53 protein-coding genes (1 of these 53 only partly in view) are annotated in these 56,844 nt (G+C 69.8%); 21 read left to right on the forward strand and 32 right to left on the reverse strand.

Features of this window, described 5'->3' with window-relative positions; genetic code table 11:
* From N800_RS09400 to N800_RS09415, 4 genes are all read right to left on the reverse strand, one after another.
* Positions 1–2,436: ankyrin repeat domain-containing protein (locus tag N800_RS09400; protein WP_052108129.1), on the reverse strand; the 2,436-nt coding region annotated here is incomplete at its 3' end.
* Complete coding sequence (locus N800_RS09405) at positions 2,429–2,701, reverse strand: YcgL domain-containing protein (RefSeq protein ID WP_036137522.1); 273 nt, start codon at positions 2,699–2,701, stop codon at positions 2,429–2,431. The genes N800_RS09400 and N800_RS09405, both read right to left, overlap by 8 nt.
* A gap of 112 nt (positions 2,702–2,813) precedes the next feature.
* Positions 2,814–3,821 carry a cytochrome d ubiquinol oxidase subunit II gene (cydB, locus tag N800_RS09410; protein ID WP_036137525.1) on the reverse strand — a complete coding sequence of 336 codons (1,008 nt, stop codon included), beginning with the start codon at positions 3,819–3,821 and terminating at the stop codon, positions 2,814–2,816.
* A gap of 46 nt (positions 3,822–3,867) precedes the next feature.
* Positions 3,868–5,301 carry a cytochrome ubiquinol oxidase subunit I gene (locus N800_RS09415; protein ID WP_232227588.1) on the reverse strand — a complete coding sequence of 478 codons (1,434 nt, stop codon included), beginning with the start codon at positions 5,299–5,301 and terminating at the stop codon, positions 3,868–3,870.
* 227 nt (positions 5,302–5,528) lie between these two features.
* On the opposite strand from N800_RS09415, the gene N800_RS09420 reads away from it, so the two are divergent.
* Together N800_RS09420 and hemF are read left to right on the forward strand one after the other, a co-directional pair.
* Complete coding sequence (locus N800_RS09420) at positions 5,529–7,904, forward strand: S9 family peptidase (RefSeq protein WP_036137531.1); 2,376 nt, start codon at positions 5,529–5,531, stop codon at positions 7,902–7,904.
* A gap of 371 nt (positions 7,905–8,275) precedes the next feature.
* Complete coding sequence (gene hemF, locus N800_RS09425; RefSeq protein WP_036137533.1) at positions 8,276–9,220, forward strand: oxygen-dependent coproporphyrinogen oxidase; 945 nt, start codon at positions 8,276–8,278, stop codon at positions 9,218–9,220.
* Between the two features lie 46 nt (positions 9,221–9,266).
* On the opposite strand, the gene N800_RS09430 is transcribed toward hemF, so the two are convergent.
* Together N800_RS09430 and polA are read right to left on the reverse strand one after the other, a co-directional pair.
* Positions 9,267–9,740: a DUF421 domain-containing protein gene (locus N800_RS09430; RefSeq protein WP_036137536.1), complete on the reverse strand. Its 474-nt coding sequence runs from the start codon at positions 9,738–9,740 to the stop codon at positions 9,267–9,269.
* A gap of 484 nt (positions 9,741–10,224) precedes the next feature.
* Entirely contained in the window at positions 10,225–13,011 is a 2,787-nt protein-coding gene (polA, locus tag N800_RS09435; RefSeq protein ID WP_036137540.1) for a DNA polymerase I, read from the reverse strand.
* Positions 13,012–13,290: 279 nt separating this feature from the next.
* Between polA and N800_RS09440 the strand changes: the two genes are divergently transcribed.
* Entirely contained in the window at positions 13,291–13,590 is a 300-nt protein-coding gene (locus N800_RS09440; protein WP_036137543.1) for a DUF2782 domain-containing protein, read from the forward strand.
* Position 13,591: 1 nt separating this feature from the next.
* On the opposite strand, the gene N800_RS09445 is transcribed toward N800_RS09440, so the two are convergent.
* From N800_RS09445 to N800_RS09540, 20 genes are all read right to left on the reverse strand, one after another.
* Entirely contained in the window at positions 13,592–14,029 is a 438-nt protein-coding gene (locus N800_RS09445) for a hypothetical protein (protein WP_036137546.1), read from the reverse strand.
* Positions 14,030–14,060: 31 nt separating this feature from the next.
* The gene (locus N800_RS09450) at positions 14,061–15,302 is read right to left on the reverse strand and encodes a beta-ketoacyl-ACP synthase (RefSeq protein WP_036137548.1); all 1,242 of its coding nucleotides are present in this window, start codon (positions 15,300–15,302) and stop codon (positions 14,061–14,063) included.
* Complete coding sequence (gene fabG / locus N800_RS09455; RefSeq protein WP_198032515.1) at positions 15,299–16,027, reverse strand: 3-oxoacyl-ACP reductase FabG; 729 nt, start codon at positions 16,025–16,027, stop codon at positions 15,299–15,301. The genes N800_RS09450 and fabG overlap by 4 nt, the downstream gene beginning before the upstream one ends.
* 20 nt (positions 16,028–16,047) lie before the next feature.
* Positions 16,048–17,721 (reverse strand): beta-ketoacyl-ACP synthase, encoded by a 1,674-nt coding sequence (locus N800_RS09460; protein WP_084087441.1) that lies wholly within the window; start codon positions 17,719–17,721, stop codon positions 16,048–16,050.
* Positions 17,718–18,263 (reverse strand): DUF3261 domain-containing protein, encoded by a 546-nt coding sequence (locus tag N800_RS09465; RefSeq protein WP_036137554.1) that lies wholly within the window; start codon positions 18,261–18,263, stop codon positions 17,718–17,720. Before N800_RS09465 ends, N800_RS09460 begins: the two co-directional genes overlap by 4 nt.
* Complete coding sequence (locus N800_RS09470; protein WP_036137556.1) at positions 18,251–19,489, reverse strand: NAD(P)/FAD-dependent oxidoreductase; 1,239 nt, start codon at positions 19,487–19,489, stop codon at positions 18,251–18,253. Before N800_RS09470 ends, N800_RS09465 begins: the two co-directional genes overlap by 13 nt.
* A 65-nt stretch (positions 19,490–19,554) precedes the next feature.
* Positions 19,555–21,891, reverse strand: coding sequence for an MMPL family transporter (locus N800_RS09475; RefSeq protein ID WP_232227585.1), 2,337 nt, complete (start codon positions 21,889–21,891; stop codon positions 19,555–19,557).
* Entirely contained in the window at positions 21,884–22,696 is an 813-nt protein-coding gene (locus tag N800_RS09480; RefSeq protein WP_084087443.1) for an outer membrane lipoprotein carrier protein LolA, read from the reverse strand. Before N800_RS09480 ends, N800_RS09475 begins: the two co-directional genes overlap by 8 nt.
* Complete coding sequence (locus tag N800_RS09485; RefSeq protein WP_052108130.1) at positions 22,693–23,151, reverse strand: acyl-CoA thioesterase; 459 nt, start codon at positions 23,149–23,151, stop codon at positions 22,693–22,695. Before N800_RS09485 ends, N800_RS09480 begins: the two co-directional genes overlap by 4 nt.
* A complete protein-coding gene (locus N800_RS09490; protein WP_036137562.1) occupies positions 23,141–24,694 on the reverse strand; it encodes an HAL/PAL/TAL family ammonia-lyase in 1,554 nt (517 codons plus the stop codon). The genes N800_RS09485 and N800_RS09490 overlap by 11 nt, the downstream gene beginning before the upstream one ends.
* Positions 24,675–25,625 (reverse strand): lysophospholipid acyltransferase family protein, encoded by a 951-nt coding sequence (locus N800_RS09495; RefSeq protein WP_036137565.1) that lies wholly within the window; start codon positions 25,623–25,625, stop codon positions 24,675–24,677. Before N800_RS09495 ends, N800_RS09490 begins: the two co-directional genes overlap by 20 nt.
* Positions 25,622–26,356, reverse strand: a complete 735-nt coding sequence (locus N800_RS09500) for a glycosyltransferase family 2 protein (RefSeq protein WP_425476505.1) — start codon at positions 26,354–26,356, stop codon at positions 25,622–25,624. The genes N800_RS09495 and N800_RS09500 overlap by 4 nt, the downstream gene beginning before the upstream one ends.
* A gap of 74 nt (positions 26,357–26,430) precedes the next feature.
* A complete protein-coding gene (locus N800_RS09505) occupies positions 26,431–28,128 on the reverse strand; it encodes an ApeI family dehydratase (RefSeq protein WP_036137568.1) in 1,698 nt (565 codons plus the stop codon).
* Complete coding sequence (locus N800_RS09510) at positions 28,121–28,669, reverse strand: COG4648 family protein (protein WP_036137571.1); 549 nt, start codon at positions 28,667–28,669, stop codon at positions 28,121–28,123. Before N800_RS09510 ends, N800_RS09505 begins: the two co-directional genes overlap by 8 nt.
* A gap of 23 nt (positions 28,670–28,692) precedes the next feature.
* Entirely contained in the window at positions 28,693–28,944 is a 252-nt protein-coding gene (locus tag N800_RS09515; RefSeq protein ID WP_036137574.1) for an acyl carrier protein, read from the reverse strand.
* A gap of 19 nt (positions 28,945–28,963) precedes the next feature.
* Positions 28,964–29,221, reverse strand: a complete 258-nt coding sequence (locus N800_RS09520; protein ID WP_036137577.1) for a phosphopantetheine-binding protein — start codon at positions 29,219–29,221, stop codon at positions 28,964–28,966.
* Positions 29,208–30,014 carry a lysophospholipid acyltransferase family protein gene (locus tag N800_RS09525; protein WP_052108131.1) on the reverse strand — a complete coding sequence of 269 codons (807 nt, stop codon included), beginning with the start codon at positions 30,012–30,014 and terminating at the stop codon, positions 29,208–29,210. The genes N800_RS09520 and N800_RS09525 overlap by 14 nt, the downstream gene beginning before the upstream one ends.
* Positions 30,007–30,849, reverse strand: coding sequence for a beta-ketoacyl synthase chain length factor (locus N800_RS09530; protein WP_036137581.1), 843 nt, complete (start codon positions 30,847–30,849; stop codon positions 30,007–30,009). The genes N800_RS09525 and N800_RS09530 overlap by 8 nt, the downstream gene beginning before the upstream one ends.
* Positions 30,850–30,940: 91 nt before the next feature.
* Positions 30,941–33,145 carry a DNA helicase II gene (gene uvrD, locus N800_RS09535; RefSeq protein WP_036137584.1) on the reverse strand — a complete coding sequence of 735 codons (2,205 nt, stop codon included), beginning with the start codon at positions 33,143–33,145 and terminating at the stop codon, positions 30,941–30,943.
* A gap of 105 nt (positions 33,146–33,250) precedes the next feature.
* A complete protein-coding gene (locus N800_RS09540; RefSeq protein WP_036137587.1) occupies positions 33,251–33,847 on the reverse strand; it encodes a TIGR00645 family protein in 597 nt (198 codons plus the stop codon).
* Positions 33,848–33,980: 133 nt separating this feature from the next.
* Between N800_RS09540 and N800_RS09545 the strand changes: the two genes are divergently transcribed.
* The 4 genes from N800_RS09545 (at position 33,981) to N800_RS09560 (ending at position 40,041) form a co-directional block, all read left to right on the forward strand.
* On the forward strand, positions 33,981–34,670 hold the full coding sequence (locus tag N800_RS09545; protein WP_036137589.1) for a glutathione binding-like protein: 690 nt from the start codon (positions 33,981–33,983) through the stop codon (positions 34,668–34,670).
* 48 nt (positions 34,671–34,718) lie between these two features.
* Positions 34,719–36,950 (forward strand): S9 family peptidase, encoded by a 2,232-nt coding sequence (locus N800_RS09550; RefSeq protein ID WP_036137697.1) that lies wholly within the window; start codon positions 34,719–34,721, stop codon positions 36,948–36,950.
* A gap of 188 nt (positions 36,951–37,138) precedes the next feature.
* Positions 37,139–38,962 (forward strand): DUF885 domain-containing protein, encoded by a 1,824-nt coding sequence (locus N800_RS09555; protein WP_036137591.1) that lies wholly within the window; start codon positions 37,139–37,141, stop codon positions 38,960–38,962.
* 269 nt (positions 38,963–39,231) lie between these two features.
* The gene (locus N800_RS09560; protein ID WP_036137594.1) at positions 39,232–40,041 is read left to right on the forward strand and encodes a glycosyltransferase family 2 protein; all 810 of its coding nucleotides are present in this window, start codon (positions 39,232–39,234) and stop codon (positions 40,039–40,041) included.
* An 87-nt stretch (positions 40,042–40,128) separates the two neighbouring features.
* Here N800_RS09560 and N800_RS09565 read toward each other — a convergent pair whose 3' ends face one another.
* Positions 40,129–40,548: a hypothetical protein gene (locus N800_RS09565; protein ID WP_052108132.1), complete on the reverse strand. Its 420-nt coding sequence runs from the start codon at positions 40,546–40,548 to the stop codon at positions 40,129–40,131.
* Between the two features lie 152 nt (positions 40,549–40,700).
* On the opposite strand from N800_RS09565, the gene N800_RS09570 reads away from it, so the two are divergent.
* The gene (locus N800_RS09570) at positions 40,701–41,750 is read left to right on the forward strand and encodes a chorismate transformation FkbO/Hyg5 family protein (RefSeq protein WP_232227586.1); all 1,050 of its coding nucleotides are present in this window, start codon (positions 40,701–40,703) and stop codon (positions 41,748–41,750) included.
* Between the two features lie 125 nt (positions 41,751–41,875).
* Positions 41,876–42,124 carry a hypothetical protein gene (locus N800_RS09575; RefSeq protein WP_036137597.1) on the forward strand — a complete coding sequence of 83 codons (249 nt, stop codon included), beginning with the start codon at positions 41,876–41,878 and terminating at the stop codon, positions 42,122–42,124.
* Between the two features lie 109 nt (positions 42,125–42,233).
* On the opposite strand, the gene N800_RS09580 is transcribed toward N800_RS09575, so the two are convergent.
* Positions 42,234–42,560 carry a high-potential iron-sulfur protein gene (locus tag N800_RS09580; protein ID WP_036137600.1) on the reverse strand — a complete coding sequence of 109 codons (327 nt, stop codon included), beginning with the start codon at positions 42,558–42,560 and terminating at the stop codon, positions 42,234–42,236.
* Positions 42,561–42,752: 192 nt separating this feature from the next.
* On the opposite strand from N800_RS09580, the gene hemB reads away from it, so the two are divergent.
* Positions 42,753–43,745 (forward strand): porphobilinogen synthase, encoded by a 993-nt coding sequence (gene hemB, locus N800_RS09585; protein ID WP_036137602.1) that lies wholly within the window; start codon positions 42,753–42,755, stop codon positions 43,743–43,745.
* Positions 43,746–43,863: 118 nt separating this feature from the next.
* Here the strand turns inward: hemB and N800_RS09590 are convergent, their stop codons facing one another.
* Positions 43,864–44,760: a TolB family protein gene (locus N800_RS09590; RefSeq protein WP_036137605.1), complete on the reverse strand. Its 897-nt coding sequence runs from the start codon at positions 44,758–44,760 to the stop codon at positions 43,864–43,866.
* A 47-nt stretch (positions 44,761–44,807) separates the two neighbouring features.
* Between N800_RS09590 and aroE the strand changes: the two genes are divergently transcribed.
* Both aroE and N800_RS09600 read left to right on the forward strand, forming a co-directional pair.
* Positions 44,808–45,668 (forward strand): shikimate dehydrogenase, encoded by an 861-nt coding sequence (gene aroE, locus N800_RS09595; protein WP_036137607.1) that lies wholly within the window; start codon positions 44,808–44,810, stop codon positions 45,666–45,668.
* Between the two features lie 11 nt (positions 45,669–45,679).
* The gene (locus tag N800_RS09600; protein ID WP_084087447.1) at positions 45,680–45,934 is read left to right on the forward strand and encodes a YkgJ family cysteine cluster protein; all 255 of its coding nucleotides are present in this window, start codon (positions 45,680–45,682) and stop codon (positions 45,932–45,934) included.
* Between the two features lie 31 nt (positions 45,935–45,965).
* Here N800_RS09600 and N800_RS09605 read toward each other — a convergent pair whose 3' ends face one another.
* Positions 45,966–46,526 (reverse strand): gamma carbonic anhydrase family protein, encoded by a 561-nt coding sequence (locus tag N800_RS09605; RefSeq protein WP_036137613.1) that lies wholly within the window; start codon positions 46,524–46,526, stop codon positions 45,966–45,968.
* A 181-nt stretch (positions 46,527–46,707) separates the two neighbouring features.
* Here N800_RS09605 and N800_RS09610 point away from each other — a divergent pair, with 181 nt between their 5' ends.
* On the forward strand, positions 46,708–48,201 hold the full coding sequence (locus N800_RS09610) for a coniferyl aldehyde dehydrogenase (protein ID WP_269635143.1): 1,494 nt from the start codon (positions 46,708–46,710) through the stop codon (positions 48,199–48,201).
* Positions 48,202–48,270: 69 nt separating this feature from the next.
* Here N800_RS09610 and ltaE read toward each other — a convergent pair whose 3' ends face one another.
* The gene (ltaE, locus tag N800_RS09615) at positions 48,271–49,287 is read right to left on the reverse strand and encodes a low-specificity L-threonine aldolase (protein WP_036137705.1); all 1,017 of its coding nucleotides are present in this window, start codon (positions 49,285–49,287) and stop codon (positions 48,271–48,273) included.
* A gap of 74 nt (positions 49,288–49,361) precedes the next feature.
* Here ltaE and xth point away from each other — a divergent pair, with 74 nt between their 5' ends.
* Positions 49,362–50,132 (forward strand): exodeoxyribonuclease III, encoded by a 771-nt coding sequence (xth, locus tag N800_RS09620; RefSeq protein WP_036137619.1) that lies wholly within the window; start codon positions 49,362–49,364, stop codon positions 50,130–50,132.
* 57 nt (positions 50,133–50,189) lie between these two features.
* Here xth and N800_RS09625 read toward each other — a convergent pair whose 3' ends face one another.
* On the reverse strand, positions 50,190–50,462 hold the full coding sequence (locus N800_RS09625) for a GlsB/YeaQ/YmgE family stress response membrane protein (RefSeq protein WP_036137622.1): 273 nt from the start codon (positions 50,460–50,462) through the stop codon (positions 50,190–50,192).
* Positions 50,463–50,680: 218 nt separating this feature from the next.
* On the opposite strand from N800_RS09625, the gene N800_RS09630 reads away from it, so the two are divergent.
* The 7 genes from N800_RS09630 to N800_RS09660 all read left to right on the forward strand — a co-directional run.
* Positions 50,681–51,277 carry a 4'-phosphopantetheinyl transferase family protein gene (locus tag N800_RS09630; protein ID WP_084087456.1) on the forward strand — a complete coding sequence of 199 codons (597 nt, stop codon included), beginning with the start codon at positions 50,681–50,683 and terminating at the stop codon, positions 51,275–51,277.
* Positions 51,278–51,365: 88 nt separating this feature from the next.
* A complete protein-coding gene (gene rsmG / locus N800_RS09635) occupies positions 51,366–52,028 on the forward strand; it encodes a 16S rRNA (guanine(527)-N(7))-methyltransferase RsmG (RefSeq protein WP_036137624.1) in 663 nt (220 codons plus the stop codon).
* A 177-nt stretch (positions 52,029–52,205) separates the two neighbouring features.
* Positions 52,206–53,021 (forward strand): ParA family protein, encoded by an 816-nt coding sequence (locus N800_RS09640; RefSeq protein ID WP_036137626.1) that lies wholly within the window; start codon positions 52,206–52,208, stop codon positions 53,019–53,021.
* Positions 53,018–53,953, forward strand: a complete 936-nt coding sequence (locus tag N800_RS09645; protein WP_036137630.1) for a ParB/RepB/Spo0J family partition protein — start codon at positions 53,018–53,020, stop codon at positions 53,951–53,953. The genes N800_RS09640 and N800_RS09645 overlap by 4 nt, the downstream gene beginning before the upstream one ends.
* A gap of 166 nt (positions 53,954–54,119) precedes the next feature.
* Complete coding sequence (locus N800_RS09650) at positions 54,120–54,860, forward strand: glycosyltransferase family 2 protein (RefSeq protein ID WP_036137633.1); 741 nt, start codon at positions 54,120–54,122, stop codon at positions 54,858–54,860.
* 2 nt (positions 54,861–54,862) lie between these two features.
* Positions 54,863–55,219 carry a lipid-A-disaccharide synthase N-terminal domain-containing protein gene (locus tag N800_RS09655; RefSeq protein WP_036137636.1) on the forward strand — a complete coding sequence of 119 codons (357 nt, stop codon included), beginning with the start codon at positions 54,863–54,865 and terminating at the stop codon, positions 55,217–55,219.
* A 197-nt stretch (positions 55,220–55,416) separates the two neighbouring features.
* Positions 55,417–56,844, forward strand: the 5' portion of a protein-coding gene (locus N800_RS09660; protein ID WP_036137639.1) for a DUF885 domain-containing protein. Its footprint extends 372 nt past the window's final position; only the first 1,428 of its 1,800 coding nucleotides appear in the window; its start codon is at positions 55,417–55,419; its stop codon lies beyond the right edge, outside the window.

The raw sequence follows: 56,844 nt of genomic DNA on the forward strand, positions 1-56,844 counted from the left end.
CAGCGCGCGGTGCGGCAGCGGCCAGCCGCGCCAGTCCAGCCAATCGGCGATGTCGCGACGGCCCGAGGCCAGCGCGACGCCGAGCGGGGTCTGGCCGTCGGCCGCGAGCAGGTCGGGCGAAGCGCCGTGGGCGACCAGGGTCTTGACCATCGCTTCGCGACCGAGCGCGGCGGCCAGGTGCAGGGCACTCATGCCGTGACTGTCGCGCGTATCGAGGTCCACGCCGATCGCCAGCAGGCGCGCCAGCAGGCGCGTCCAGCCCAAGCGCACGGCCAGCGCGATCGGCGGGTCGCCTGCGGGCGTGGGACCGAACGGGTCGGCGCCGCGTTCGAGCAGGTCGAGGGCCTGCTGCTCCAGCGTACGGCCGGCCTGGTCTTCGGCGGCGCAGGCGGCGATGAAGCGTGCCAAGCCGCCGCGGCCGGCCGGCGAGACCGCGCGTTCCAGCAGCGCGCGCACCGCAGGCAGCGCCGAGGGACCCTGGGCCAGACGCGCCAGCAACGGGGTATCGCCCTGTGCGTCGCGCACCTCCGCCACGGCGCCCTGATCGAGAAGCCAGGTGACGCGGTGCGGCTGCCGTGCCTCGTCGTCGTGCAGCATGGCGCCCAGCTCGGTCGGCGAGAGCAGGTGCGCCAGCGGGGCCATCGCATCGTCGCGGCCGTCATGCATGGCTTCGCGCAACAGGGCGGCCGGGGCGCGGTCGGGCAGCGGCGCGTCGGCGTCGCTCTCGCGCACGCTGGCGGGCAACGGGTAGTCAGGGTCCAGTTCGGCGACGAGGGCCCAGCGGCCGGCCTCGGCGGCGCGGTCGACCGGCCGCTTGCCATCCTGGTCGGGGCGCAGCGGATCCAGGCCAAGCTCGACCATCCGGCGCACCATCGCAGCGGAGGCCTGCTCCGCCACCACCGCCAGCGCCAGCGCATTCCGCCCCTGGTCGTCGACGGCATCGAGCAAGGTCTGCCCGCGCGAGAAATCGTGTTCCAGCAAGCGCTCGAGCACGGCCCCATGGCCACCGCGCGCGCCCTCGAGCAGCGCGGTACGGCCCTGCTCGTCGGCATGGCTCAGGTCGGCCCCGGCCGCAAGCAGGGCCGCGACCACGTCCGCGTTGCCGGCATGGGCGGCCTCGAGCAGCGCGGTGCGGCCGTGCGCGCCGCGGGCATCCACCTTGGCCCGCTGCTTGAGCAGGAGCAGCACGCCTGCGGGGTCGTCGTCGTCGGTGGACGCGGCCGCCAGCAGTGCCGGCTGCCCGCCCGCGGGTTCGGCCTTGGCGCCCCGCTCCATCAGGAAGCGCGCCAACCGCCAGTTGCCAGCAGTGCAGGCCACGCCCAGTGGCGAGAAGCCTTCGTGGTTGAGGGCATCGATCTCGGCCGCGGCATCCAGCAGCAGCGCAGCCACACCCGGGTCGGAGCTGCGTGCGGCGTGGTGCAGCGGGGTGTTGCCGTCGAAGTCGGTGGCGCGCGGGTCGGCGCCGTTGGCCAGCAGGGTCATCACCGCGTCAGGGCGCCCATGCCAGCTGTCGCGGCAGGCAGCGAGCAGCGGGGTGATGCCGGCTGCGGCGGAATTGAGGTCAACGCCATGGCCGATCAGCGCGCGCAGCAGGCGCAGGTCGGGCAGCACCGCGGCCAGCACCGCCAAGCTGCGACGGTCGCGGTCCTCCGCCGGAGGCGGCGCGTGCGGGTCGGCGCCCGCAGTGAGTAGTTCGAGCGCACGCTCGGCCCGGCCGGTGCGCGCGGCGGTGTAAAGCGCCGGTTCCAGCGGGCCGTCAACCGGGATGGGCGGCTCGGCGGGCGCATCCGCATCGAATGCACTGCCCGAAGCTTCGTCGAGCAACATCAGTTCGTCGGCCGGCTCCTGGCGTTGCAGCAGGTAGTGCAGCACCGGCGAAGCCAACGCCAACAGCACGGCTACGCGCCAACGCGCCCCGTCGCCGACCAGGCCCGGCCAGGCCAGCACGATCACCAGCCCGGCGATGGTCGCCACGGCCACCGCGACCACCAGCCCGCGCCACGCGCCGGGCTCCAGCTCGGCCAGCCGTTGCCAGTGCCAACGCAGGTCGCCGCCGTCGCGTTCCATCGCATGCCACAGGGGCCAGAACCGCCACAACCCGAGCAAGGCCAGGCCAGCCACCCCGCTGAGCACCAGCGCCGAGGTCAACGAACCGCTGTCCATCAGCGCGCGCAGTGGCCAAGCCACCAGCAGCGCGATCGCGGCGATGCCCACGGCCCACAGCGCCAGCAGCGCCAGGGCGTCGCGGCGCCAGGCCGATGCCGTGGTCAGTTCATCGCGCCGGCGCCACGCTGACACGGCAATGGCAAAGGTGGGCTGCGCCAGTACTCCGGCCACTGCCGCCAGCGGCCCGGCAAACACGGTCAATGCGGACAGCCCCAGCCCTGCAAGCAGCAGCGTCGTCGGCGAAAGCAGTATCCGCCGCAGGTCAGCCATCGGTGCCCCAGTCTTCGGTCATCGGGTCCTGCGCCTGTGACGGCGGGAACTGCAGGTGGAAGCCGCGGGCGGCGAGGTTCTCGCGCACCGTAGCGGCATCCTCGCGCGCCAGTTTGCGCTCGGCGGTCAACACCACTTCCAGCACGAACTGCAGCGTGCCGAGCTGGGTGCGCAGCGGTTCGGGTAGACGCGTGAAGTCATCGCGCACGGCGAGGTAGATATAGGTGTCGGCCTTTCTCAGGCTCTTGTACACGTAAGCTTGCATGCGGGGAGGCCAGCGGGGGCTGGCCGCAGGTTCCGGAACGGGGCGCAGGTCACAGCATACCCGCCTGCCGCGCGGGCGCGAACCTTGGCCTGCACGCCCGTGCGCGGGAGGTTCAGTGATAGCCGGCGTCGGCCGCGACCTTGCCGCGGAACACCCGGTACGACCAGGCGGTGTAGCCGAGGATCGCCGGCAGCAGCACCACCAGCCCCACCAGCACGAAGCCCTGCGACGAAGGCGGCGATGCGGCCTGCCACAACGTCAATCCGGGCGGCACGATGTACGGCCACATGCCCAGCACCAGGCCGGCGAAGCCGAGCACGAAGAAGCACAGGGTCAGCACGAACGGCGCGGCGTCGCGCCCCTCCCGCATCGCGGCACGCCACAGCGCCAGCGCGTTGGCCAGCACCAGCAGCGGCACCGGCGATAGCCACCAGAAGTTGCCCCCCTCGAACCAGCGCGCCATCAACCGCGAGTCCAGGAACGGCAGCCACGCGCTGACCAGGCCCATGAATACCACCACGACCAGCACCAGTGGCCTGGTCATCGTCCGCGCGATGGCCTGCAGCCGTCCTTCGGTCTTCAACACCAGCCAGGTGCTGCCCAGCAGCGCATAGCCGAACACCACGGCCGCGCCGGTGAGCATCGAGAACGGGCTGAACCAGTCGAATGCGCCGCCGACGTACTTGCCCTCCTGCAGCGGCATCCCCTCCACCAGCGCGCCGAGGATCACCCCTTGGGCGAAGGCCGCCAGCAGCGAGCCCAGCGAGAACGCCACGCCCCAGGCGGCCTTGGCCCGTTGCGCACGGAAGCGGAACTCGAAGGCCACGCCGCGGAACACCAGCGCGATCAGCATCAGCAGCACCGGCAGGTACAGCGCCGACAGCACCACGGCGTAGGCCTTGGGGAAGGCAGCGAGCAGGCCGGCGCCGCCCAGCACCAGCCACGTTTCGTTGCCGTCCCAGATCGGGGCGGCAGTGTTCATCATGTGGTCGAGCTGGTGCTCGTCCTCGGCAAACGGAGCGAGGATGCCCAGGCCGAGGACGAAGCCGTCCAGCAGCACGTACATCAGCACGCCGAAGCCGATCACGCCGTACCACACCACCGGCAGCCAGGCGTCCATCAGACCGCCTCCTCGTTGCCGAGCACCTGCGGGCCGCCGCGCGCGATCATGACCGCACCCCTGGCGAGGCGATGTCGGTGTCGTCCATCAGCGACAGCGGGCGCGCGGGCGTCTTCTCGCCCGCTTCGGTATCCGGCGCCGGTTCGTGCGGTTGTGGCCCCTTGCGCACCAGCTTGACCAGGTACCAGAGCCCCGCGCCGAACACGACCAGATACACCACCGCGAACACCAGCAGCGAGAACAGCACGCTGCGCCCGTCGACGGCGCTGACCGCATCGGCGGTACGCAACAGTCCGTAGACCACGTACGGCTGGCGGCCAATCTCGACCACGTACCAACCCGCGACGAGCGCGACGAAGCCGGAGAACGTCATCCAGCGCCAGCCGCGGATCAATCCCTGGCCCAGCGCGCTGCCGGCATCGAACAGGCGACCGCGCCACCACGCGAGCGCCGAACCCAGCGCCAGCAGCAGCATCGCCACGCCCAACCCGACCATCACCCGGAAGCCGAAGAACACCGGGGCCACGGGCGGCCGCTCGCTGGGCGGCACCGCCTTCAATGGCTGGATCTCGCCGTCGAGCGAGTGGGTCAGGATCAGGCTGCCCAGGCGTGGAATGGCGATCTCGTAGTCGTTGCGCTCGGCATCTGCATTGGGCACCGCAAACAGCACCAGCGGCACGCCCTCGCCCGGCGCGCCTGCCTCCCAGTGCGCTTCCATCGCGGCCAGCTTGGTCGGCTGGTGTTCCCCCACGTTGAGGCCATGCAGGTCGCCGACCAGCACCTGCAACGGCACCGTGATCGCGGCGAAGGCGACGGCCAGCTTGAGCATGCGCATGCCCGCCTCGCGATGCACACCGCGGCGCAGGTAGCCGGCGCTGACCCCACCGATGACGAAACAGGTGGTGATGAACGCGGCCAGCACCATGTGCGACAGCCGGTACGGGAACGACGGATTGAAGATGATCGCCCACCAGCTGGCTGGCTCGAACACGCCATCGGCGGTCAGCGTGTAGCCCGCCGGCGTCTGCATCCAGCTGTTGGCGGCAATGATCCAGAACGTGGAGATCAGCGTCCCCAGCGCCACCATGCAGGTGGCGAGGAAATGCAGCCGCTCCGGCACGCGCTTCCAGCCAAACAGCATCACGCCGAGGAAGGTCGCCTCAAGGAAGAACGCGGTCAGCACCTCGTAGCTGAGCAGCGGCCCGAGGATGTTGCCGGCCTTCTCGCTCAGCACCGACCAGTTGGTGCCGAACTGGAAGCTCATGACGATGCCGCTGACCACGCCCATGCCAAACGACACGGCGAAGATCTTCAGCCAGAAGAAGTAGAGGTCCCGCCACAGGCCGTCGCGGGTACGCAGCCAGCGCCACTCGAGGAATGCCAGCCAACTCGCCAAGCCGATGGTGAAGGCCGGGAACAGGATGTGGCAGGTGATGACGAATCCGAACTGGATGCGGGACAGCAACAGCGGATCAAGCAGTGCCACGGACGACTCCATGTGGGTCGGTCCGCGCATGGTAGACCCGTGGCCCCGGGTGGGGGTGCGACCGTTTGTCGCAGGGGCGCGCGCGGGATGCTCGGGGCCCGCCCTGCGCCGCCGCAGGGGACTTTGCGTCATCGGCCTGGGTGCGCCGGGGGTGACCGATGGCCCATCCGCCTCCCCGCCACGCTGTTAACCTTCCGTGAAATCTCCCGGGAACCCTGCCCATGCGTTGCCTGCTGTCCCTTGCCGCCCTCGCCTTCGTTGCCCCTGCGCTGGCGCAGGCACCCGCCGCGCCCACCCCGATCACGCTCGAGCAGGCGATGGCCGACCCGGACTGGATCGGCCCGGCGGTGGAGCAGGCGTGGTGGTCCTGGGATGGCCAGCGGGCGCAGTACACGCTCAAGCGCGCCGGCGGCAGCATCCGCGACACCTGGCAGGTGCCCGTCGCAGGCGGCGCCGGTGCGCGTGTGGACGGCGCGGCCCGCGCCGACCTGGATGGTGCGCAGCGCGCCTACAACCACGACCGCACGCGCATGGCCTTCGTCCGCAACGGCGACATCTTCGTGCGCGACCTGCGCAGCGGCGCATTGACCCAGGTGACGCGCAGCGCCGAGTCCGAATCACGGCCGCAGTGGAACACGCAGGGCGGGCTGGTGTTCCGCGCCGGCAACCAGTGGTCGGCATGGACCGCCGGCAGCGGCGTGCGCCAGGCCACCGACGTGCGCGCCGAGAAGGACCCCAACGCCGCACCGCCCGCCGACGACCTGCGCGAGCGCCAGCTGGCGATGAGCCGGACGCTGCGCGAATTGCGCGAGCGCCGGGACGCCGCGCGCCAACAGGACGAGGCCTGGCGCAACGCTGACCCGACCCGGGCACCGGCGACGGTGTTCCTCGGCGACAAGCTCGAGATCAACGACAGCGCGCTGTCGCCCGATGGCCGCTGGTTGCTGGTCGTCACCCAGGGCAAGAACGGCGAGGCCGGCCAGGCCGGCAAGATGCCCAAGTACGTGACGGAATCGGGCTACGAGGAGTTCGAGGAAGTACGCACGCGCGTGGGCCGCAACGCACCGCTGCCACACAGGCTGTGGCTGGTCGACCTGGTCAACGCCAAGGCCAGCGAATTGAAGTTCGATGGCCTGCCCGGCATCGGCCAGGACCCGCTGGCGGCGATGCGCAAGGCGGCCAAGCAGGAGCCGCTGAAGGGCGACCGTCCGGTGCGCATCGAGACCGACGGCGACGGCAGCGGCCCGGCCATCCACTGGAGCGACGACGGCCGCAACGTGGCGGTGCTGGTGCGCGCGGTGGACAACAAGGACCGCTGGATCGCCAGCGTCGACCTGGCCGGCACCAAGCTGGTCACGCGCCACCGCCTGACCGACGCGGCGTGGATCAACTGGGGCTTCAACGACTTCGGCTGGACCGCGGACGGCGCCCTGTGGTTCCTGTCCGAGCAGAGCGGTTACTCGCACCTGTACCTGAGCGAGGGCACCGGCAAGCCGCGCGCACTGACCTCGGGCCGGTGGGAAGTGTCGATGCCCCAGGTCTCGGGCGATGGCCGCGGCTTCTTCTTCCTGTGCAACCGCGCGTGGCCGGGCGACTACGAGGTGTGCGCAGTGGACCGCAACGGCGGCGGCGTACGCGAGGTGACCGCGCTGGACGGCGTGGAGGATTTCAGCCTGTCGCCGAATGGGCGCCAGCTGCTGGTGCGCCATTCCGACAGCTACCTGCCTGCGCAGTTGGCGGTGGTCGACGCCAATGGCGGCGAGGCGCGCACGCTGACCGATACGCGCACCGACGCGTTCAAGGCGCGCACGTGGATCGAGCCCGAGTACGTGCAGGTGCCCAGCAGGCACGGTGCGGGCACGGTGTGGGGCAAGTTCTACGGCCCCAGGACCTACGAGCCGGGCCGCAAGTACCCGATCGTGATGTTCGTGCACGGCGCCGGCTACCTGCAGAACGTGCACGACCGCTACCCGGCGTACTTCCGCGAGCAGATGTTCCACAACCTGCTGGTGCAGCGGGGCTACGTCGTGCTCGACCTGGACTACCGCGCCAGCGAGGGCTACGGCCGCGATTGGCGCACGGGCATCTACCGCAACATGGGCCATCCGGAACTGGAGGATTACCTGGACGGCCTGGAGTGGCTGGCGGCCAACAAGCAGGGCGACCGCGACCGTGCCGGCATCTACGGCGGCAGCTACGGCGGCTTCATGACCTTCATGGCGCTGTTCCGCTCGCCGGGCACGTTCAAGGCCGGCGCCGCATTGCGTCCCGTGACCGACTGGTCGCAGTACAACCACGAGTACACCAGCAACATCCTCAACACGCCGGTGCTGGACCCGGAGGCGTACAAGGTGTCGTCGCCGATCGAGTATGCGGCCGGCCTGCAGGACCACCTGCTGATCGCACACGGCATGATCGACGACAACGTGTTCTACAAGGACTCGGTGATGCTGGCGCAGAAGCTGATCGAGCTGCGCAAGGACAAGTGGGAGCTGGCGTCGTACCCGCTGGAGCGGCACGGGTTCGTGCATTCGGATTCGTGGTATGACGAGTATCGGCGGATCTACGAGTTGTTCGAGCGCACGCTCAAGGACTGAGCGTCTGCTGTAGCGCCCGATGGTTTGTGGGACGGAGGCGGTGCAAGGGCCATGTTGCTCCGGCGCTCCGTCCGCGCATCCTGCGCGGAGTCGCGCCGCGGGCCATCCATGGCCCGCTTCTACGCAACATGACCCCTGCACCACCTCCTGATGCCCGGCAGTTGGCGTTCTACTGCACTTCTTGAAAGAAGTAGAGACGCCAAGGGTCCGAGGGTGGCCGAGTGCGCGAGGGGTGCGGAGAGCAGGCCATGGATGGCCTGCGGCGGCGACTCGGCACAGGATGTGCCGACGGAGCCGAGTAGCGCCCCTCGCGCGCTCAGGCACCCCGCTCCGAAGCAAAGCGTCGGACGGCGACCGCTTACAATGGCGGCATGAATCCCACCGACACCGACTTCAACCGCGTCCGCGACTACCTCACCGACCTGCAGGACCGCATCTGTGCTGCCATCGAGCAGGCCGATGGTCAGGCGAGCTTCGTCGAGGACGCGTGGACCCGCGAGGGCGAAGGCGCTCTGCTCGGCGGCGGGGGGCGCACGCGGATCCTGCGCGACGGCGCGGTGTTCGAGCAGGCGGGGATCGGTTTCTCCGACGTGTCGGGTACCAAGCTGCCGCCGTCGGCCACTGCAGCGCGACCGGAACTGGCCGGCGCCTCGTGGCGGGCGGTGGGCGTGTCGCTGGTGTTCCATCCGGGCAACCCCTACGTGCCGACGACCCATGCCAACGTGCGCCACTTCCAGGCCACGCGGGATGGCGAGACGGTGGCGTGGTGGTTCGGTGGCGGCTTCGACCTGACGCCGTTCTATCCGTTCGACGAGGACGTGATGCACTGGCACCGCGTGGCGCGCGATCTGTGCGAGCCGTTCGGCGGCGATGAGCGCTACGCCGCGCACAAGCGCTGGTGCGACGAGTACTTCTTCCTCAAGCACCGCGATGAGACGCGCGGCATCGGCGGGTTGTTCTTCGACGACCTGCACGGCGACTTCGAACAGGACTTCAGCTACCTGCGCGCGGTGGGCGACGGCTTCCTCGACGCCTACCTGCCCATCGTCGCGCATCGCAAGCATGCCTCCCATGGCGAGCGCGAGCGCCAGTTCCAGCTGTATCGTCGCGGTCGCTACGTGGAATTCAACCTGGTGTTCGACCGCGGCACGCATTTCGGCCTGCAGTCGGGTGGGCGCACCGAGTCGATCCTGATGAGCCTGCCCCCGCTGGTACGCTGGGAATACGGCTACCAGCCCGAGCCCGGCAGCGCCGAGGCACAACTGGCGGACTACCTGCGACCACGCGACTGGCTGACTGAGCTGGCCAGCAAGTAGTCCCCGCACCGGCAGGCGACCTGCAACTGCGCTACGACGCGCCGCTTCAATCCTTCGCCATGATGTTGATCTGGCCGTTGGTTTCCAGCAGCGCGAGCTTGACCTCGGCGATGTCGGTGCAGCCCTGCTCGCGCATCGCCTCATGGAAATCGGCGCGACTTACCAGCTCGCGTTTTAGCGCGCGTTCGTAGAGGGTGCCGTTGCGCGCCAGCACCACCGGCTCGCCTTCGATCATCCGCTCCGCGCGCCGGCTGCGCGCGGTGACAAAGCCGAGCACCCAGTTCAAGGCAATCAGCGTGGTGGCCAGCAGGACGCCGCCTGCCAGCGAGGTGTCCTTGCCCAGCAGCGCGTTCTGCACCGCGTTGCCCAGCAGCACGATCAGCAGCATGTCGAAGGGCGTGAACTGGCCCATGGTGCGCTTACCCGACAGCCGGATCAGCACCAGCAGCACCGCATACACCACCACGGCGCGCAGCACGAACTGCCACCAAGGCATTGCCAGATCGAAAGCGCCGTCCATCGCCCTTCTCCCCGCGCGGCGGCGCAGGCGGGCGAACTGCCCATCCTCGGAGCGCGCCGGCGCCTTGCCCGGATTCTGGCGCGGAACGGCGTGATGCCCCTGACAACGCGCGCGACCTCGCTCGCCTCCGGACCCACCCCTCACCGCCTGGAGCGGCGTGCCCCTGCCCCCGCGACCAAGCGGATAACGGGCCGCGACTTGCGGGGGCAGGGGCGCGCCGCCCGAGACACTCCAAACGACAGGCAATAAAAAGCCCCGCAGGCAGGGGGGGCCGGCGGGGCTGGGGAGCAGGACCTGGGGAGGGGTACCTGCTCCGGGGATCACTCCAGGGGAGGGAGAGATCTGCGACAGGCGTTGCACCTGTCACGGTCTATATGACCACTTTGAACATTGATGGTTCGTGAAGATTACAGTTAAGGAATTGTTGAATTCAGGGAGGATTCATCGCGGCAAATTCGGCAAACATGCAGCCATCTATCCGCCTTCAATGCGCTTCGTCCCAGTTCTGCCCGGTTCCGCTGTCCACCACGAGCGGCACGCGCAGGGTTGCGGCCGCCGACATGCGGCCGGAAACCTCTTCCAGCAGCGTTGGCACGAAATTCGCGTCCACTTCGAACACCAATTCGTCGTGGACCTGGAGGACCATCAGCGCCCGGTCGCGATGCCCCGCCAACCAGCCGTCGATGTCGATCATGGCGCGCTTGATGATGTCGGCAGCGGTGCCCTGCATCGGCGCGTTGATCGCCGCACGCTCGGCGCCGGCGCGCAGGCCCTGGTTGCGGGCGTGGATGTTGTCCAGGTACAGGCGCCGACCGAACACCGTTTCGACGTAGCCGCGTTCACGCGCCTGCGCGCGGGTGCGCTCCATGAACTCGCGCACGCCGGGGTAGCGGTCGAAGTAAAGGGCGATGTAGTCCTGCGCCTCGCCGCGGCCGATGCCCAGCTGCTTGGCCAGGCCGAACGCGCTCATGCCGTACATCAGGCCGAAGTTGATCGCCTTGGCGGCGCGGCGCTCGTTGCCGCTGACCTCGTCGATCGTCTTGCCGAACACCTCGGCGGCGGTGGCGCGATGGATGTCGGCGCCGGCGGCGAAGGCGCGCAGCAGGCCGGCGTCCTCCGACAGGTGGGCCATGATCCGCAGTTCGATCTGCGAATAGTCGCAGGCGACGATCTGGCGACCCTCCGGGGCGACGAACGCACGCCGGATGCGGCGACCATCGTCGGTGCGAATCGGGATGTTCTGCAGGTTGGGATCGCTGCTGGCCAGGCGGCCGGTGGCGGCCCCGGCCTGGTGGTAACTGGTGTGTACACGACCGGTGTCGGGGTTGACCATCTCCGGCAGCTTGTCGGTGTAGGTGCTGCGCAGCTTGGCCAGGCCGCGGTATTCCAGGATCACGCGCGGCAGCTCGTGCTGGTCGGCGATGGCCTCCAGCGCCTCCTCGTTGGTCGAGGGCGCGCCGCCCGGGGTCTTCACCAACGCCGGCAGCTTCAGCTCGTCGAACAGCAGCGCGCCCAGCTGCTTGGGCGAGTCGAGGTTGAAGGTGCGCCCGGCCAGTTCGGTGGCCTTCTGCTGCGCGGCCAGCATGCGCTTGGACAGGTCGGCGGACTGGCGGCGCAGTTCATCGCCATCCACTTTCACACCGTTGGCTTCCACGCGCGCCAGTACCGGCACCAGCGGCATCTCGATCTCGCGGTAGACCTGCTCCAGCGCGGGTTCCGCGGCCAGCTTCGCCGACAGCACGCGGTGCAGGCGCAGCGTCACGTCCGCATCTTCGGCGGCGTAGCGGGTGGCATCGTCGATGGCCACCTGAGAGAAGCGGATCGCCTTGGCGCCCTTGCCCGCCACCTGCTCGTACTTGATGGTTTCGTAGCCGAGGTAGCGCTTGGCCAGTGAATCCATGTCGTGGCGCGTGGCGGTGGCGTTGTAGACGAAGCTCTCCAGCATGGTGTCGTCGGCGTAGCCGGCCACGTCCACGCCGTGGCGGCGCAGAACGTGCAGGTCGTACTTGCCGTGCTGGCCGAGCTTGCGCTTGCCGGCATCGGCCAGCAGCGGGCGCAGCGCGGCCAGCGTCGCGTCGCGGCCGAGCTGCGGCGGCGCGCCGGGGTAGTCGTGCGCCAGCGGGATGTAGCAGGCCTCACCCGTGCGCACGGCAAAGCTCACGCCGACCAGGTTGGCACGCATCGGATCGAGCGAGTCGGTCTCGGTGTCGAAGGCGAACTCGTCGGCGGCTTGCAGCTTGTCGATCCATGCCGCCAGTTGCGCCTCGGTCAGCACGGTTTCGTACTCGCCCGGCGCGGCCAAGGCAGGGTCCGGCGTCTCTTCCTCACCGCCTGCCCGGGCGTAGCCGGCCGCCGTGCTGCGCAGACCCGCGCCCGTCCCGCGCGCGCCAGCGCCCGACGCGCCTTCATCACCCGCCTCGCCCGTAGCGCCCTCCAGCTCGCGCAGCGCCTGTTTGAAGCCGTAACGCGCGTAGAGCACCTTCAGGTCTTCCACGTGGCGGTCGCGCAGCGCCAGGTCGGTCGCGGCCTGCTCCAGCGCGACGTCGGTGCGGATCGTGGCCAGCTCACGGTTCAGCGGCAGGCGCTCGAGCGCCGCGCGCAGGTTCTCGCCCAGCTTGCCCTTCACCGCATCGGCATGCGCGATCACCCCGTCCAGCGTGCCGTACTCGTCCAGCCACTTGGCCGCGGTCTTGGGCCCGCACTTGTCCACGCCGATGATGTTGTCGACCTTGTCGCCCATCAGCGCCAGGTAGTCGACGATCTGGTCGGCGCGCACGCCAAACTTCTCGATCACCGCCGCGTCCGAGTCGGTGCGGCTGCCGGTCATGGTGTTGACCAGCACGATGTGCGGCCGCACCAGCTGGGCGAAGTCCTTGTCGCCAGTGGAAATGGTGACCTCGATACCGGCCTGCGCGGCCTGCACCGCCAGCGTGCCGATCACGTCGTCGGCCTCCACGCCGGGCACGCGCAGGATCGGCATGCCCAGCGCGGCCACCACCTGCATCATCGGCTCGACCTGCGCACGCAGGTCGTCGGGCATCGGCGGGCGATTGGCCTTGTACTGCGGGTCCAGGTCGTCTCGGAAGGTCTTGCCCGGCGCGTCGACCACGAACGCGACGTAGTCGGGCTTCTCCTTGAGCGTGGCACGCAGCATGTTGACCACGCCGAACAGCGCCCCGGTGGGTTCGCCGGCGTCGTTGCTCAACGGCGGCAGTGCGTGGAAGGCGCGGTAGAGATAGCTGGAGCCATCGATCAGGACAAGTCGTTTCATGCCCGGGATTCTACGCCCGCAGGTTCATCGTCCTGCGGGTGGCGTGCGATGGTGTTGCAGGCCGGCGGGTGTGGCCGCCGCCCGGTGGGTGCCGCTGTGCAGGACGATGCGGTTGCCGTCCGGATCCGCGCCCACCACGGCCGCCGGCGTGACGCTTCGGTAACGCCACGAACACGGGCGGGGCGGGCGAGAAGGCTCACCCGCGCCGGTCCCGATGGTGGAAGCGGCCTTTGGCGATGGCAAGCGCTATGCTGGAGGCCCCTTTCGTGGAGCCCGGCCATGCGCCCGCTGTCCATCGCCCTGCTCGCCGCCTGCCTCGCCGGCCTGACCGGCTGCCTCAGCCTGCAGGACAGTGACCCCACCGCAGCGCTGGAAGGCGCCACCGTCACCACCCGTCCCGGCGAAAACGGCGACGTGATCGAGGAATACCGCGTCGCCGGCCAGTTGAAGGTGGTGAAGATCACCCCGCTGCGCGGCCCCGCGTACTACCTGATGGACCGCGACGGCGACGGCCACCTCGACAGCAGCAAGGGCGAGGGGCCGGTGTCGCCGGTGTACTGGAAGCTGTTCGGCTGGTGAGTTACTTCACCTTGGCGTAAGTCCCCTTCAGGGTCACGCCGGCCAGGATCGCGCCCGCGTGGCACTCGTAGTGCGTGGCGCTGCGGAACTCGTTCTTCTTGTAATAGCTGACAATGTCGACCACGGCGTTCGCACCCCGCGCCTTGGCTCCGTCCTGCAATGCGCGCAGCACCGACAGCGCGACCCAACGGCAGGCCTCCTGGTCAGACTTGTTGGCGGCGTTGGTCTTGCGATTGCTGACGTCCTCGCCCAAGCGGCTCACCACGGCCACCTTCTGGCCGGCCAGGAAAAAGCGAACACTGCCGTCGATGCCGGCGGCCTTGGCCTGGTCGGAATTGACCAGCTCCTGCAGCGACAGCTCCAGGCGCGTCTCGCGCGCGTCGGCGACAGGGGCGAAAGCCAGCAGGGCGGCCAGCGAGGCGATGGTGAATCGGGTCATGCAACGTGCTCCTTGTCGAGGGTGGTCGGACTCAATCGCGCCAGCGCCGGAAGATCAACGAGGTGTTGATCCCTCCGAAGGCGAAGTTGTTGCTCATCACGTACTCGGCCTGCAGCTCGCGGCCGTTGCCGGTGATGTAGTCCAGCTCGGCGCAGCGCGGGTCGACCTGTTCCAGGTTCAGCGTGGGTGCGAACCAGCCGGCACGCATCATCTCGATGCTGATCCAGGCTTCCAGCGCGCCGCACGCGCCCAGCGTGTGGCCCATGTAGCTCTTGAGCGAGGAGAACGGCATGCGCGTGCCGAATACCTCGGCGGTGGCCTTCGACTCGGCGATGTCGCCGTGGTCGGTGGCGGTGCCGTGGGCGTTGACGTAGCCGATCGCCTCCGGCGGCAGACCGGCGTCGTCCAGTGCCAGGCGCATGGCGACGGCCATGGTCTCCGCGCTGGGCTGGGTGACGTGCGCGCCGTCGCTGTTGGTGCCGTAGCCGACGATTTCGGCCAGGATCTTCGCGCCGCGCGCCCGGGCGTGCTCCAGATCCTCGACGATCAACGTGCATGCGCCCTCGCCCAGCACCAGCCCATCGCGGTTGGCGTCGAACGGACGCGGGGTCAGGTGCGGCTCGTGGTTGCGCACGCTGGTGGCGAACAGGGTGTCGAACACGGCGGAGGCGGTGGCGTCCATCTGCTCGGCGCCACCGGCCAACATCGCGACCTGCTTGCCCGCGCGCACGACCTCGTACGCGGCGCCGATGCCCATGCTGCCGGAGGTGCACGCACTGGAGGTGGTGATGACGCGACCGGTGAGCCCGAAGAACACGCCGATGTTCACCGGCGCGGTGTGGCTCATCATCTTGATGTAGGTGGTGGCGTTGATGCCGGCGGTGGTGTGCTCGTTGAGCATGCGGCCGAAATCGCCGATGGCCGCATGGGTGCCGGCGGAGGAACCGCTGGAAACACCGACGCGCCCCCTGGTCAGCACCGGGTCGCCGAGCAGGCCGGCATCTTGCAGTGCGATCTCACTCGCGCGCACCGCCATCAGCGCCACGCGGCCCATGCTGCGCGTGGTCTTGCGGTTGTAGTGCGGCGGCAGCTCGAACGGCATCGCCGGTGCGGCGAGCTTGGTGTTGAGGCCGTCGTAGATGTCCCACTCGTCGATGCGCTGCACCGCGTTGCGGCACTCGCGCAGGCGCGCGTGGATGGTATTCCAGTCGTTGCCCAGCGGGCTGATGCCACCGGCACCGGTGACGACGACGCGTCGCTGCAGCTGGCTCATCCGACCATGCCTCCGTTGACCGAGATGACCTGGCGGGTGATGTAGCCGGCATCAGCGGAGAGCAGGAACGCGACCGCGGCGGCGACCTCCTCGGGGCGGCCAAGGCGGTTGGCGGGAATCAGCTTCATCGCGTGCTCGATCACTTCCTCGCTGAGCATCTCGGTATCGACCAGGCCCGGCGCCACGCAGTTGACGGTGATGCCGCGGCTGGCCAGTTCCAGCGACAGCGCCTTGGTCGCGCCGATGATCCCGGCCTTGGCCGCGCTGTAGTTGGTCTGCCCGCGGTTGCCCACCAATCCCGACACCGACGACAGCGTGACGATGCGCCCCGGCTTGCGCCGCCGCACCATCGGCATCACCAGCGGGTTGAGCACGTTGTAGAAGCCGTCGAGGTTGGTGTGCACCACGCGGTCCCACTCCTCGCCGGTCATGGCGGGGAAGGCAGTGTCGCAGGCGATGCCGGCGTTGCACACCACGCCGTAGTAGGCGCCATGCGCCTCCACGTCGGCGGTCAGGGCCTGCGCGGCGGCGGCGCGGTCGGCGATGTCGAAACCGAGCACGCGTGCCTGCCGGCCCAGCGCGCGCACCTGCGCGGCCACGGCCTCGGCCTCTTCGACCCGGCTGCGGTAATGCACCACCACGTCATGGCCGTCCTGTGCCACGCGCAGCGCGATCGCCCGGCCAATGCCGCGGCTCGCGCCCGTGACCAGCACGGTCGTGTCCATCCCCATCCCACTGCCCCCACTCATGTTTCGTTTTCCAGATAGGCCATCGCGTCCGGCGGTTCGAACACCGACACGTTGGCCGTGGCCAGCTCCCGGTCTGCGGCCAGGATGCGGCAGGCGAATACCCCGAGGCCATTTTCGCCCAATATCTCGCGCCGCGCCTCCACCCGCAGCTGCAGGCCGCTGCTGAACAGCGGCACGGCGCATTCATAGCGGCGGGTGCCGAGCAGGAAACCGATCGGTGGCGGCGCGCCGCGCGCGCGCGCGTGGCACCCCGCCCAGCAGGCCACGGCCTGTGCCATGTACTCCACGCCGACGTAGGCCGGCACGCCGCCGTCCACGTGGAACGGGCTGTCAGCGGGCACGGCCAGCTCCACGGCGACGGTTTCGTCGTCCCAGTGCACCAGGCGGTCGACCAGCAGCATGGTGCCGCGGTGGGGGATAACCTGCTCGATGTCGGGCATCGCGGCCGCCGGGGCGGGGGCATGGCCAGCGCCGGCGGGCCTGTCCCCACGACCAAACAACAGCACGGCATTGCTGCCGCCGAACGCAAACGAATGACTCAGCACATGCCGCAGCGGCCGTGCGGCGCGCTGTCCGGGCGCGACGAAAGCCAACGCTGGCAGTTCCGGATCGGGCGTCCCATCCCACCAGTGCGGCGGCAGCCGATGCTGTGGGTTGCGGGCCATCGCCAGCCAACACAGGCCGGCCTCCAGCGCGCCGGCCGCGCCGAGCGTGTGCCCGGTCAGTGGCTTGGTCGAGCTGACCGGCACGCGCGCGCCGAAGGTCGCGGCTGCTGCACGGCTCTCCATCGCATCGTTCTGCGGCGTGGCGGTGCCATGCAGGTTGACGTAGTCCACCGCGTCGGCGGCGATGCCGGCGCGCGCCAGCGCCTGCTCGATGGCGGCAATGGCGCCGGCCCCACTGGGCTCGGGCGCGGACATGTGGTGCGCATCGGAGCTTTCGCCCCAGCCGGCCAGCGTCACCGGGCCCGGCTCGCGCGTCATCAGGAACAGCGCGGCGGCCTCGCCGATGTTGATGCCGTTGCGGTGCGCGGAGAACGGATTGCAGCGCTGCCCGGACACCGCTTCCAGCGCGCTGAAGCCGGCGATGGTGAAACCGCACAGCGAATCCGCTCCACCGGCAATCACCGCATCGACGATGCCCGCGCGCAACAGCCGCGCGGCCGAAGCCAGTGCCTTGGCGCTGGAGGAACACGCGGTGGAGAGGGTCCATGCCGGGCCACGGGCACCGCTCTCGTGGGCGAGGAAGCGCGACGGCGCGCCAATTTCCTGCTGCGCGTAGTGGAACTCCGCGGGCCAGCGTCCGTCGCGCTGGTAGCGCGGCAGCGACTGCTCGGCCTCGCCGATGCCGGAGGTGCTGGTGCCGACGATCACGGCCACGCGGTGCGCGCCATGGCGCGCGATGGCGGCATCGACCGCCGGGCGCAGCTGGGCGTAGGCGGCGCGCAGCAGCGCGTTGTTGCGCGTGCGCAGGGCCATCGGTACGTCGCCCAGTGCCGGCAGCGGGCCTGGCACCTGCCCCACCGCCAGCGCGCGCCCCGGAGTGAAGGCATCGCTGGTGGCCACGCCGACAGGTGCGTCGACGCCGAACAGGGCATTGGCCACGGCATCCGCCCCTTGCCCGAGGGCGCAGACAATGCCGAGCTGGTTGAGGTACACCGGCGTGCTCACGGCGCCGCGCCTCCGTCCGCGCTTTCGATCAGCAACCGGTAGCCATCGGCACGGTTGTCGAGCCGGTAGCGACCCGCGCCTTCATCCACCACCACCAGCCAGACAACGCCGTCGCGCAGCAGGCGGCGCTCGTTGCCGGCCGCGTCCAGCGTCCATGGCACGGGCAACGCGGCGCGGATCGCTTCGATAGGCCACAGGGTGAACTGCAGGTCCGACAGCACACGCTCGCCCTGCACCTGCGGCGGCAGCCACGGCGCGCGCTGCTGTTGCAGCGCCTGTCCATCCCAGCTGAGGCGCACGCCGGCCTGGCCCAGCGCCTGCACTGCAAGGCGCACTTCGGTCGCATCCACTTCCAGCAGCGCCTCCAGGTCGCGCTGCTGCGCACCGAACGCAAAATGCAGGCGTTGCTGCACCGCCAGCTCATGGCCCAACGCGGCCGGCGCCAGAGCCAGCATCGGCAGCGCCACGGACGGTTGCGGCGGCGGCGACGCGCAGCTCAGCAGCGCGCAGCACAGCACCAGCAGGGCGATCAGGCGCCGCATATTTCTTCCAGCACCGCCAGGCGGCGCGCGCTCTCTGCCACGTAGGGGTTGCTGCGGTCCCATGCGTAACCGGCGAGGATCGAGCAGATCATGCGGCGGATCTCGGGCTGTTGGGACTCGTGGAAGATGATCTTCTGGAAGCCACCCGCGTACCACGACTCGACGAAGGTGCGGAATGCCTTGACGCCGCCGCGCAGCGGTTCGGCGAACTCCTGCTCCCAGTCCACGCTCTCGCCCGCGTACTTGCGCGCCAGGCAATCGCTGGCCAGCTGCGCCGACTTGAAGGCGATGGTCACGCCGGAGGAGAACACCGGGTCGAGGAACTCGCCGGCGTTGCCCAGCAGCGCATAGCCTGGTCCCCACAGTGACTTCACGTTGCTGGAATAGCCCATGATCTGGCGCACCGGCATCACGCCCCATTCGGCGTTGGCCAGCAGGCGCGACAGGTTGGGGGCCTCGCCGACGATGGCCTGCAGGCGCTCCATGTCGGTGCCGGGGTAACGGTCGAGGAAGGCCTTCTCGGCGACCACGCCCAACGAGCAGCGGCCGTTGGAGAAGGGGATGGTCCAATACCACACGTCCACGTGCTCGGGGTGCGTGGTGATGAGGATCTTGTTGCGGTCGAAGCCGGCATCGGCCGCGATGTTGTCCTGCACGTGGGTGAAGATCGCGCCTCGCGCCGGGAAGTTCGACGGTGCCTCCAGCTCCAGCAGGCGCGGCAGCAGGCGCGCGAAGCCGCTGGCATCGAGGATGAAGTCGGCCTCGATCACGTACTCCTCGCCCTCCGGCGAACGCACGGTCACGCGCGGCGTCTCGCCGGGCTCCACCGCCAGCACTTCATGACGGAAGCGCAGCTGCGCGCCCATGCGCTCGGCGCCCTTGGCCAGCACGTGGTCGAAATCGGCACGCTGCACCTGGTAGGTGGTGCCCCACCCCGACGAGAACTTGTCGCGGAAGTCGAACTGCGTGTGGCGCTCCCCGCGCACGAACGCGGCGCCGTTCTTGTACTGGAAGCCGGCCTCGACCACGTCGCGCAGCAAGCCCGCCGCTTCGATGTATTCCATGCTCTGCGGCAGCAGGCTCTCGCCGATGGAGAAGCGCGGGAACTGCTCGCGCTCCAGCATCACCACCTCGCGCCCCTGCTGGCGCAGCATGGCCGCCGCCACCGAGCCCGCCGGGCCGGCGCCGATGATCAGCACCTGGGTTCTTTCCTTCGACAACGTCATGCGTGTGGTCCTGTGATCAGTGGGTCGCGGCGCTCGGCCGCGCGTTGCGGGGGATGTGTGGTGTTTTAGTGTGCCGAGGGGGTTTCGGCCGGTGGCCGGAACAATGGCGACAAGAGCCACACCAGGCCGATGCCAAGCAGCAGGGTCAGGCCGAAAGCACGCAGCGCGGGCGTGGCCGAAAGCGCCAGCAGGCCGAATGACAACCACGTGCTGGCCGCGCCGACACACACCGCCAGCCACGCCGACGCGTCGCCGCGGTGCTCGAGCAGGAAGATGCCGTAATCGATACCCATGCCGAGCAGCAGCAGCAAGGCCAGCACGTTGAACAGCTGCAACGGCTGGCCCAGCCAGCCAAGGATGGCGACCGTGAGTACGCCGGCCAGCACCGTGGGCACGGCCGCGCGCCACGCATGGCGTCGGTAGCGCATGGCCAGTGCCACGACCACCAGCGCCACGCCGGCCAGCAACAACCACGCCATCATGTGCCGGTAATGGCCCAGCAGCGCGGAAAATTCAGCGGTGCGGTTGACCCAGCGCACGCCCGGCAGGCCTTCCGCTTGCGCCTGCAGCGCGGCCAGCACGGCATCGCCACCCACGGCATCGACCAGCACCACGCTGCCCACGCCATCGCCGCTGGGGCCCAGCCACAGATGGCGCAGCGGTTGTGACGCCGGCGAGGCCAGCCATGGCTCCAGCGCGAGTGGCTTCCCGGCGAAACCCGGACGCACCAGCGCTTCGCCGGTGGCGGCGCCCACCCGGGCCAGCACCGCGGCTTCGGCCTGCGCGCTCAACACGCCGTCGGCGGCCTGTTGGCGCTGGGATGGCAACCAGTCGCTGATCGCGCGGTAGCCGTTGATGCGGTCCTCGGCCACCAGCGACGACAAGCGCGCGGTGAGCGCCTGCTCGCGCTGCAGCAGCGTTTCGACGTCCTTCGCGCGCACCAGATAGAACTGCGCCGGGCTGGGCAGCGCCAGCAGCCGGCCGATCTCGACCTGCTGCGCGACCAGCGCCTTCGGCGACGACTGCAGGTTGCGCAGATCGTCGTCGGTGCGCAACTGCCACAGGCCGCCGACGGCGACCACCACGGTGGCGACGGCGGCGGCGTACCACGCCGCGCTGGCGCGCACGTGCGGCCAGCGCGCCAGCCAGCCGACCATGGCCTTCGACAGGGGCGTTGCGGCCGGTGCATTGCGCTCCAGCCACGGGAACCAGCAGACCACGGTGGCGAACGCCGCCGCCAACCCGGTGACCGAGAACACCGCCATCTGCCGCAAGCCCGGGAACGGCGCCAGCCCCAAGGCCAGATAGGCCAGCGCGCTGGTCAGCCACGCCAGCAACATGCCGGGCAGCAGCCAGCGCAGCAGGCGCCAGCGCTCGACCTGTGGATGCCCCTGGCGCGAGGCGAACCAGTGGATGCCGTAGTCCTCGGCGACGCCGACCAGGCTGGCGCCGAACACCAGCGTCAGCAAGTGCACTTCGCCGAAGATCCATGCGGTGACCGACAGCGCCGTGGCCACGCCGACCAACAGCGACATCGCGACCAGCAGGATCGGCCGCAGCGAACGGAACGCCAGCCAGACCAGCAGCAGCACCGCGGCCAGCGACCCCAGGCCGATGACGTTCACCTCGTGGCTGGCCTGCACCGCCGCGGCCTCGGCGTGCAAGGGCACGCCAGCGCGCAACTCGCGCAGTCCCGGCACCGCGCGACGCGCCTGTGCCGCGGCCGTGTCCAGCGCGGCGTCGATCACGCGTTCGCCATCGAGGCGGAAGGCCGAGCCGCGGGTCTCGAACTGCAGCACCGCCCACGCGCGGTCGTTGGCATGCAGCAGGCCGTCGCCGTCGAAGCGCAGGCCCGAGCCCGACGCGCGCTCCTGCCACCAGTGCGGCCACAGGTTGAGCGGGTCGGCCTGCCAGTCGGTGAGGCGCGGCGCACCCATCGGCCCATACAGGGCGGCCAGCGCTTCCTCGGCCAGTGCGTCGGCAGGCTCGGCCTGCAGCCGCGCGCGCTGCGTCGACGTCAGCAGGCGGTCGCGCCAGGGTCGGTAGAACTCGCGCGAGGCCTCGAACCAGCCCGCCATCGAAGCGCCCTCGGCAAACGGCAGTGGCTGGTGGCGGTCGGCAGCCTGCAGCGCGCCACGGTAGGCGTTGGCGGCAGCCTGCGCCTGCGTGGCATCGGCCGCGCCCAGCAGCACCACCATCTGCCGCGCGCTGGCATCGGCGATGCGGCGCGTGGCCTCGGCCAGCACCGGATCGTGTGCGTCCTGCGGCAGCAGGGCGAGCACGTCGCTCTCCAGGCGCGACTCGGTCCAGAAGCGCACCTGGTGCGCGCCAACCGCCAACACGACGGCCAACCACACCCAGGCCAGCCAGCGCCAGCCGCGTCGTGCGCGCGCTTCAGTCAAAGCGGCGCGCCTCGTCGGCAGTCAGGCGCGCGGGCAGGTCCACCATGCCGGTGAACCGCAGTTGCGTGCGGTCGCCGCTGGGCTCCTCGATATCCACGCTGCGCACGTAGCGGTCGCCTTCCAGCGTGACCCGCTGGAACGCCTGCGCCATCGCCCCGGGCTTCGGGGTGAGCACCAGCCGCCAGGCGCCGTTGGCCAGCAGCGTCGGCTGCACGCTGAACCGCGCGGTCAGCGCCTGCACGTCGCCGCTCATCAGCGCGAACATCATCGCGTTGACCGAGCGCAGCGCCGGCTGCTGGCGCGCATCCGCCTCCACGCGCGAACGGCCGTCGGCCTGGCGGGTCAGGATGCGATCGCGGGTCAGCACCACGTCGGACGGAAACGGCTTGAGCGTGGACCACAGCACGCCACGCTCGCGCGCGATCAGGAAGCGGCCCTGCGACTTCAACGGATTCCTGAAACCCTGCAGGCGCTTCTCCTGGGCGAACTCGCCGCGCAGCACCGGCACCTGGGCGATGCGGCGCTGCACTTCAGCCAATGCGGTAACGGGCTTCGGCGCGGCAACAGCCTGGGTGGATGCCGCGACCGTGACAGCGACCACGCCGAGCGAAGCAGGCGCGCTGGCGGCCGACGCGGGCAGCACGGCAAGCGACACAGCAAGCGACCCGGCAAACGCCACCAGCACGCTTCGGATGCCCGTCGCCAGACTCGACGATGGCGCCCGCCACGAATGCAGCGAACGCAACGTCGCCACGGCACGCACGGCCTTCGCCAGTATCGGTTCCAGTTGACGCGCATCGCTCATGCCGGCTGCACCCCGAGGCGCTCCCACAACACCGGCGGGCAGACGTAGAGCATTTCGCCCGACGCGATCCCCACCGCCACCTGGATGGTATGGGCGCGGGTCAGCACCTCGCCGCTGCCCGCATCACGGATCTCGTACTCGATCTTCAGCCGGTTCTCCCATTCGGTGATGCGCGCCTGCACTTTCAGCGGCTGGGCGAAACGCAGCGGCCGGATGTACTTCACCCGCGCATCCACCACCGGGAACAAATAGCCCGACTCGCTCATCTGCGGGTAGTCGTAATCGTGGCGCTGCAGCAGGGCGCAACGGGCGATCTCGAAGTACTTGAAGTAATGGCCGTGCCACACCACCTGCATCGGGTCGCAGTCGTGGAAAGCCGGCGCCAGGTCGATCTCGATCGCCAGCGACTCGCGGGTCGGCGCGGTGGTCGGACGCGGGGTGCGGTCAAGATTCATACAGGCTCCACCGCTGCGCGCGCACATCACCCAGCAGCTGGCGCAGGTCGTGGTCCAGCGCGCGGTCTTCCTCGACCAGTGCAATGCGGGCGGACAGGTCGGCCAGCATCTCCACCGGCGCGCCTTCGATGCGCGTCTCCGGTGTGGCGCGCTGGCGCAACGTCACGCCCTGGCGCGCGGCGATCAGCATGGCGGCGACCACCTGTTCAGTCAGCTCGATCACGCGCAGGCAGTCGCGCGCGGCGATGGTGCCCATGCTGACCTTGTCCTGGTTGTGGCATTCGGTGGAGCGCGAGAACACCGACGCCGGCATGGTTTGCTTCAGGGCCTCGGCGGTCCACGCCGACACGCTGATCTGCAGCGCCTTCAGGCCGTGGTTGATCGCCGCGCGCGGGCCGGTGACGCCGGACAGGTTGGATGGCAACCCGTGGTTGAAGCGCGTATCGACCAACAGCGCCAGCTGGCGATCGAGCAGGTCGGCGAGGTTGGCCACGGCGTTCTTCATCGCGTCCATGGCGAAGGCGATGTGGCCGCCGTAGAAATGGCCGCCGTGCAGGATCTGGTCGCGGTCGGGGTCGACCAGCGGGTTGTCGTTGGCGCTGTTGAGCTCGGTCTCGATCAGTTGGCGCAGGAACGGCAGCGCGTCTTCCAGCACGCCGATCACGTGCGGCGCGCAACGCAGCGAGTAGCGGTCCTGCAGGCGCTGCTCGTTGCGCGGCGGCCGGTCGCTGTGCAGGTCCTCGCGTAGGCGCGCGGCCACCCGCGTCTGCCCCGGATGCGGCTTGGCCGCGAACAGTACCTCGTCGAAGTGGTGGGCGTTGCCGGCGCTGGCAATCACGTTGTACGCAGTCAGCCGGGTGGCCAGGCGGCACAGGTAATCGGCACGGTCGTACGCCAGGCAGGCAAGCGCGGTCATCACCGCGGTGCCGTTCATGATCGCCAGGCCTTCCTTCGGACGCAGGCGCAGCGGCGCCAGTCCGGCCTCGGCCAAGGCCTCGGCCGCCGGGCGGCGCACGCCCCCGTGCATGACTTCGCGCTCGCCACACAGCACCGCCGCCACGTACGACAGCGGCGTCAGGTCGCCGCTGGCGCCCACTGAACCTTCAGCCGGGATCAGCGGCAGGATGTCGTGCTGCAGCAGTGCGACCAGGCCTTCCAGCAGCGGCAGGCTGACGCCCGACATGCCCACCGACAGCGATGCCAATCGCGCAGCCAGCACCGCACGCGTCTCGTCGGCATCGAGGAACCGGCCCAGGCCACAACCGTGGTAGGTGAACAGGTGGTGCGGCAATTCGGTCAGCAGATCAGGCGGAATCACCACGGTGCACGAGTCACCGTAGCCGGTGGTCACGCCGTAGACCACGCCGTCCTCGCGCAGCAGCCGGTCGAGGAACTCGGTGCCGCGGGTGATGCGCGCACGGAAGTCCGCGTCGCTGGACAGCGCCGCGCCGCGCTGCCGGCGCGCGATGGCCACGACATCCTCGATGCGCAGGCGCGTGTCGCCGAAGGACAGCGGTGTGGATTCAACGGGGGGCGGGGTCATGCGGTACCTGGTCCCAGAACGGGAAGAAGTTGAACCAATCCAGCGGTGACTGGCGCACCTGCGCCTCCAGCCACTGGGCAAAGCGCGAGGCCTGCTCGCCGAGCGCGGCCTCGCGCGCGCCGCGCGGCAGCACCACGCGGTCGCAAAAGCGTTCGAAGCGCAGGCGGTAGCCATCGCCCTCGTGGGTGCAGGCCATCGCGAACAACGGACAGCCCAGCGCGGCCGCCAACACGTACGGCCCCACCGGGAACGGCGCGGGCCGGCCAAGGAAGGGCGCGAACACGTTGCGGCCGCCGCGTACGGGCACGCGATCGCCGGTGATGGCCACGAACTCGCCGGCAGCGACGCGCTCGCCCAGGCGGATGGCCATCGCGGCGTCGAGCTCGGTGACCTGCAGCAACTCCACCCGCGTATCCGGGTTGAGGCGCTTGAGCAGGCGGTTGAAATCCTCGGCGTGCGCGGTGTGCACCAGCGCGGTCAGGCGGAAGCCCGGCACCGCGTCGGCCAGCGCCTGGCACAGTTCCAGGCAACCGATGTGCGCGGTGACGATCACCCCGCCCTCGCCGCGCGCGATCTGCTGCAGCATCACCTCGCGCTCGGCGCGCACGCGCTCGACCGGGTAGCGGCCGTGGCTGGCGAGCAGCTTGTCCAGCAGCGTCTCGGCGAAACAGACGAAGTGACGCAGGCTCGAACCGATGCCCGGCGCGCGCGGAAACACCGCATGCGTGGCCTGCAGGCGCTGCAGGTATTCACGCGAGGCATCGCGCGCGGTCCGGTTGAACAGCCAATGGCCCAGCACCACCGGATACAGGCATAGCCGGAACGGCCACCGCCCCAGCCAGCGCTCCACCGCGCACAGGAAGCGGATGCCCGTGACGAAGGTGGATTCGCCGATCCCCGCCCAGTGCGGTGCGCGCGCGACGGTACTCATCGCCACTTCCGCGCCAGCAGCCATGGCAGCCGGCGCAACATGCCGAAGAACAGCCGCGTATGCATGCGGCTGATCCGCACGTTGTCGCGCCACACGTCGAAATGCGACACGCCGTCACTTGGGTAGCGCACCGGCGTGGCCAGGTTGCGCACCGGCACGCCACGCCAGTACAGGCGCACGATGATCTCGGGATCGAAGTCCATGCGCCGGCCGATGGGTTCGGCCTCGATCAGGGCCAGTACCGGGGCCAACGGGTAGGCGCGGAACCCACACATCGAATCGCGGATCGCCAGCGACAGCGTGTTGATCCACACCCATGCATGGGTCAGGTAACGCCCGTACAACCGCCCCTTGGGCACGCTGGCGTCATACACCGGCGCACCGTTGATGATGGCGTCCGGCTCGGCGGCGGCGGCGGCAAGGAAACGCGGGATGTCGCGCGTGTCGTGCTGGCCGTCCGCATCGATCTGCAACACGTGGGTGGCGCCCAGGCGCGCGGCCTCGCGGAAGCCGGCCAGCATCGCACCGCCCTTTCCCTGGTTCTGGTCCAGGCGCAGCAGGTGCACGCCGTCGCCTCGCGCGAGGTCGCGAAGCACCGCGGCGCACGAGGCACGCGACCCATCGTCCACCAGCAGGCAGGCCTGGCCCGCGGCGCGCACGCCTTCCACCATCGCGCCAATGGCATGCTCATGGTCGTAGACCGGGATCACCACCAGCGGCCGGAAGGCCATGGCGATCGATGCGCTTGATGCGAGCGAAGGCGACCCGGCCATGAGCGCCGCATCCGGTGCGGGCGTCGCCGTGCTCATGCCACCGCCTCGCCAAACACCACTCGACCACTGGCATGCGGCCCCAGCGCGGATTCGTAACGGAACGCCAGCGCCGACTTCTGCGACAACCACTCCAGGTGCAAGCGGATGCGCATGCCTGGGCGTGCAACGCGCTGGAACTTCAGCATCTCCATGCGCAGGAAATGCGGCGGCAACGCAAACGCCTCGCGGCCAAAGCGCACCGCCCAATCCAGTTGCGCCACGCCCGGCAGGATCGGCACCTGCGGGAAGTGGCCATCGAACACCGCCAGCGCGGGATCGAGGTCGAGATCGACCTGCGCCTGCGTCGGCTCGCGCAGCACCCAGAGCGGCGTGGGCCGCTCCGGGCGGAACAGGGCACGCAGCGCGGCGTCGGTGGTCTTGCCCTGTGCGTTCATCGGCAAGGCGTCGACGAAGCGCCAGCGGCGCGGGCGCGTCACCGCATCCTGCCCACCGGCCAGCGCCTGCCCCAGCGCCTGCGCCACACCGCGTCGCGCGCGGGCCTGCAGGCGCGCATGTGCCGACTCGCCCAGCACCACCACCGCGGCCAACTCCGCACGCGGGCCGTCGATCAGCACCACGCGCGCCTCGGTCACCTCGGGCAGCGCCGTCAGCTGGCGCTCCAGCGCGGTCAGCGACACGCGGCGCTCTTCCACCTTGACGATGCGGTCGGCGCGACCGAGCAGGTGGAAGCCACCGGCACCGTCGGCCTCCACGCGGTCGGCACTGCGCCACCAGTCGCGGCCCGGCAGGTGCGGCGATGCAACTTCCAGTTGTCCCTCGGTGATCCGCCAAGCCACGCCGGGCAGCGGGGTCCACGCCGGGCCCGGCTGTTGGCGTTCGCGCCAGGCGATGCCACCGGTTTCACTGCTGCCGTAGATCTCGACGGGGGCATGGCCCAACGTGCACCGTGCGGCCACGGCCGCCTCCTCCGGCAACGCGCCGCCGGAGCTGAACACCGCGCGCAACTGCGTCCGCGCCCTCTGCCAGTCGAGCGTGTCGGGGATGCGCTTGAGGTGCGCCGGGCTGCTGACCAGCAGGGCAGGCGCATCCAACGCGGCGGCGATCTCCTCGTGGAAGAACAACCGCGGCGCAATCACGCGACCCGCCGCCAGCGGCCACAGCACGCGGAACAGCAGGCCGTAGATGTGCTGGTGCGACACCGTGCCGTGGACCACGGCGTCTTCGAGACGCTCGCCGAACGTCGCCTGCAGGGCCTCCACTTCTCGTGCCAGCTGGCCCAGGCACTTGCGGATGGCGGTCGCCTCGCCGGTGGAGCCGGAGGTGTACACCACCAACTGCGTGGCCTGCTCGTCCAGCGGGGGCCAGGTCGCACCATCGTCTGGCGTCGATGCGTCGCCAGCCGGCGCCAGCAGTTGGCAGTCGGGCGGAAAATCACCCGCGAATCCACTTACTTCGGCGCGCAGGCGCTCAACGGTCCCCGGCAACGCGTCCGCGCACAGGTAAACGGTCTTGCCGGCATGCCAGGCGCCAAACAACGCCGCCGCGAACGTCGCGGTGTCCTCGTAATGCAACGCCCAGCTATCCCCAGCGGAGGCTGCAAAGGCCTTCCGCCAGCGCGCCACGTCCGCGCGGAACGCGGCATGGTCGATGCCGTTGCCAGGGCGTTGCGCCACGGCACGTCCCGGCCGCGGTCGCACCGCCACGTCGTGCAGCGCGATCCACTCAGCCATGCGCGCGCGCCTTCACCCGCTGCCGCACCAGCCACTCGACGGCGAACAGCGCGCCGATCAACCCGTAGGCGATCAGGCCGTTGTACAGCACCCACACCCGCTCGCTGGCCCACAGCGCCGTGACCAGCGCGACCGTGCCGTTGAACACGAAGAAGCCGCACCACACCTGGGTGACGCGGCGGGTATAGGCCACCGCCGCCGGTGGCAGGTCGGGCTCGTGCAGGCGCGCCAGGCGCTCGGCCACCGGCGGGCCAAAGCGCAGGCTGAGGCCGAACACCAGCAGCAGCACGCCGTTGACCAGCGCCGGGTACAGCTTGAGCGGCAGCGCCGCGTTGGACAGGGTCGCCCACGCCGCCAACAGGCCGGTACCGAGCGCGGCCCACAGCCACAGCCGCTCGCGCGTGGTGATCGCGCGCAGCAGCGCCAGCGCGCACAGCAGCACCGCCAGCCAGCGCGGCTCGAAACGGCCGAGCATGGTGTAGACCACCAGCGGGTACGCCAGCGACAAGGCAATGAACAGCAGCGTTCGCGTCCGGCCCACGGCGTCCCCTCGCCGCCGGCGGATCAGGCGGCTTCGCGGATCAGGCCGTGCAGCACGTCCACGACGTCCTGCACCGTGCGCACCGACTTGAATGCATCCGGCTGCAGGCGGCCGCCCAGCAACGGCTTGAGCTGCACGATCAGGTCGACGGCGTCGATGCTGTCGATGTCGAGGTCGGTGTTCAGGTGCGCCTCGGGGGTGATCCGCGCGGGATCGATCTCGAAGGTGTCCTGCAGGATGCGGCTGATGCGGTCGAAAAGTTCGTTCTTGGTCATGGTGCCTGCTCCCCTGCGCTCACGCCTGCTGCGCGGAGACGAACCGGGCCAGCGCGTCGACGCTGGCGAAATGCTGACGGGTTTCCTGCGAATCGGCGGACAGGGTCACGCCATAGCGCTTCTGCAGCGCCAGCCCCAGCTCGAGTGCGTCGATGGAATCAAGACCAAGCCCGTCGCCGAACAACGGCGCCGCGGCGTCGATGTCGTCCGGAGCCACGTCCTCCAGCGACAACGACGAAATGATCAACTGCTTGATCTCAAGCTCAAGTGACTGCACGCAGGCCCCCTGCCGCGAAATACTGGGTGAGATGGTCGGTAAGTTGGCGCGCAGCCAAGGCCTCTCCCTGTGCCCCGTTCAGGAACGGCGCGATCTCGAGGTCAGGCTGGACATCCACCACGACATGGAACCGGCGCGCCGGAACACGATACCACTTCTCGCCTTTGCCCAGCGTCATCGGCGTGCAGCTCAGGCGTACCGGGGTGATGTCCAGCCGGCCACGCACGGCGATGTTGGCCGCGCCGCGCTGCAACTGCATCGGGCCGTCGCGGCGGGTGCGCGTGCCCTCGGGGAAGATCACCAGGTTGCCCCCGCGGCGCACGGCCGCGATGCAGTCGTCGACCAGGCCCGCGCCGTCGTCGTTGAACACGTAGCCGGCGGCGTGCACGGGGCCGCGCGTGAAGGGGTTGCGGGCCAGCGCCGACTTCACCACGCAATCGGCATTGGGCAGCCGCGAGATGAGGAAGACCACGTCGATCAGCGTGGGGTGGTTGGCCAGGATCAGCAGGCCATCCCGCTGCAGGCGCTCGAGACCACGGATCTCGTAGGTCAGCACGCCCAGCGTGCGCATCAGCCCAATGTGGAAGGCGAAACTCTTCTGCACCAGGCGCCGCGCCCAACGCCGACGCCGCGCCGGATCGCGCACACCGAGGTTGATCAGCGGAAACACCAGCACGCCCAGCAGCAGCCCGCCCACGCCAAAGGCGAGGAAGCTCACCCCCGTACCGACGATCCGCCACAGGTGGTTCAGGCGGCCGGCCGGGACGGGCTCGGTGACAGTGGCGTCAATCATGGCGACGCCAGGTCCAGCGCAGGCCATCCACCCGGTGTTCCCGCGAGCAGTCGCTTGCCAGCAGGAAGCGCAGTGCGTCGAGGCCGGCGGGCAAGGCCGCCGGTGCGCTGGCCGGAGCGGCGGCGCTGGCCGCAATGCCATGCACATCAGCACGCCCGCGATCATCGTCCAGCGAAGCGCCCGCGTCCCTGTGCACTTCAATGCCGTGGGCCGACGCGTCCTCGCCGGCCGGATCCGTGGCCCACGCCAGCGACAGGCGCGCTCCCTCGCCCGCGGCGCGCACCCGCCAGCTCCAGGCGTAGAACGGGTCCGGCTCGTCGAGGAAGTCGGCATACACCGCCGGCGGCCGTGCGTCGTAGACCACCACCAGCACCTCCGGTGCGCCGTCCGCCAGCAGGCCCGCGGCCTCCACCAGCGCCGCCTCCGCGGTGGCGCGCCCCGCGGCCAGCGCCAGGTAGTTGCCGCGCTCGCCGCGCACGATGGAATACAGCGCGGCGATGGCGTTGTGCACCGACAGGCCGAAATGGGTCGGCGACATCGGCTCGCCTCGGGCCAGTTGCTCCAGCAGCTCGAACGAACGCTGCACGTCGCCGTGGCGCGAGGCGAACACCAACGGCACGCCGTCCGCCTCGGCGCAGCTGCACCACCAGGCGGCCTGCACCGCCATCCGCCCCAACCGCTCGATGCGGCGGCGCTGCATGGCCGGCACTTCCGGCAGGGCGGGCGTGTCATCGCCCGCCGGCAGGACAGGCGCCTTGGACCAGGCCTGCCACGCCTCGCGCTCGTGCAGGCCGGGGGCCCACGCCGCCCAGTCCGCCACCGTGAATTGGATCATGCCCCTGCCATCTGCCTGCACCCCACGCGCATTCTAGCGCCCGGGCCCGGCGCTGACCTGAGCGGAGGATGGGCGAATTTCGCGCAGCCGGTCATGCCGGCTGCAGGTTGGCGTAGGCCAGTACCAGCCACTTGCTGCCTGCGTCGTCGAAGTTGACCTGCACCCGTGCGTGGGCGCCAGCGCCCTCGTAGTCCACCACCGTGCCCGTGCCGAAGCTGGGGTGCCGCACCTGCGCGCCCAGCTTGACCGGCGGCGCCTCGATCGACGCATGCCCGCGCCCACCGGCGGGAAAGGCACGCGGCGCGCTGCCGTACACCGGCCGCGACACCTGCACCTTGGGTCGCACCTCATGCAGCAGGTGCGGCGGGATTTCGCGCAGGAACCGCGACGGCATGCCATACATGTCCTGACCGTGCAGGCGGCGGCTCTCGGCGTAGCTGAGCACCAGCTTCTGCCGCGCGCGGGTGATGCCCACGTACGCCAGGCGGCGCTCCTCCTCCAGCCGGCCCGACTCCTCGCTCGACTTGGCACTGGGGAACAGCCCCTCCTCCATGCCACCGAGGAACACCAGCGGGAACTCCAGGCCCTTGGCGCTGTGCAGGGTCATCAGCTGCACGCCCTCCTCGCCGGCCTGGGCTTGGCCCTCGCCGGCCTCCAGCTGCGCGTAGCTGAGGAAGGCGATCAGCTCGGGCATCGCCGCGTCCACCTCGTCGTCGCCGCGGGTGAAGCGCGAGGCCACCGACACCAGTTCGTCGAGGTTGTCCACGCGCGAGTCGAGCTGGCCGCGCGATTCATTGAAGTAGTGGTCGCGCAGCCCGGAGCGGATCAGCGCGTGGTCGATCTTCTCCGGCAAGGTCATGGCCTGCACGTCGGTGTCGATCGCATCGAGCAGGGCGAGGAAGCCGCCCACGGCGTTGCGTGCGCGTGCTGTCAGGCCACCCTCGTCGACGATGCGCCGCGCTGCCTCCCACAGCGCCACGCTGTCGTGGCGGGCACGGCGCCGGACCTCGTCCAGGGTCTTCTCGCCGATGCCGCGCGCCGGGGTGTTGACCGCGCGCTCGAACGCCGCGTCGTCGCTGCGGTTGGCGATCAGGCGCAGGTAGGCCAGGGTGTCCTTGATTTCGGCGCGCTCGAAGAAGCGCATGCCGCCGTACACGCGGAACGGCACCTGCTCGGCCAGCAGCAGCTCTTCGAACGCGCGCGACTGCGCATTGCTGCGGTAGAGCACCGCGCAATCGCCATGGCTGCCGCCGTCGCGCACCCACTGGCGGATGCGCTCGACCACGAAGCGCGCCTCGTCCATCTCGTTGTAGGCGGCGTACAGGTCGATCGGCTCGCCTTCGCCGGTGTCGGTCCACAGCTTCTTGCCGAGGCGATCGGGGTTGTGCGCGATGACCGCGTTGGCGGCGTTGAGGATGTTGGCGCTGGAGCGGTAGTTCTGCTCCAGGCGGATGGTCTTCGCCTCGCCGCTGGCGGTGTGCGCGAAGTCCTTGAGGAAGCGCTGCACGTTCTCGACCTTGGCGCCGCGCCAGCCGTAGATCGCCTGGTCGTCGTCACCGACCACGAACACGTGGCCGGTGTCGCCGGCCAGCACGCGCACGAAGGCGTACTGGATGGCGTTGGTGTCCTGGAACTCGTCGACCAGGATCTCGCTGAAGCGGTGGCGGTAGTGCGCCAGCAGCGCCGGGTTGTCGCGCAGCAGCTCGTGCGCGCGCAGCAGCAGCTCGGCGAAGTCGACCAGGCCCGCGCGTTCGCAGCGTTCCTGGTAGGTCTCGTAGGCACGGCGCATCACGTCGGCCCACGGATCGGCGCTGGCCTGGATGTGCTGCGGGCGGCGGCCTTCGTCCTTCTGCGCGTTGATCCACCACGCGATCTGCCGCGGCGGGAAGCGCACGTCGTCCAGCTCCAGCTGCTGCACCACGCGCTTGACCAGGCGCAGCTGGTCGTCGCTGTCCAGCACCTGGAAGCCCTCGGGCAGCTTGGCGTCCTGCCAGTGCAGGCGCAGCAGGCGATGGGCGAGGCCGTGGAAAGTGCCGACCCACATCCCGCGCGCGCCGTGGCGCAGCTGCGCGTCCAGGCGGTGGCGCATCTCGCCGGCGGCCTTGTTGGTGAAGGTCACCGCCAGGATGCCGTGCGTCGGCACGCCGTGGACTTCGTTCAGCCAGGCGATGCGGTGGGTGAGCACGCGGGTCTTGCCGGAACCGGCGCCGGCCAGCACCAGGTAGTGGCCGGGCGCCGCGGACACGGCTTCGCGCTGCGCCGGGTTCAGCGCGTCAAGCAGGTGGGATACATCCATCGGCCCATTCTACCGGGCGCGGTGGCCGGCCACCCGCCTGGATCGCCTCGCGTGCGGGGCGCCACGGCTGCCGGGCCGTGGCGGATCCTTCGGGGCCGTGGTGGCTCAGTGGTGCGCTTCGTGCTCGCGCTTGGCCGACACGCCGGTCATCAGTTTGTCGGTCCAGGCGATGCCAATCGCCGACAGGATGAACACGCAGTGGATGATGGTCTGCCACATCACGCCGGTCGCGGTGGCCTTGGTGCACAGCGCGGCGGCCGCGGTCAGCTCCTGGGTGCACAGCGGCAGGCCCAGCTGCCCGGCCTCGATGAAGGTCTTGAGCAGGTGGATCGAGGAGATGCCGATGATCGCCATCGCCAGTTTCACCTTCAGCACGCTGGCATTCACGTGGCTCAGCCACTCCGGCTGGTCCGGATGGCCTTCCAGGCGCAGGCGCGAGACGAAGGTCTCGTAGCCACCGACAATCACCATCACCAGCAGGTTGGAGATCATCACCACGTCGATCAGGCCGAGCACGATCAGCATGATCCCCTGCTCGCTCAGCGAGGCGGCGTCCTGGATCAGGTGCAGCAGCTCCTTCAGGAACAGGAACACATACACGCCCTGCGCCGCGATCAGGCCCAGGTACAGCGGCAACTGCAGCCAGCGCGAGCTGAAAATCAAGGAGGGCAAGGGGTTGAGCGAGGCACGGGGCTGGGACATGGGTTACGACTACGGATGGCGTGAAGGGGCCTAGAGTAACGGGGCGGCCGCGAGGCGCCAACGGCCAGCCGGCGTCGCGGAACGCTGCGGCCACACCGCGTACACTCGCCCTTCCCCCATCCGGAGCCACGGCATGATCGAGCTGTACTACTGGCCCACGCCCAACGGCCACAAGATCACCATCTTCCTCGAAGAGGCAGGCCTGCCCTACTCCATCCACCCGGTGGACATCGGCGCCGGCGACCAGTTCAAGCCGGAGTTCCTCGCCTTTTCGCCCAACAACAAGATGCCGGCAATCATCGATCGCGCGCCCGTCGACGGCGGTGCCCCGATCAGTGTGTTTGAGTCGGGCGCGATCCTGCAGTACCTCGCCGGCAAGACCGGACGCTTCCTGCCCGCCGACCCGCGTGCCCGCATCGAGGCCACCGAATGGTTGTTCTGGCAGATGGCCGGACTCGGGCCGATGACCGGCCAGTACGGCCATTTCCACGTCTACGCCCCGGACGACATCGCCTACGCCAAGGACCGCTACCGGCGTGAAGTGCTGCGCCTGCTGGGGGTGCTCGACGGTCGCCTGGAGGGCCGCGCGTTCGTCGCCGGCGATGAGTACTCCATCGCCGACATGGCCATCCACCCCTGGATCAACCCGTACACCAAGGCGCCGCTGGACCTGTCCGGCTTCACCCATCTCAACCGCTGGCAGGCCGATGTCGCCGCCCGCCCCGCGGTGCAGCGCGCATACGCGCTCGCCGAGCAGTACGGCGCACAACGCGAGATGACCGCCGAAATGCGCAAGCACCTGTTCGGAACCCCAACCCCGTAAGCCATGAACAACAGCCTCCGCCGCGGCCTCGCCGCCAGCCTGATCGCCATGTCGATGATTGCCCCCGCCGCCCTTGCCGCTGCCGCCTCGCCGACGCCGACGCCGGGCAAGCTCACCCTGGAAGCCATCACCGGCAGCACCTCACTGTCCGGGCCGAGTCTGATGAAGGCCAAGGTCGCGCCCGATGGCAGCCGCGTGACCTTCCTGCGCGGCAAGGACGCGGACAAGAACCGCCTGGACCTGTGGGCCTACGACATCGCCAGCGGCACCACCGCGCTGCTGGTCGATTCCAACGACGTCCTGCCCGGCGCCGAAGTGCTCAGCGACGAGGAAAAGGCCCGGCGCGAGCGCCAGCGCATCGCCTCGCTCAGCGGCATCGTCGACTACCAGTGGTCGCCCGACGGCAAGACGCTGCTGTTCCCGCTGGGCGGCGAGCTGTATCTGTATGACCTGAGCAAGCCCGGCAAGGCCGGGGTCCGCAAGCTGACGAATGGCGAAGGATTCGCCACCGACCCCAAACTCTCGCCCAAGGGCGGCTTTGTGAGCTTCATTCGCGAGCGCAACCTGTGGGTGATCGACCTGGCCACCGGCAAGAGCGCGCAACTCACGAAGGACGGCAGCGCGGAGATCGGCAACGGCGTGGCCGAATTCGTCGCCGACGAGGAAATGGACCGCCACACCGGTTACTGGTGGGCACCGGACGACAGCGCCATCGCCTTCGCCCGCATCGACGAAAGCCCGGTGCCGGTGCAGAAGCGCTACGAGGTGTACCCGGACCGCACCGAAGTGATCGAGCAGCGCTATCCCGCTGCCGGCGACAAGAACGTGCTGGTGCAACTGGGGGTCATTGCACCGAAGGCCGAGGCGAAGCCGACCTGGATCGACCTGGGCACACAGACCGACATCTACCTGGCGCGCGTCGACTGGCGCGATGCCAAGCACGTGACCTTCCAGCGCCAGTCGCGCAACCAGAAGCGGCTGGAACTGATCGAGGCCGAGCTCGACACCGGCAAGCAGCGCACGCTGGTCACCGAGACCAGCACGACCTGGGTGCCGCTGCACAGCGACCTGCGCTTCCTCAAGGACGGCCGCCTGCTGTGGAGCAGCGAGCGCAGCGGTTTCGAGCACCTGTACCTGATCGGCGCCGACGGCAACGCCACCGCGCTGACCTCGGGCGCGTGGCCGGTCGATGCCGTGCTGGCGGTGGACGAAGCCGCGGGGTTCGTCTACTTCAGCGCCGGCAAGGACACCCCGCTCGACCTGCAGGTTTACCGCGTACCGCTGGCCGGCGGCGCCATCGAGCGGCTGTCGAAGGCCGACGGCATGCACAACGCCACCTTCGCGACCAACGCCAGCGTGTACGTGGACAACTGGTCGAACCCGACCACGCCGCCGCAGCTGCAGCTGTTCCGCAACGATGGTTCGCTGCTGGCCACGTTGCAGGAAAACGACCTGGCCAAGGCCGACCACCCGTACGCGCCTTATCGCGATGCACAGCGCCCGGTCGAGTACGGCACCCTGACCGCCGCCGATGGCGCCACGCCCTTGCACTACAGCGTGATCAAGCCAGCCGGCTTCAATCCGAAGAGGCGCTATCCGGTGGTGGTGTACGTGTACGGCGGCCCCGCGACGCAAACCGTGACCCGCGCCTGGCCGGGTCGCGGCGACCACTGGTTCAACCAGTACCTGGCGCAGCAGGGTTACGTGGTGTTCTCGCTGGACAACCGCGGCACCCCGCGCCGCGGCGCGGCGTTCGGCGGCGCGCTGTACGGCGTGCAGGGCACGGTGGAAGTGGCCGACCAGCTCAAGGGCGTGGAGTGGCTGCAGCAACAACCGTGGGTGGATGGCGAGCACATCGGCGTGTACGGCTGGTCCAACGGCGGTTACATGACGCTGATGCTGCTGGCGCAGGCCTCCGACCGGTATGCCTGCGGCGTCGCCGGCGCACCGGTCACCGACTGGGGCCTGTACGACACGCACTACACCGAGCGCTACATGAACCTGCCGGCCGCCAATCCGGACGGTTACCGCAACGGCCGCGTGCTCGCCCATGTCGACGGGCTGACCTCGCCACTGCTGCTGATCCATGGCATGGCCGACGACAACGTGCTGTTCAGCAACTCCACCGTGCTGATGAGTGCCCTGCAGAAGCGCGCGCAGCCGTTCGAGCTGATGACCTACCCCGGTGCCAAGCACGGCCTCAGCGGCGCCGACCTGCTGCACCGCTTCCGCCTCACCGAGACCTTCCTCGCGCGCTGCCTGAAGCCGGCCGCGCGCTGAGCCGCACCGGCCGCCGGCGTGCAACGCGCCGGTGGCTGTTCCAGCGCGGGCCCGACTGCGCCATTCCCTTCCTCCGCGCGAGGACACAGCCCTAGGCGGGACGGGTCGCGCCACTGTGACCTTCGGGGGATGTCCCGCCGGCCCGGCTGCGGCGATGCTGGGGGCCTTCCAGCCCCGGGGCCTCCCAGATGACCAAGCCGCTCGTCCTTGCCGTTGCCGTGGCGCTGCTCGCGCCGCTGCCTGTCCTCGCCTCGACATCGCTGCTGATGCCTGCCACCGCGACGGCCCCCGCCAAGGCCCCTTCCGCGAAAGCAGCTCCGGCGTGGGTCGCGCGCAGCAACGACTACACCGCGATCCTGCTCAAGGCGCAGGGTGACTTCTTCCCCGAACAGCTGTCGTTCTTCGGCATTCCCGGCTACGACGACAAGACCTTTGATTTCGGTCCCGACAACGCCAAACGGTTCCGCGAGGCCACCGCCAAGGCGCGCGCCGAGCTTTCGACCAAGCTGCAGCTGGAGCGCGATCCCAACGTCCGCCAGGACCTGGATATCCTGATCAAGGCCGCCGACGACGCGATCGAGGCCAGCGAGGTCAACGAGCGCCTGACCCGGCCGTGGGCCGACGTTGGCCAGTCGGTGTTCCAGGGCATGCAGGGCCTGCTCAGCGACCAGACCCCGCCGGCGCGCCGCGCGATGGCGCTCAAGCGCCTGCAGCGCTACGTCGGCCAGGTGGCCGGCAGCACGCCGCTGGCCACCCAGGCACGCCAGCGCTACGACGAGCGCAACGACCCGGGCCTGCTGCAGCCGACGCAGCTGTCGGTGCAGCAGTCCATCGACAACCTGCCCACCTACCTCAAGGGCATCCGCGCACTGTTCGCCAAGTACAAGATCGAAGGCGCCGACGCCGCGCTCGACGCGCTGGACAAGCAGCTGACCGACTACGCTACGTGGTCGAAGACCAGCGTGCTGCCCACCGCACGCACCACCTACCAGCTGCCCGACGAGCTGTACGCGCTGTCGCTGAAGAACGTCGGCATCGACATCGACCCGCGCGTGCTGATCGAGCGCGCCCAGCTGGAGTTCATGGAAACCCGCAACGCCATGCAGCAGCTGGCGCCGCTGGTGGCCAAGCAGAAGGGCATCGCCGCCACCGACTACATCGGCGTGATCAAGGCGCTCAAGCAGCCGCAACTGGCCAACGACCAGATCGAGCCGTTCTATCGGACCACGGTCATGCCTGAACTCGACCGCCTGATCGCCAGGCACGCCGTGGTCTCGCTGCCGCAGCGCCCGATGCAGATGCGCCTGGGCAGCGAGGCCGAGAGCGCCGCGCAGCCCGCGCCGCACTTCCTGCCGGCGCCGCTGGTGGGCAACACCGGCCAGCAGGGCACCTTCGTGCTGCCGCTGGGCAACCCCAATGCGGGGGCCGACGGCGCCTACGACGACTTCAATTACCCGGCCGGCGCGTGGACGCTGACCGCGCACGAAGGCCGCCCCGGCCACGAGCTGCAGTTCACCGCGATGGTCGAGCGTGGCGTGTCGCTGGCGCGCACCCTGTACGCGTTCAACTCGGTCAACGTCGAAGGCTGGGCGCTGTATGCCGAAGCCGAGATGGTCCCGTACGAGCCGCTGGAAGGCCAGCTGATCGCGCTGCAGTTCCGCCTGCTGCGCGCCGCGCGCGCGATGCTCGACCCCATGCTCAACCTCGGGCTCACCGACCGCGACACCGCGTTCAAGGTGCTGACCGAGCAGGTGGGCTTCAGCAAGGCGATGGCACGCCAGGAAGTGGACCGCTACACGGTCAGGGCGCCGGGCCAGGCCGGCAGCTACTTCTACGGCTATGCGCGGATCATGCAACTGCGCGCCGAGACCGAAGTCGCGCTGGGCGACCGCTTCGACCGCAAAGCGTTCAACGACTTCCTGCTTGACCAGGGCTTGCTGCCTCCAGACCAGCTGGCCAAGGCCGTGCGCGAGGTGTTCGTGCCGGCGCAGAAGGCCAAGCCACGCGGCTAACCACCGCTGATGCCGGCGCCCCCGCGATGGGACGCCGGCCTACCTGGGCTGCCCGGACAAATCGCTCACCGCAGGTCGCACGCACCGGCAATACCCGCAGCCAATGTCGCCGTTCGTCAACACGATCCACTTTCCAGCCTGAATGGAGGCGCGGGCAGCGGCCGGTTCCCGGGTTCCACGTCACGCGTCACTGCCTATACTTCCGACCAAAGTCGGCCCTACGACGCAGTACGCAGGGCTTCCGTCGCTCCCCCACGCCGGAACCGCGCATGCTCGAACGCCACAACGTCGCCATCGTCATCCCCGCCCTCAACGAATCGCTGCGCATCCGCAGCGTGGTCGAGGCGGCGTTGGGCGAGTGCGCGCACGTGATCGTGGTCGATGACGGGTCCGACGACGGCACCGCGGCGTGCATCGCCGACCTGCCGGTCACCGTGCTGCGGCACTCCACCCGCCGCGGCAAGGGCGCCAGCCTGCGCACCGGCTTCAACGAAGCGTTGCGACGTGGGCTGCGCGGCGTGGTCACCATGGACGGCGACGGCCAGCACCGCGCCGAGGACATCCCCCGCCTGCTCGACGCCGCCAACCGCTACCCGGGCCACCTGGTGATCGGCGCGCGGCTGCGCAAGCGTGCGCAGGCCCCGCTGTACCGCAAGCTGGCCAACCGTTTCGGTGACTGGGGCATCGCCTGGGGCACCGGTTACCAGATCGCCGACACCCAGAGCGGCCAACGATTCTACCCGTCCGAGGTCTGCGCGCTGCAGGACATCCCCGGTGAGGGCTTCGTGTTCGAGGCGCAGGTGCTGATTTCCGCCGCGCGCCAGCTGGGCACGCGGGTGGTGTCGGTGCCGATCGAATCGCGTTACCAGCAGGCCGGTGGCGAAGAGCAGTTCCGCGCCAGCCATTTCCGTCCGCTGCAGGACCTGGCGCGCATCACCTCGCACGTGGTGGCGCAGGTGCTGCGCCGCGGCGGGATGTGGTCGGTGTACCGCAGCATCCGCGCCCACCCGCCGCTGATCGACGATCCGAGCGGCGAGTTCGCGCCGGCGCGCGTGGGCCAACCAGTCATCACGCGGTGACCCTCACCCTGAATCCTGGCCTCGACTGGCTTCGGGATTCAGGCCGGGGGCTGACGGTTCTCCACCGTTCCGCGCCGGCCTTGGCTGCTACTCCTCGATAACGTGGATCGCCACGCCCACGGCTTGGCGCTGCGTGGTTGGAATACCCAGACCGCCGTAGATGCCCACGTGGCTGCGATGCACGCCCGTGCCCACACCCACCGACACCGGAGGCGCCACGCTGCCCACCCCCAGCAGCAGCACGCCGTTGGCGCCCAGCTTGGCCGCCTCGCGGCGCAACCGCTCGATCGCCGCATCGGTCTGCCCCGCCGTGCCAAAACCGATCGCACTGGACGACTCCAACCGCGCGATCTCCTCGAAGCGCTTCGGGGCCACGTGGTAGACCTTTACCTGCTCGACCGCGATGGCCGGGCGCGGCGGGGCGAGGATCACCCGGTGCGTGTTGGCGCAGCCGGCCAGCAACAGGGCGGACAGGGCGAAGGCGGTGATCAGGCGGCGCGGCGACATGGCGGCGGGACTCGGCGGGATTCGCTGAGCATACTCCGCGCACGCGGCTGAACCCCGGCTTCCTGCCCTCGCGGGCACGACGGGGCGCACCGGCAACGACTCCAGCCCGCCAAGTGACGTCCCCGCGACGGCGGCCCGCTATCATTGTCGCCATGACTTCGCCGCACCCGACCACCGGCCGTCCGCCGGTGGCCGACAATCCCTCCCCGCTCGCCACCCCCGCCCCCCGTTGGGCCGTGGACTACAGCGACGCCGACCTTGACACCCTGCTGGCCCGCGACGACACCCTGGCCGTGTTCGGCTTCGGGCGTGACGCCCCGCGCCACGACGACCCGCGCTACCTGCGCGTATCGCTGCAGCCGCACGGCGCGGCACCGCTGGAAGTGTGGCGCGCCGCCGGACCGGTGACGCGGGGCCGCGACGGCGACGTCGCCTGGGCCGAGGACGGCGCGCTGCAATTCGGGTCCATCGAGCTGGACGAACTGCCCGGCGACCACGACAGCGATATCGAGCGCACCACCGAGGCGATCTACCGGCGCCTGTCGGCGTTCCTCGCCGAGCGCGGCTACCCGCACCTGCTGCGGATGTGGAACTACCTCGACGGCATCACCGCCGGCGACAACGACGACGAGCGCTACCGCCGCTTCTGCGTGGGCCGCGCCCGCGCGCTGGGCGCGGTGGACCCGGGCAGCCTGCCGGCCGCCACGGCCATCGGCCGGGTCGACGGCGAGCGGCGACTGCAGGTGTACTGGTTGGCCGCGCGCGCGCCGGGCAGCCCGCTGGAGAACCCGCGCCAGGTCAGCGCCTGGCGTTACCCGCGCCAGTACGGCCCGCAGCCGCCCGGCTTCGCCCGCGCGATGCTGCCCCCGCCTGGCAGCGCGATGCCGTTGATGCTGTCGGGCACCGCCGCCATCGTCGGCCACGAGTCACGGCACCGGGATTCGGTCGAGGCGCAGCTGGACGAAGTGCTGGTCAACCTCGACCACCTCATCGACCGCGCACGCCAGCAGCGTCCCGAGCTGCCTGCGGCGTTCGGCGCGGGCAGCCGGCTCAAGGTGTACGTGCGCGATGCCGCCGAGTTGCCGCACGTGGCCCAAGCACTGGCCGCGCGCCTGCCTACGACGGTGCCGCATGTCGTGCTGCATGGTGCGGTGTGCCGGCGCGAGCTGCGCGTGGAAATCGACGGCGTACACGGCGCCTGAGCGGCCGTACCGGTTGCACCGGCAAGACACAGCGTGATCCGCGGACCCGACGCCTCCCCGCGCGCCCTGCCGATGCGGCATGATCATCGCATCGGCGCACGCGCCTTCGTCATGGAGACACTCGGATGGGACTGATCAGCCTGCTGTGGGGCATCGTCGCGATGCTGTGGATGATCGTGGCACTGATCCCACTGTTGGGATGGGGCAACTGGTTCCTGATCCCGTTCGCCGCGATCGGGGCGATCATCGCCGCGTTGGGCGTCCTGCTCAGTCGTCCGGGTCACCGTGGCCGCGCGAAGGCCGGCTTGGTGCTCAACGGGCTGGTGATCGTGGTCGGGATCGTGCGCCTGGGGATTGGCGGCGGCGTGGTCTGAACCCAGCGGCAGCCGCCGGACAGCAGCCCGCCGCGCCCGTGCGCGACGGCTACGGGCGTGGCGATGACGCCGCGATCAGGCAACCGCGGCGATCACCAATTCATACCGCTCAGGCCTTCTTCGCCCAGGCGCTGCACCAGCCCTTGGCGGCCACGGTGTTCTGCGGGAACAGGGTGCACGGTCCATAGGCCTGACCGTTGGCGCCCTTGTACAGGGTGCAGTTGGCGCAGTTGCTGCCGGGCTTGAACACCGGGTGTTTCACCGCGGCCGCGTTCTCGGTGTAGGCCAGCGCCTTGGCCTGCGGGTTGGCGGCGGTCAGCTTGGGCAGCGCGGCAGGCGCGGCGTGCGCCGGCAATGCCTTGAGCACCAGCGGAATCGCCGCGGCGGCGGCGGAGTAGGCGAGGAAACGACGACGACCGGGGTTGCTGAGATCCATGGCTTGGACACTGGGGTGGCTAGGATGGCGTCACTCTAGTGCGCTGCCGCACCGACGCCTTGACCGGTGTCAAATACGCGTTCGACAGCGCCGTGCGCAGCCTCGGCGTTCAGCGTCACAGCGGGATGACCCGCGGCAAAGGCCTGATCACGATCAAGCTGCGCCTGCCCACCGGGCGTACAATGCCCCGCCATGAGCTACCCCTACACGCGCCCGCGGCGGATGCGCCGCGACGAGTTCTCGCGTCGGTTGATGCGCGAGACGGTCCTCACCGCCAACGACCTGATCTACCCGGTCTTCGTCCACGAGCTCAAGGGACGCGAAGCCGTCGCCTCCATGCCCGGCATCGAGCGCCTGTCGATCGACGAGCTGCTCAAGGTGGCCGAGCAGGCCAGCGAACTGCGCGTGCCGGCGCTGGCCCTGTTCCCGGTCACCGCGCCGGAGGCCAAGTCGCTGACCGCCGAAGCCGCGTGGCAGGACGACGGCCTGGCGCAACGCGCCGTGCGCGCGTTGAAGGAACGCTTCCCTCAGCTCGGTGTGATCACCGACGTCGCACTCGACCCGTACACCGTGCACGGCCAGGACGGCCTGCTGGATGACAGCGGCTACGTGCTGAACGACGAGACGGTCGAGGCGCTGGTCAAGCAGGCGATCTCGCATGCGCGCGCCGGCGCCGACGTGGTCGCCCCCAGCGACATGATGGACGGCCGCATCGGCGCCATCCGGGGCGAGCTGGAAGTCGAAGGCCACATCCACACCCGCATCCTCGCGTACAGCGCCAAGTACGCCAGCGCGTTCTACGGCCCGTTCCGCGACGCGGTCGGCAGCGCCGGCGCACTGGGCAAGGGCAACAAGTACACCTACCAGATGGACCCGGCCAACAGCGACGAGGCCATGCGCGAGATCGCGCTGGACCTGGACGAAGGCGCGGACATGATCATGGTCAAGCCGGGCATGCCGTACCTGGACATCGTCCGCCGCGCCAAGGACGAGTTCGGCGCGCCGACCTTCGTCTACCAGGTCAGCGGCGAGTACGCGATGCTCAAGGCCGCCGCGCTCAACGGCTGGATCGACGAGCGCGGCTGCGCGCTGGAGGCGCTGACCAGCATCAAGCGTGCCGGTGCCGATGGCGTGCTGACCTACTTCGCGCTGGATGCGGCGCGGTGGTTGAAGGACGCGGGCTGATAGCTCGGAGACACGCCGTTCGTCCCGTGAAAAACCCGCCGGAACGGCGGGTTTTTCGTTGCCGGTGATCGTGGGGACACATGCCCGCAATCTGCCCTCAAGCACCTCACGGCGAGACTCAGCCCAGGCAGCCTCGTTTGCCCGTCACCGCGGGCGCCTTCATCCGATACAGGTCCAACCCTCCGGCGCGCGGCGATCGCGCACTGCCGGTGACCAGCAACTCACCTGGCTTGTTCCACTCCACCACCGGCCCCAGCGTCGTGGCGGCATCAGTGTTGAACGAGAGCTTGAGCGGCGCGATGCCGCCGTAACGCTTGCCGTCGCATTGCGCCAACTGCAACTGGGTCGGCTTGGCCTGGGCATCGGCCGAGCGCGCGAACACGATCGCCTCGCCATCGCCCAGCCACGCCGCGTCGAACTCATCCTCGCGCGTGTTCACCCCGGGCACCGGCTGCACGGCACCGAACGCCGCGCCGTCCCAGCGTGCGAAGAACAGGTCATGGCGCCCCGCGCCGCCGTGGCCATTGCCGGCGAACAGCAGCGTCTTGCCATCGCGACTCGGGGCCGGCGCCGACTCGTCGCCCTTGGTGTTGACGCCCGCACCCAGGTTCTCCAGCTTGCCGTAACCGCTGCCAGTCACAGGCGCGCGGTACAGGTCATCACCACCCCGCCCGCCGGAGCGGTCGCTGGAGAAGTACAGCCAGTGCCCGTCGGCGCTGAACATCGGCGAATGATCCTTGGCCTTGGTATTCAGCGAAAGCGGCTTCGCGTCCTGCCAGCGGCCGTCCTTGAGCGTGGCCTGCCACAGGTCCCAGCCGCCCGATCCGCCCTCGCGGTCGGGGCTGCCCCACACGATGCGCTGGCCGTCGGGACTGACCGTGCCGCGCACTTCGCTGGCCTTGGTGGACACCACGCCCATGCCTTCGATGCCGAATTCGGCCAGGGCGTAAGCCGTGCCGCCGAGCAGCAGCAGCGGGAGTAGACTGGAACCGATCAAGGCCGGGTTGCGCCGCATCGTGCGTCTCCTGGGTACTGGCCATGCAGTCTAGCGAGGGACCTGCCATGTCGAATCCGAACGCCGTTGCAAAACGTTTCGCGGTCATCGGCCACCCGGTTGCCCACTCGCTGTCGCCGCGGATCCACGCGACCTTCGCGCGACAGACCGGCATCGCCCTGGAATACACCGCGATCGACGCGGCGCCGGAAGCCTTCGACGCGGCCCTGGCCGCTTTTGCCGCCGAAGGCGGCGTGGGCGCCAACGTGACCCTGCCGCACAAGGAGCACGCAGCGGCGATCTGCAACAACCTCAGCGATCGCGCCCGCCGCGCCGGCGCGGTCAACACGCTGGTCCGCACCACCATTGGCTGGGACGGCGACAATACCGACGGCGCCGGCCTGGTCCGCGACTTGACCGAGCGCCACAGCCGCGACCTGCGCGGCCGCAAGGTGTTGCTGATCGGCGCGGGTGGCGCGGCGCGCGGCGTCGCCCCCACCCTGCTGGATGCCGGCATCGCCAGCCTGTACATCGTCAACCGCACCGCCAGCCGCGTGGATGCGCTGGCCGATGCGCTGGGCGAACCGGATCGCGTGCACCCGCGCTACCTGGACGACATCGGCGCGCTGGGCAACTTCGACCTGGTCATCAACGCCACCTCGGCGGCGCGCGGCGCGGGGCTGCCGGTGCTGCCGGGCACGCTACTGGCGCCGCGCTGCGATGCCGTCGACCTGAGCTACGGCGAGGCGGCGATTCCGTTCCTCTCTTGGGCGCGCGCGGCCGGCGCCCACCTGGTCATCGATGGGCTGGGCATGCTGGTGGAGCAGGCCGCGGAGAGCTTCCAGCGCTGGCACGGCGTACGCCCCTACACCGACGAGGTCTACGCCGCGCTGCGCGAGCGGGACGACGCGCTGGTCACGGCGGACTGAGCCGTACTCCCATGGATTGCCGCGCGCGCTGCGGCGCGTGCTGCATCGCGCCCTCCATCACCTCGCCGATTCCCGGCATGCCGCGCGGCAAGCCGGCGGGGATGCCGTGCGTGCAACTGGATGACGAGTACCGTTGCCGCCTGTTCGGCAAGCCTGAACGGCCGGCCTTCTGCGCCACCCTGCAGCCCGCGCCCGACCTGTGTGGTCGGTCGCGCGAAGAGGCGTTTGGCCTGATCGAGTTGCTGGAGCGACAAACCCAGCCTTGACGCGCCCCGGAGCGCTCCGGGGCAATGAAGCTCAGCGCACGATCCTCGGCGCGCCGTCGTCCATGCCCAGGTAGTGGTCCTTCAACCGCACGTAGTGGCCGGCGCTGTACTGCAACTGCTCCAGTTCGCGCTCGGTCAGCTTGCGCGCGAAGCGCGCCGGGTTGCCGAGCCACAGCTCGCCTTCGCCGACCACCTTGCCCGGCGACACCACCGCACCCGCGCCGACGAAACCGAAGCGCTGCACGTGGCAGCCGTCCAGCAGTCGCGCGCCCATGCCGACCAGCGCGAACTCGTCGACGGTGCACGCATGGATGATCGCGCCGTGGCCGATGGTCACGTCGTTGGCGATGAGCGTCGGCAAGCCGCCCGGGCGCGTGTACGGCCCCTCGTGGGTGACGTGGACGATGGTGCCGTCCTGCACGTTGGTGCGCGCGCCGATGCGGATGTGGTTGACGTCGCCGCGGACCACGCAGCCGGGCCAGATCGACGCGTCGTCGCCCAGCACCACGTCGCCGATCACGGTGGCGGCCGGGTCGACGTAGACGCGTTCGCCGACGACGGGGAAATGTTCGAGGTAGGGGCGCATGGTCATCGGGCGATATTACGCCCCGATCCCGCCGCCGTGACGGGCCACCCCACGTGCACCATCAACCTCAGTTCAGCACATGCGTGAAAGGCCGGCACCGCAGGATCGCGACACAACAACCACGCGCGTTGCAACCGCCGCGACCCACATGACCGCTGCCAGACAGGCAGTGTGATGGCAGCGGCCGGTGTGGAAGGTCGGCACTGTCGCCGCACCGCCCAGGGATGGGACTACACTCGCCCGTATGGACATCACCGCCGACACCACGCCCCAGGAACTGACCGCCACGCGCGAGCGCCTGCGCGTGGCGTGGCAGGCCCGCAAACCCGACCTTGCCCAGCGCCGCCGCGACCTGCAGCGCCTGCGGGAGGCGTTCCGCGCCGCGATACCGGCGATGGACGCGGCGATCAGTTCCGATTTCGGCCACCGCTCCGCCCACGAGAACCTGATTTCCGAAGCGATGGTCACGCTGGCCGAGATCAACCACGCGCTGCGCCACCTGCGGCGCTGGTCGCGCCCGCAGCGTGCCGCGGTCGGCTGGAAGCTGTGGCCGGCCACCGCCGAGCTGCGTTACGAGCCGGTCGGCGTGGTTGGCATCATCGCGCCGTGGAACTACCCGGTGAACCTGGCGCTCGTGCCGCTGGTCTCGGCCATTGCCGCGGGCAACCACGTGTACCTCAAGCCGTCCGAACACACTCCGCGCACCAGCGCGTGGCTGCGCCAGTTGCTGGCCGACGTGTTCCCACCCGACCGCGTGGCCGTGGCCCTGGGCGGTGCCGAAGTCGGGGCCGCGTTCGCAGCACTGCCGTTCGACCACCTGTTGTTCACCGGCTCCACCGCGGTGGGGCGCAAGGTGATGGCCGCTGCCGCGCCCAACCTGACCCCGGTGACGCTCGAGCTGGGCGGAAAGGCGCCGGCGGTGGTCTGCGCCGACTTCCCCATTGGCACCGCTGCCGCGCGCATCGCCACCGGCAAGTGGTTCAACGCGGGGCAGACCTGCATCGGCGTGGACTATGTGCTGGTCGATGCCGCACGCCGCGATGCGCTGGTGCATGCGCTGGTGCATGAGCTGCGCGAGCGCTACGGCCACGACTTCGTCCACACCGACGCGTACACGCGGGTGATCAACGAAAGCCAGTTCCGCCGCCTGCACGGCTACCTCGCCGACGCGCGCGAGCGTGGCCACGCCGTCGTCGAGCCGTTCGCCGACGCGGCACAGCGGCATGCTGCCCTGATCGAGGAGGAACACCTGTTCCCACCGGTGCTGGTCATCGACCCGGCGATGGACGCCGAGGTGATGCGCCATGAGATCTTCGGCCCGATCCTGCCGGTGCTGTCATACAGCGACCTGGACGAGGCGATCGCGCGGATCAACGCACTGGAGCGGCCGCTGGCGCTGTACCCGTTCAGCAACGACCGCGGACGCGTAGACCACATCCTGGCCAGTACGCTGGCCGGCGGCGTGACGGTCAACGACACCCTGTTGCACTTCGGTGCGCACGGCTTGCCGTTCGGTGGTGTCGGTGCCAGCGGCATCGGCGCGATCCACGGCCGCCACGGGTTCGAGACCTTCAGCAAGGTCCTGCCGGTGCTGCGCCAGCGTCGCTTCGCCGCCAGCGACTGGCTCAAGCCGCCATACCACGGGCATATCGACCGCCTCATCCGCTGGCTGGCGAAATAGCCGGCCGGCTTTCGCGATCGCCGGCGCCACCTTCATCAGGAGCGCTCGCGTCGGGGCTCTGGACGTCGCTCAGCCCCGGAATGCGTGCAGCGCGTCGAGCGTGCGCTGCAGTCCCACATCGTCCACATCCCGATGCAGCACCAGGCGCACGCGCGGGGTGTAGCCCACCGACACGCGCACCCCGGCCGCCTCCATATGCGCGCGGAGGGCGTCGACTCGCCCGCTGGTCACATCGAGGAACACCATGTTGGTGTGCTGCGCCACCACGCGCACTGCCGGTGCACCGTCCAACGCCGTCGCCAGCTGCGCTGCGCGTGCGTGGTCGTCGGCCAGCGCCGTCACGTGATGGTCCAACGCGTGCAGTCCGGCCGCGGCGAGGATGCCGGCCTGGCGCATGCCGCCGCCGGCGACCTTGCGCCAGCGCCGCGCGCCCCCGATCAGCGCCTGCGTACCGAGCAGCACCGAGCCCACCGGCGCGCCCAAGCCCTTCGACAGGCACACCGAGACACTGTCGAAATGCACCGCGATGGTCCGCGGTGGCACACCCTGCGCCACCGCCGCGTTGAACAACCGCGCACCATCCAGGTGCAGCGCCAGGCCGCGGCGGTCGCACAACGCGCGCGACGCCTGCAGGTAGTCCAGCGGCAGCACCCGCCCGTGCCAGGTGTTCTCCAGGCAAACCAGCCGGGTCCGCGCGTAATGCGCATCGTCCAGCGGCTTGATCGCCTGCTCGACCGCATCCAGCGGCAGGCTGCCGTCCGCGGCCTGCACCAGCGGCTGCGGCTGGATCGAACCCAGCACCGCGGCGCCACCGCCCTCGTAGCGGTAGGTGTGCGCGTCCATGCCGACGATGTACTCGTCGCCGCGCTCGCAGTGGGCCAGCAGCGCCAGCAGGTTCGACTGCGTACCACTCGGTACGAACAGGCCCGCCACGAAGCCCAGGTCAGCGGCCAGCCGCTCCTGCAGCGCGTTGACGGTGGGGTCCTCGCCGTACACGTCGTCGCCCACCTCGGCGCGGGCCATGGCCTCGCGCATCGCCTGCGTGGGGCGGGTCACGGTGTCGCTGCGCAGATCGACGACGGGCATGGCATTGGGCATGGCGGGCGGCAAGGGCAGGGCGGAAATTCCATCATGCCACTGCCGCCGACTAGACTGTGCCGATGAAGATCGCCAGCTGGAACGTCAATTCGCTCAACGTCCGTCTGCCGCACCTGGAGCAGTGGCTCGCCACGTTCGGGCCGGACATCGTCGGCCTGCAGGAAACCAAGCTGGAGGACAGCCGCTTCCCCGATGCCGCGCTGGTCGGTGCCGGCTACCGCAGTGTGTTCGCCGGGCAGAAGACCTACAACGGCGTCGCCATCCTTTCGCGCGCGCCGGCCGAGGACGTGCAGGTTGGCATCCCCGGCTTCGAGGACGAGCAGAAGCGCGTCATCGCCGCGACCGTCGGCGGGGTGCGCATCGTCAACCTGTACGTGGTCAACGGCCAGGACGTGGGCACCGACAAGTACGCCTACAAGCTGCGTTGGCTGGAGGCCGTGCACGACTGGATCGCGCAGGAACTGCAGCGCCACCCCGAACTGGTGGTGCTGGGCGACTTCAACATCGCGCCCGACGCACGCGACGTGCACGACCCGGCGGTATGGAATGACGACCACATCCTTACCTCCACCGCCGAGCGCGACGGCCTGCGCCGGCTGTGCGCGCTGGGCCTGCACGATGCGTTCCGCCTGCACAGCGACGTGGCGGGCGAGTTCAGCTGGTGGGATTACCGCCAGGCCGCGTTCCGCCGCAACCTCGGCCTGCGCATCGACCTGACCCTGGTATCGGATGCGCTGCGTGCGCGCTGCGTGGCCGCCGGCATCGACCGCGAACCGCGCACCTGGGAGCGCCCCAGCGACCATGCGCCGGCCTGGGTGGAACTGGGTGCCTGATAACGCGGAAGGCCCGGACACAGGTCCGGGCCTTCGACGTTGCAGCGTAAGCGCGACTCAGCGCACTCGGCCGCGGCGGAACAGGTTGACGATGCCGAGCAGGACGATCGCGCCGACCAGCGACAGCAGCAGGCCGGTGATCGAGAAGTTGCCGTCGTTGATGTCGCCGCCGCCGATGCCGAGCATGCCGCCCAGCCAGCCGCCGAGGAACGCGCCGACGATGCCGACGATGACATTCAGGAAGATGCCCTGCTGGCCGTCGGTCTTCATGACCATGCTGGCCAGCCAACCGATGATGCCGCCGACGATCAGCCAGATGATGATGCCCATGGTGGTCTCTCCTTGTAAGTGAGGTTTGCTGTTCGGGGTGGACTGCACCCCGCGTTGGGGGTGGACGCAGTGTCCCTAGATGAACGTGATGGCGATGTCTGCGAAATCAGGCAGTTGCGTGATGAACGGGTGACGATTTCCCGGGAATTTTCACGATTGCCAACGGGTGCCGATGGCCCCGCCGGTGCTCCGCCCGCCGGGTGCTTACACTGGCGCCCGTGAACACCCCGCCGCCTTCGCCGACTTCGCTCCCCGCACCGCGCATCGCATGGTTGCCGCGCGACCGCGCGCAGCCGGGGCAGGTGCAGGTGGCCGCGTGGCTGGCCGAATCGCTGGCCATCGAACCCACGCGGGTGGCCTTCGCGCGCGACACATTCGGCCGGCCGTACCTGCAGCCGCCACTGCAGGCGCACGACTGCAACTGGAGCCATAGCGGCGAGGGCCTGCTGGTGGCCGTGGGCGAGGGCATCGACCTTGGCGTCGACCTCGAATGGCGGCGACCGCGGCCGCGTGCGCTCGCCCTCGCCGAGCGCTTCTTCGCCGCGCCGGAAGTGCAGTGGCTGCGGGCGGCGCCCGAGGACGTCCGCGAAGCGCGGTTCCTGCGCCTGTGGTGCGCCAAGGAAGCGGTGCTGAAGGCGCACGGGCAAGGGCTGTCGTTCGGCCTGCACCGGCTGGTGTTCGTGGAACACGATGAAACACTGGTCCTGCACGACTGCGATGCCGCGCTCGGCCCCGCCGCGGCATGGACCGTGCGCGAACTCGCACCGGCGCCGGGATACCTCGGTGCGATGGCGTGGCGCCGGCGCAGGGAATAAGGCGCGCGGCACGACGACCGCGTCACTGGCGCGCCACGCGATGCGCGGGTTCGCGCGCTGCGCGTGCAGCCGTCATACTTCGCCCCGCATGAACACGCCCGACCTGCCCGCCGACCTGCGTCCCCTGCTCGAATCCGGCCTCGTCCGCCTCGGTCTGGACCCGGCGCTGGCCACCCCGCTGCTGGCCTACCTCGCGCTGCTGGTGCGCTGGAACAAGACCTACAACCTCACCGCCGTGCGCGACCCGCACGAGATGGTGACCAAGCACCTGCTCGATTCGCTGGCCATGGCCCCCTATGTGGAGGCGATCGCCGCGCGCGGCGGCGCCCTCGCCGACCTCGGTACCGGCGCCGGCCTGCCCGGCATCCCGCTGGCCATCGCCAAGCCCGGCCTGCGCGTCACCCTGGTCGAAAGCAACGGCAAGAAGGCCCGCTTCATGCGCGAGGCGGTGCGTCAATTGGGACTCAAGGACGTGCGCGTGGCCGAATCGCGCATCGAGGCGCTGGCCGAACCGAGCGCCTATGACGCCATTACCGCCCGCGCGCTGGCCACCCTGCCGCTGATCCTCGAACTGGGCGGCCACCTGCTCAAGCCCGGCGGCGAGCTGCTGGCGATGAAGGGCGTGCACCCGGTCGACGAGATCGCCGAACTGCCCGCCGGCTGGGCGGTGCGTGCCTCGCATCCGCTGACCGTGCCAGGGCTCGAGGCCGAACGACACCTCGTGGTGGTCGGGCGCTCCACGACTGCCTGAGCCGCCGGTCCCTCCGGCGGCGGGGCCCCGCTCGTCCAGCGACGGCCCCGGCTCGCTCACGGCAAAGCGTGATAGCCGCCGCACTTTTGTCCACTCGGCAGCCTCCGACCGCAGCATGCATAATCATCGGTCCGGCCCCGCGCCGGGTCCCATCCGCCACTGACCAGGACGAGCCGCATGGCCCGCATCATCGCCGTCGCCAACCAGAAAGGCGGGGTCGGCAAGACCACCACCGCCGTCAACCTGGCCGCCGCCCTGGCCAAAACGCCCAAGCGCGTGCTGCTCGTCGACCTCGATGCGCAGGGCAACGCGACCATGGGCAGCGGCATCGACAAGCGCGAGATCGAGTCCTCCATCTGCGATGTGCTGCTGGGCGAGGCCGACACGGCCAGCATCCTCAAGCGCACGGCCGAAGACTTCGACCTGCTGCCGTCCAACATCGAGCTGACCGCGGCCGAGATCAGCCTGATGAACCAGAACGACCGCGAGCAGCGCCTCAAGGCCGCGCTCACGCCGTTGCGCGCGCAGTACGACTACATCCTGATCGACTGCCCGCCGGCGCTGTCGCTGCTGACCCTCAATGCGCTGACCGCCGCCGACTCGGTGATCGTGCCGATGCAGTGCGAGTACTACGCCCTGGAAGGCATCAGCGCCCTGCTCGACACCATCAACGCGCTCAAGGCCCGCCTCAACCCGGGGCTGGAGATCGAAGGCGTGCTGCGCACCATGTTCGACGTGCGCAACAACCTGGCCAACGCGGTGTCGGCCGAGCTGACCAACCACTTCGGCGACCGCGTGTTCCGCACCATCGTGCCGCGCAACGTACGCCTGGCCGAGGCGCCCAGCCACGGCCAGAGCATCGTCGGCTACGACCGCGCCAGCCGCGGCGGCATCGCCTACATGGGCCTGGCCGGCGAAGTGCTGCGCCGCCAGCGCGAGCGCGAGCAGGCCGCGAAGACCGCGCAGGGCGCCACCAAGGAGGTGGCCGCATGAGCAACGCCAAGGGCGGTGCCGGCGCGAAGAAGCGCGGGCTGGGCCGCGGCCTAGAGGCCCTGCTGGGCCCCACGGCGGCCGCGCAGGCCCCGGTACTGGAAGCCACCCCGGGCGACGTGCTGCGCACGCTGCCGGTGGACGCACTGCAGGCCGGCAAGTACCAGCCGCGCAAGGTCTGGGACGAGGACAAGCTGGCCGAGCTGGCCGAGTCGATCCGCGCGCAGGGCGTGATCCAGCCCATCGTCGTGCGCGAGATCGCCGACCATGGCGGCAAGACCTACGAGATCATCGCCGGCGAACGCCGCTGGCGCGCCAGCAAGCTGGCCGGCCTGGCCGAGATCCCGGTGGTGATCCGCGAGGTGGACGACCGCACCGTGGTCGCCATGGCGCTGATCGAGAACATCCAGCGCGAGGACCTCAACCCGCTGGAAGAGGCCAACGCGCTGCAGCGGCTGATCGACGAGTTCGACCTGACCCACGCCCAGGCTGCCGAAGCCGTGGGTCGCTCGCGCGTGGCGGTATCCAACCTGCTGCGCCTGCTGGAGCTTCCGCCGGAAATCCGCGTGCTGGTGGAGACCCGCGCGCTGGACATGGGCCACGCCCGAGCACTGCTGGCGCTGACCCCGCAGGCCGCCATCGCCCTGGCCCGCCAGGCCGCGGAGGCCGGCTGGTCGGTGCGCGAGGTGGAGCACCGCGTGCAGCAGCTCGCCGCGGGCGCCATCCCGACCAGCAGCACCGCCAAGGCCAAGCCGGCCAAGGCCAAGCCGCAGGCCGACATCGCCTCCCTGGAGCGCGAGCTGTCCGAGTCGCTCAGTACCAAGGTCAATGTGCTGCACGGGCGCGGCGGCAAGGGCCGGCTGGTGATCCACTACACCGACCTGGATTCGCTGGAAGGCGTGCTGGAACGCCTGCGCGGCCGCGTGGAAGCCTGAGTCCCGGCGCACGGCGGCCGGCCGCGCGTCGTCGCCCGATCCCCATCACCGCCCGAAGCGGCGCCCACTTCGATGGCGCCTCGCTGCCGCGCTCGGCGGCGGCGCGCGTTTTCGTTGACAATAGGCCGACGCGGACGGCCCCGTACGGCCCCAACCCCCGAGACCGATGACGACCAGCCCCCAACTCTCCGTCGTGGTGCCCGTGTTCAACGAGCGCGACAACGTCGCCCCGCTGATCCATGAGATCACCGCCGCGCTGCGCGGGCGCGCCCCGGCCGACGGCGGCGACTTCGAGATCGTCTACGTCGACGACCACTCCCGGGACGACACGCTGGCCGTGCTGCAGCAGCTCAAGGCCGAAGTGCCGGAACTGCGCGTGGTGCACCACGTCACCCAGAGCGGGCAGAGCACCGCGATCCGCAACGGCGTCAAGGCCGCGCGCGGCGCGTGGATCGCCACCCTCGACGGCGACGGCCAGAACGACCCGGCCGACATTCCCAAGCTGATCGCCGAGCGCGCCCAGGCCGCGCCGGAGGTCAAGCTGTTCGCCGGCTGGCGCGTCAACCGCCAGGACAGCGGCAGCAAGCGCTGGGCGTCGAAGTGGGCCAACGCGATCCGCAGCCGCATGCTGCGCGACGACACCCCCGACACCGGCTGCGGCATCAAGCTGTTCGAGCGCGAGGCGTTCCTCGACCTGCCGCACTTCAACCACATGCACCGCTACCTGCCGGCGCTGATGCAGCGCGCGGGCTGGAAGACGGTGAGCGTGCCGGTGCACCACCGCCACCGCACCGCGGGCGTGTCCAAGTACAACAACCTCAACCGCGCGCTGGTCGGCATCAGCGACCTGCGCGGCGTGGCATGGTTGATCAAGCGCGGCAAGGTCACGCGCGTGGAAGAGGTCTGAACATGCCCGTCGACCTGGTGCCGGTTGACTTCATGAACACGCCGATCGCGTGGCTGGAGTGGACGGGGCTGCACATGTCGCCGTGGAAGGTGATCGGCCTGACCGGCGCGCTGATGTTCGGCGGGCGCTGGGCGGTGCAGTTCCTGGCATCGCGCCGACACGGCAAGCCGGTGATTCCGCGGCTGTTCTGGTACATGAGCCTGCTGGGCAGCGCGATGACGCTGAGCTACTTCCTGTTCTCGCAGAAGCAGGACTCGGTGGGGATCATCCAGAACCTGTTCCCGGCGTTCACCGCGGCGTACAGCCTGTACCTGGACATCAAGCACCGCGGCTGGAAGCGCGATCGCGCTTCGCATTGATCTTGCTCCGGAGAGAGCCGACGAGCCCGACGGGCATTGCTGCCCGGCTCCGTCGGCACATCCCGGCGGAAGGGCGCAGCCATGCTCCATGTCCTCGGCCCCGCGCCCCCCAAAAAAAACCCCACGAAAGGGCAAATGCGACCTTGCCCCCAAGGTGCGAAGATCGGCCTTTCGCCACCTGCCGGACGCCGTACGCCGTGAAGCCCCTGCTGCCCACCCTCCTCGCCCTGCACTTGGCGCTCGCGCCGATCGCTCTCGCCCGCGCCGACGCCTCCAGCGCCGATGCCCGCTTCGAGGCGATCTACGCCAAGGAATGGACGTGGCGGCAGCGTGAAACCGGCGGCGCCGACGAAGACAGCGACACCTCCGGTGGCAACACCCGCTTGCCCACCGTGGATGCCGCCAGCCAGCAAGCGCGGCTGAAGGTGTGGGAAGGCGTACTGCGCCAACTCGACGCCGTCGATGCCAACAGTCTCTCGGCGGAAAACCGCATCAACCTCGCCGTGTACCGTGCGCAGGTCGAGAATCTCGCCGCCGACGTGCGCCTGCGCGGCTACGAGATGCCGTTCAACTCCGACTCGTCGTTCTGGTCCAACCTCGGTTTCATGGCGCGCACCACCTTCAAGGACACGAAGGATGCCGAGGCCTACGTCGCGCGGCTCAACGACGTGCCGCGCCACTTCAACCAGCAGATCGGCAACATGCGGGCCGGGCTCGCGCGCGGCTTCAGCGTGCCGCGCGCGGTGCTGGACGGCCGTGACGTGTCGATCGCCGCCGTCACCCAGCTCAGGGATCCGGAGCAGGCGACGCTGTACGCGCCGTTCCGCAAGCTGCCGAACGGCATCGCCGCCGCCGACCAGGCGCGTCTGCGCGAGGCCGCGCGCACGGCGATCAAGGACAAGGTGATTCCCGCCTACGGCACGCTGCTGGCCTTCTTCCGCAACGAGTACGTGCCGAAGGCGCGTACCACGCTGGGCGCATCGCAAATGCCCGGCGGCGCCGACTACTATCGCCAGCAGATCCGCGAATACACCACCCTGGACCTGTCGCCCGACGAGATCCACGCCATCGGCCTGCAGGAAGTGGCGCGCATCCAGGCGCAGATGGACGCGATCATCCAGCAGGTTGGTTTCAAGGCGCCCGAGGGCCAGGCCACCTTTCCCGCGTTCCTGCACTTCCTGCGCACCGACCCACAGTTCTACGTGACCACGCCGCAGGCGCTGCTGGAGCGCGCGGCGTGGATCGCCAAGCGCGTGGACGGCGAGGTCGGCAAGGTCATCGGCACGCTGCCGCGCGGGCGCTTCACCATCATCCCGGTGCCGGACGACATCGCCCCGTTCTGGACCGCCGGCCGCGGCGGCAACGGCACCTACTGGGTCAACACCTACAACCTGCCCTCGCGACCGCTGTACAACCTGCCGGCGCTGACCCTGCACGAGGCCTCCCCGGGCCACGCGCTGCAGGGCGCATTGGCCGAGGAGCAGACCGGCCAGCCCGACTTCCGCCGCAAGTCCTACATCTCCGCCTACGGCGAGGGCTGGGCGCTGTACACCGAGAAGTTGGGCCAGGAGATGGGCATCTACCAGACCCCGTACGAGGAGTTCGGCCGCCTGACCTACGAGATG

The sequence above is a fragment of the Lysobacter daejeonensis GH1-9 genome, assembly GCF_000768355.1.
GTDB classification, from domain to species: Bacteria; Pseudomonadota; Gammaproteobacteria; order Xanthomonadales; family Xanthomonadaceae; genus Aerolutibacter; species Aerolutibacter daejeonensis.

Excerpts from the sequence above, each read along its gene's own strand:
- N800_RS09645 (WP_036137630.1), top strand. The coding sequence starts at position 53,018 with ATGAGCAACGCCAAGGGCGGTGCCGGCGCGAAGAAGCGCGGGCTGGGC.
- N800_RS09440 (WP_036137543.1), top strand. The coding sequence starts at position 13,291 with ATGCGCCCGCTGTCCATCGCCCTGCTCGCCGCCTGCCTCGCCGGCCTG.
- N800_RS09555 (WP_036137591.1), top strand. The coding sequence starts at position 37,139 with ATGACCAAGCCGCTCGTCCTTGCCGTTGCCGTGGCGCTGCTCGCGCCG.
- N800_RS09570 (WP_232227586.1), top strand. The coding sequence starts at position 40,701 with ATGACTTCGCCGCACCCGACCACCGGCCGTCCGCCGGTGGCCGACAAT.
- N800_RS09505 (WP_036137568.1), bottom strand. The coding sequence starts at position 28,128 with ATGGCTGAGTGGATCGCGCTGCACGACGTGGCGGTGCGACCGCGGCCG.
- N800_RS09495 (WP_036137565.1), bottom strand. The coding sequence starts at position 25,625 with ATGAGTACCGTCGCGCGCGCACCGCACTGGGCGGGGATCGGCGAATCC.
- N800_RS09640 (WP_036137626.1), top strand. The coding sequence starts at position 52,206 with ATGGCCCGCATCATCGCCGTCGCCAACCAGAAAGGCGGGGTCGGCAAG.
- N800_RS09655 (WP_036137636.1), top strand. The coding sequence starts at position 54,863 with ATGCCCGTCGACCTGGTGCCGGTTGACTTCATGAACACGCCGATCGCG.
- N800_RS09490 (WP_036137562.1), bottom strand. The coding sequence starts at position 24,694 with ATGACCCCGCCCCCCGTTGAATCCACACCGCTGTCCTTCGGCGACACG.
- N800_RS09450 (WP_036137548.1), bottom strand. The coding sequence starts at position 15,302 with ATGAGCCAGCTGCAGCGACGCGTCGTCGTCACCGGTGCCGGTGGCATC.
- ltaE (WP_036137705.1), bottom strand. The coding sequence starts at position 49,287 with ATGCCCGTCGTCGATCTGCGCAGCGACACCGTGACCCGCCCCACGCAG.
- xth (WP_036137619.1), top strand. The coding sequence starts at position 49,362 with ATGAAGATCGCCAGCTGGAACGTCAATTCGCTCAACGTCCGTCTGCCG.
- N800_RS09420 (WP_036137531.1), top strand. The coding sequence starts at position 5,529 with ATGCGTTGCCTGCTGTCCCTTGCCGCCCTCGCCTTCGTTGCCCCTGCG.
- N800_RS09465 (WP_036137554.1), bottom strand. The coding sequence starts at position 18,263 with ATGCGGCGCCTGATCGCCCTGCTGGTGCTGTGCTGCGCGCTGCTGAGC.
- cydB (WP_036137525.1), bottom strand. The coding sequence starts at position 3,821 with ATGGACGCCTGGCTGCCGGTGGTGTGGTACGGCGTGATCGGCTTCGGC.
- N800_RS09480 (WP_084087443.1), bottom strand. The coding sequence starts at position 22,696 with ATGAGCGATGCGCGTCAACTGGAACCGATACTGGCGAAGGCCGTGCGT.
- N800_RS09550 (WP_036137697.1), top strand. The coding sequence starts at position 34,719 with ATGTCGATGATTGCCCCCGCCGCCCTTGCCGCTGCCGCCTCGCCGACG.
- N800_RS09405 (WP_036137522.1), bottom strand. The coding sequence starts at position 2,701 with ATGCAAGCTTACGTGTACAAGAGCCTGAGAAAGGCCGACACCTATATC.
- fabG (WP_198032515.1), bottom strand. The coding sequence starts at position 16,027 with ATGGACACGACCGTGCTGGTCACGGGCGCGAGCCGCGGCATTGGCCGG.
- N800_RS09545 (WP_036137589.1), top strand. The coding sequence starts at position 33,981 with ATGATCGAGCTGTACTACTGGCCCACGCCCAACGGCCACAAGATCACC.
- N800_RS09485 (WP_052108130.1), bottom strand. The coding sequence starts at position 23,151 with ATGAATCTTGACCGCACCCCGCGTCCGACCACCGCGCCGACCCGCGAG.
- rsmG (WP_036137624.1), top strand. The coding sequence starts at position 51,366 with ATGAACACGCCCGACCTGCCCGCCGACCTGCGTCCCCTGCTCGAATCC.
- N800_RS09560 (WP_036137594.1), top strand. The coding sequence starts at position 39,232 with ATGCTCGAACGCCACAACGTCGCCATCGTCATCCCCGCCCTCAACGAA.
- N800_RS09565 (WP_052108132.1), bottom strand. The coding sequence starts at position 40,548 with ATGTCGCCGCGCCGCCTGATCACCGCCTTCGCCCTGTCCGCCCTGTTG.
- N800_RS09605 (WP_036137613.1), bottom strand. The coding sequence starts at position 46,526 with ATGACCATGCGCCCCTACCTCGAACATTTCCCCGTCGTCGGCGAACGC.
- N800_RS09625 (WP_036137622.1), bottom strand. The coding sequence starts at position 50,462 with ATGGGCATCATCATCTGGCTGATCGTCGGCGGCATCATCGGTTGGCTG.
- N800_RS09575 (WP_036137597.1), top strand. The coding sequence starts at position 41,876 with ATGGGACTGATCAGCCTGCTGTGGGGCATCGTCGCGATGCTGTGGATG.
- polA (WP_036137540.1), bottom strand. The coding sequence starts at position 13,011 with ATGAAACGACTTGTCCTGATCGATGGCTCCAGCTATCTCTACCGCGCC.
- N800_RS09515 (WP_036137574.1), bottom strand. The coding sequence starts at position 28,944 with ATGACCAAGAACGAACTTTTCGACCGCATCAGCCGCATCCTGCAGGAC.
- hemB (WP_036137602.1), top strand. The coding sequence starts at position 42,753 with ATGAGCTACCCCTACACGCGCCCGCGGCGGATGCGCCGCGACGAGTTC.
- N800_RS09430 (WP_036137536.1), bottom strand. The coding sequence starts at position 9,740 with ATGGACGGCGCTTTCGATCTGGCAATGCCTTGGTGGCAGTTCGTGCTG.
- N800_RS09600 (WP_084087447.1), top strand. The coding sequence starts at position 45,680 with ATGGATTGCCGCGCGCGCTGCGGCGCGTGCTGCATCGCGCCCTCCATC.
- N800_RS09540 (WP_036137587.1), bottom strand. The coding sequence starts at position 33,847 with ATGTCCCAGCCCCGTGCCTCGCTCAACCCCTTGCCCTCCTTGATTTTC.
- hemF (WP_036137533.1), top strand. The coding sequence starts at position 8,276 with ATGAATCCCACCGACACCGACTTCAACCGCGTCCGCGACTACCTCACC.
- aroE (WP_036137607.1), top strand. The coding sequence starts at position 44,808 with ATGTCGAATCCGAACGCCGTTGCAAAACGTTTCGCGGTCATCGGCCAC.
- N800_RS09445 (WP_036137546.1), bottom strand. The coding sequence starts at position 14,029 with ATGACCCGATTCACCATCGCCTCGCTGGCCGCCCTGCTGGCTTTCGCC.
- N800_RS09525 (WP_052108131.1), bottom strand. The coding sequence starts at position 30,014 with ATGATTGACGCCACTGTCACCGAGCCCGTCCCGGCCGGCCGCCTGAAC.
- uvrD (WP_036137584.1), bottom strand. The coding sequence starts at position 33,145 with ATGGATGTATCCCACCTGCTTGACGCGCTGAACCCGGCGCAGCGCGAA.
- N800_RS09500 (WP_425476505.1), bottom strand. The coding sequence starts at position 26,356 with ATGGCCTTCCGGCCGCTGGTGGTGATCCCGGTCTACGACCATGAGCAT.
- N800_RS09650 (WP_036137633.1), top strand. The coding sequence starts at position 54,120 with ATGACGACCAGCCCCCAACTCTCCGTCGTGGTGCCCGTGTTCAACGAG.
- N800_RS09530 (WP_036137581.1), bottom strand. The coding sequence starts at position 30,849 with ATGATCCAATTCACGGTGGCGGACTGGGCGGCGTGGGCCCCCGGCCTG.
- N800_RS09590 (WP_036137605.1), bottom strand. The coding sequence starts at position 44,760 with ATGCGGCGCAACCCGGCCTTGATCGGTTCCAGTCTACTCCCGCTGCTG.
- N800_RS09470 (WP_036137556.1), bottom strand. The coding sequence starts at position 19,489 with ATGACGTTGTCGAAGGAAAGAACCCAGGTGCTGATCATCGGCGCCGGC.
- N800_RS09580 (WP_036137600.1), bottom strand. The coding sequence starts at position 42,560 with ATGGATCTCAGCAACCCCGGTCGTCGTCGTTTCCTCGCCTACTCCGCC.